Raw genomic sequence first — 57,498 nt, forward strand, 5'->3', positions numbered from 1 at the left:
TACCTGCAGCAGAAACTGTCGTTCGCCAACGGCTACAGCAGCTCCTGCTCCGACGACTACGTCTCCTTCAACGTCAAAGACGCCGCCCAGCGCGGCGCCACCGCCGGCGCCACCAACATCACCCTGGGCATGCGCGCCAGCTCCGAGGGCGACACCCTCACTTGGCGCAAGTTCCAGGCCAACACCGCCGTGCTCTCCGCGACCTACAACCGTGAGCCGGGCAAGCCCACCGACGTGACCACCACGCCCGGTGGCGCCTGCGTCGTCGCCACCGCCACCCGGACGCTGGGCAAGACCAACATCGTGCTCAAGGCCCGGTCGATCGACCCCGACGGCAACCTGTCCAAGCTGCGGTTCCGCTGGTGGGCGACGACCGCGACGGCTCCCGCTGTCACCGGCGGCACGGCGGTCACCCCGGACGCGAACGGCTGGGCCAGCCTGACCATCGCCACCACCACCCTGACGGACAAGGCCAGCTACAACTGGGACGTCCGGGCCGAGGACACGAGTAGCGCTGTGTCCGACCGCTATCCCAGCGAGACGACGACCTGCCGGGTCACCATCGACGCCTCGGCGCCGCCGACGCCTGACGTGTCGAGTGAGGTGTTCAAGGAGGCGACCCCGGACGGTGCCACCTGGGCCACCGTCAAGTTCGGACAGACCGGCCCGGTGACGTTCGAGTCGGCCGGCGCGACCCGGTTCACCTACACGTTCAACGGCATCGGTACACCGGCGCCGGTGACCGCGAGCGGTGGCATCGGATCGGTGCCCGCCCTGGCACCCCGGCACGCCGGGCCCAACGGCCTGCACGTGATCGCGTACGACGCGGTCGGCAACCCCAGCCCGACGAAGATCTACACGTTCTACGTGCCGCCGCGTGACATCGCCGACGGCCCCGGTGACATCGGCGGCGACGGCAAGCCCGACCTGCTGATCATCGACGCCAACGGCAACCTGCGCTCGCTGCCCGGCGACGACGGCGGTGACCTGTGGGGCTCCATCACGGCGTCCTACACCACCGACGGCACCCTCGACCCGAAGGGCCACTGGACCGACCCGGCCAACGGGACCGCGGCGCTGATCGCCAAGCACTCCGACGTCTACCCGGGTGACGGGACGACTGACCTGTTCGCCCGTACCCATGACGGTTTCTGGGTCTATCCCGGCGACGGCTACGGCAGCTTCAACGTCGATGACCGGATCAAGGTCATGCTGCCGGCCGGCGTGCCGGCGCCGTCCACCTGGATCCAGATGAAGGCGGTCGGTGACATCACCGGCGACAAGCGGGCCGACCTGCTGGTCCGCTCGGCGGACGCGCTCTACGTGCTCAGCGGCTACACCGGCGGCAGCTTCCAGTCGTCGCTGCTGATGAGCCAGGGCTGGAACCGCTCGGAGATCGTCAACCTCGCCGACGTCGACCTCGACGGCACCCCGGACCTGACCTGGCGCCACCTCGACACCGGGTTCATGTGGCTGCGCCACGGCAAGCCCGGCACCGTGGCCGGCAGCGTCAACCTGGACTCGCTGAAGACGGCGGCGGCCTCCGGCAAGGGCAAGGACAACGAGTACGGCTCCGGCTGGACGACGATCAAGGCGGTCATCGGTGTCCCCGACGTGACCGGCGACCGCATCCCGGACATGTGGGCCGTCGTGGCGGCCACCGGGGAGACCCGGGTCTACACGGCCACGGCCACCTACGGCGGTTCGCAGAAGGTCGTCATCTCGACCGACTGGCGAACCGTCAAGGGATTCGCCTGACGAACCACCATCGGCGGGCCTGAACAGTCATCTGTTCAGGTCCGCCGCCGTTTCCGGACCAGGAGTGCCCAGCCTCGGCGGCAATTGCCGGAGCGTAGGAGGTGTCGGGTGCGGGGTGGCGGGGTAGCCGGTCGTCATGCGAGACGACAACTATCCGACCCCGGTGTCCGACCCGGAGACCGAAGGACTGCCCGGTACCGCTGACGACGACTCCACGGCGTACGACGACGTCGAGACCGGGCGATCGGCTGACGGGCCGGACCCGGCCGCGCTGCCGGCCGACCGCCCGCAGGCCGTCGACCGGTTCGGCACGACGGCCGAGGAGCAGCGGGCCGGCGAGTCGCTCGACTACCGCCTGTCGCAGGAGGAGCCGGACGTGCAGCCGGAGGAGCCGCTGGCCTCCCCCGGTGCACTGGCGGACGAGGCGATCGACGAGCAGGGTGCGGCTCAGGCTCGCCTGGACGCCGATGTCTACGGCGACAGCCCGGTCTCGGACCCTGACTCCAAGGTGTCGATGTACGACTTCGGCCAGCTGGACGGAACCACTCCGGAGCCGGTCGGCCGGCTGGTGGAGCCGGACGAGGGCTCCGGCTACGACGTCGAGCCGGACAACGTGGCCTACGACGCCGGAGCCGCCGGCGGCGGTGCCTCCGCGGAGGAACTGGCCATCCACGAGACCGAGGCCCCCGACTACCGCTGACCTGGGTCTTGCACCTGGTCCTCCACCTCCTCCACCTGGTCGTCCGTCTCCTCTGCCTGGCTGTCTGCCTCAGCGTCCCGCCTGGCTTTCTCCGCCTCGGTACGGTGCCGCTCAGCGTCTTCGAGATGCTGGGCGGCATTCGCGGGATCGCCCGCGGCGGCTCGTTCGTGGGCCTGCCGGGCGAGCTCGTGGCCCCTTGCCGCACTGCGGTGGGCGTTGGCCGCCCGCTCACGGCTCTGCCGGGCCTTGTCAGCGGCGCGAACCGCTGCCTGCCGGTCCGACACGGCCGCCGGCTCGCCGGGCGTGTCGGTCGCTCGCCGGCGCTCGGTGATCTCCTGCCGGCGATCACGCGCTTCGTCGGCACGCTTGCCGGCACGCTCACCCCGCTGGTGTGCCTCCGCCGCCAGCTCGTTCCACGTGCGCTCATCCGGTTCCACGCCCGCGATCACACTCCCTCAAGCAGCAATCCGCTCACCTCTACGGTAAGCGCATCATGGTCTCAGCCGGCCTTGGCGAGGCGTTCGAACTCGGCGCGCACGATGGCGTAACACTCGCAGCAGACCTCCTCCAGCTGCTCCCGATCCCTGATCGTGATGATGCCGCGCCGGTAGCTGATCAGCCCGGCGCTCTGCAGCAGCCCGGCGGCCAGCGACACGGTGGCGCGGCGCACCCCCAGCATCTGGGCGAGGAACTCCTGTCTCAGCGGGAAGCGCAGGTCGCCCACCCGGTCGGCCGTCATCAGCAGCCAGCGGGCGGCGCGTTCCTCAGTGGTGTGCAGCCGGTTGCAGACGACGTTCTGCGACAACTGCACGATCATGGCCTGAACGTATCGGTGCAGCTGCCGGTGCAGCACGCCGTCGTTGATGAGGAACTCCCGCAGCCCGGCGGCCGACATCCGGATCACCTGGCCCGGGACCTGGGCCACGACGGTGTTCGGGCTCTCCGACACGCCCAGGAAGACCGGCAGCCCCGCCATACCCTCCCGGCCGATGGTGGCCACCTCGACCGCCACCTCACCGTCGACCTCATTGATCATCGACAGGACGCCGGTGACCGGGAAGGCGACCTGTTCGACCGTCCGGCCGGCCAGGTAGATCGGATCCTTGGGCTGCACCTCGAGGATCTCGACGGTGCGCCGCATGCGCTTCCACTCGTCCGCGGGCAGCGCCGCCAGCAGGAAATTCCGGGTACGAGCCTCGTCGAGGTCGTCGGACATGGCAGGCCTCCTCAGGACGCCGCCCGCCTACCCCCGAAACCACGACGATATGCCAGGTGTCGTACATACGCCGTACGATCGTGATGTGTTGGATGGCGTACGAACTCCCGCGGCACCGCAGTTCGACCTCGTCGTTCTCGCCGCCTCGCTCGGCGGACCGGCCGCGCTGGCGTGTGTCGTCGCCGGGCTGCCGGAGGGGTTCTCCACGCCGGTGCTGATCGTGCAGCACCGCACGCCCGCCGTCAGCCGCACCCTGGCCGACACGTTGCAACGCCGGACCGTGCTGCCGGTGCGCCTCGCCGAGGACGACTGGCCCGCTGACCTGCCCGGCATCACCGTCCTGCCGGCCCGGCAGACCGGCAGCATCGTCGACGGCCGCCTGCGACTGAGGGCCGCCGGCGACCCCCGGACCGCCGACCCATTGATCATCAGCGCCGCCGAAGCCTATGGGCCCCGTGCGATAGGTGTCGTGTTGACGGGGCGGCTCGGTGACGGCGCTGCCGGGCTTCGCGCGATCAAGCGGCACGGCGGGCGCACCATCGTCGAGGACCCGTCCACGGCGTATGCGGGTGACATGCCCGCGGCGGCGCTGGCCACCGGGTGCGTCGACCTGGTTCTCCCGCTGCCGCACATCGCGCGGGCGCTTGTCGCCTTCACCATGGCACCTGGCGCCGCCGACCTGCTGCGGGTGCCGCTCGCCCCGTGGGCCGGGTTCGCCGCCTGACGCATGTGGCGGGACGCGCCCCGGCAGTGGATCACGGTGCTCCGGGCGTACCCCAAAGGTGTTGAAAGCATGCCCGGCCAGCGCCGGTCCCCCTGCCGGAAGTGACGCTTCAGCCGCCGTCAGCCGATCCTATGGGTCTGCCGCCGGCCTTTCCGTGATGGTGATTTGCCTGCCGGAAAAGCGACGGAATTGGGGCTGTTTACGGCGGGACGGCAGGGGAATGCGGGCCCTCCCACCCGAGAGGACACTTTCATGACCGTCAATCCTGGTTCGAGAAACGCGACAGCGGCACGCAGCCCTGTTCGCACCGCGGCGCTAGCCGTCTCCGTCGTCTTCCTCCTGGTCGGAGTGCTGGGCTTCATCCCCGGCATCACCACGGACTACAGCGAGATGGCCTTCGCCGGGCACCACTCGGACGCGCACCTGCTCGGCATCTTCCAGGTGTCGATCCTGCACAACATCGTTCACCTGCTCTTCGGGGTGGCCGGGCTGGCCCTGGCTCGCACCTTCGACGGCGCCCGCACCTTCCTGATCGGTGGCGGCGCCGTTTACCTGGTGCTGTGGCTGTACGGTCTGGTCATCAGTGAGGACACGGCTGCCAACTTCGTGCCGGTGAACAACGCGGACGACTGGCTGCACTTCTTCCTGGGCGTGGGGATGATCGCGCTCGGTCTGCTGCTGGGGCGTCGGACCACCACCCGGTGAGTTGATGCCGGCCGGCGTGTCCGTGATGGATCACGCCGGCCGGCACTTTCGTGTTTCGTTTCGAAGGGGCGGGGGCGTGGCGATGGGTGTGTTGCGGCGGGGCCGGGCGGGCGGGGCGCTTCGCAGCGCCGCGGTCGTGCGTACCGGATGGGGTTTGGCTCTGTTGATCGCGCCGGAGGTCCTGCTGAGGATGGGCGGCCGGGCGACCGCGCCGCCGGTGGCCGTGACGGTGGCCCGGGTGCTCGGTACACGGCAGCTCGTGCAGGCGGTGGTGACCACGGCACTGCCGGCGGGTCGCGTCGCGGGGGTGAGCGCGGCAGTGGATGCGATGCATGCCGCCACCGGGGCGGTGCTCGCCGTGATGTCGGCGCGGTGGCGGCCCGTCGCCCTGGTCGACATGACTGTCGCTGCTGGTCTGGCCGCCGCCGGGTGGGCCGGGCGACGGCCTTAGCCGCCCGGCTGCGGATCGAGCAGGTGATCGGCGGAGACCGTGATCTCTTCGGTGTCGGAGTGCTCCGGCGCGGTGCTGAGCCAGTCGGCGAGCAGGATCGTCGCGTCGTCCTGCAGCCGGTCGTCCTGGTAGTCGAGGATCGCGTGGACCAGCCGCCGGGCGGTCTCCGGGGCGGGAAGCTGATCGGCCGCCGCTTTGACGGCGAAATCGATGAGGCGATCGATGCCGAACTGCTCACCCTCCGCCGAGCGCGCCTCGATGATGCCGTCGGTGTAGAGCAGGATCCGGTCGCCCGGCTCGAGGGCCTCCTCGACCACCACCGGCGGCCGTTTGTGACCGAGGGTGACCGGTAGGGCTGTTGGTGTGGGCAGGACCTTGGCGACCCGCCCCTGGCGGAGGACCATGCCGCTGGGGTGTCCGGCGGAGATCACCTGGAGGACGCCGGTGTGCTGATCGATCTCGGCCAGCACGGCGGTGATCATCCCGTACCGGTCGTGGTCGCGGACCGCGGCGTCGATGTGGTGGTAGGTGTCGATCAGGCCCATCCCGGCGCGGCGGGCGTTGCGGTAGGACGCCAGGGCGAGCGAGGCCAGCACGACGGCGCGCATCCCACCGGCCGAGCCGTGCCCGGCGGCGTCGAACAGCGCCAGGTGGGCGGTCTCGCCGTTGACCGCGTAGTCGAAGGCGTCACCGCCCACGTCGTAACACGGCTCGAGGATGCCGCTGATCATGAGATGGCCGGTGGAGAACGACAGCGGCGGCAGCTGGGCGCGCAGCATCTCGGCGGCCAGCCGCATGGGTTCGCGGCGGCGGGCCCGCTCGATGGTGTCGCTGTACAGGCTGCGGGTGATCAGCAGCTCCGCCAGCAGCGACGATATCGCGACACAGTCGTCGACCGCCTGGTCGTCCAGCGGCCGCGGTGAGACGACTTCGAGTACGCCCATCCGCTCGCTGCCGTTGAGCAGCGGTAACCATGACCGTGCTCCGGCGTCGTCACCGTCACCCGCGCAGGGGCTCGCCATCGAATACGCCCGGCCGGGCAGAGTGCCGTCGACCGCGACCGGTTCGCGCTGCGGTGCCGACCCGGCGATCAGGGGCAGCAGCTCACGCTGCCGGTGGTCGACCACGTAGATGATCATCGCGGTGGCACCGACCAGGCCGGCGGCGCGCATGGCCATGTGCGGCAGGTCCTCCGGCCGGGCATGATGCGACTGGCGCAGCAGCTGCCGCAACGCTCCCAGAGTGGTCACGCACGTCCTTTCGGGTCCGGCCCGTCACGTCGGCCTCGCGTGGTTCACACCGAGGATCGGGTGACCTCGCGTGGTTCACACCGAGGATCGCGGGGGCGGAGCCACAGCGTCGCTCTGGAGGGCCGTCACCCGCAGCGTCACCATAGCGGTGACACCCTGCTGCTTCTGCACGATGGCCATGGCATCGCTGAACATGCGGGCCAGCGCCAGCCCTCGCCCGCCGGCGATCATGGCAGGCGGCAGCGCCGGGCTCTCCGGAACACCGCCAGGAAAACCGGGGCCACGGTCGGTGATCTCGGCGACCAGGATGCCGCGCCCCAGCCGCAGGGTGAGTGCGCCGTGCCCGCCGCCGTGGATGGCGGCATTGATCACCAGCTCGTGGACCGCGACCAGGAAGTCGTCGATCGCGTCGCCGGCGAGCCCGGTGCCGCGGATCCAGCCCTGCGCCGCATGTCGTACCTCGGACACCTCGTCGGCGGAGAAGCCTTGAGCGAAACCCACAGGCAGGGTACGGGCGGAGTCCAGCAAACCGCTGTCACCAGACTGCATCGACGCCCACGCCTGCCCTTCTACGCCCACGCCTGTCCTTCTACGCCCACGCCTGTCCCTCTACGCCCGCGCCTGCCCTTCTACGCCCAGGTCCGAGCCTCGTGACCGCCGGTCATGAGGCGACGGGCACGGGAGAAAGCTAACAGCAAAGGCCCAGCCGCACCGCGGAGGACAACGGCCGGTATCGCACCGTCGTCGACCGCGGCGCCGCCGCGCTCCGGATTCCGCCGGTCATCGACCCGAACGGGTGACCCGGGCCAGGAAACCCTTCTTCACCTCGCTCGCCCGCTGCTGCTCGCCGGCGAGCGAACTCACGATGATCAGCGCACCGGTCAGCGCCGGTACGACCCACTGCAGCGCGGACAGTTGCTTCTGCGCCTTCGAGACGTCGTCCGGCGTGCTGGAGGCGGGCTCCGTACCGGCCAGGGCCGGGACCGAGGTGTCCTCGGCCACCTTGCGGCCGAGCAGCCGGCTGTAGCCGGTCACTGCCAGCGCCGCAGCGGTCAGGCCGGTCTTCGCCAGTGCCGTCGTACCGACACCGCGCTGCCCGGCCAGCCGCGACTTGTTGCCGACCAGCTCGCCGACGCTGCCGGCCAGGTGCGCACCGATCGCCGCGGCGTTCACCGGGGTCCAGTTGTTCCAGCCGGTGTTGGCCACCCGGCCGGTGCCGTTGGCGGTGTCGGCCTGCGCCGAGGCCGGGTTCAGGGCGACGGCGTTCGCCAGGGTGCCACCGAACCAGGCGGCGAGCCCGACGTCGTGCAAGGAACGGGAGAGTGTGTCTTTCGCCAAGGTGTCCTCCGTAATCGCGTTTGCTGTCGCGGCTCGGCTACCCCATCACCAGCCGGCTACACCGATCCGGCGGTGTGGCCACTCTCGTCCGACTGCTCTCCCTTCCGGCGTTTACGTGCGGAATCGGCGGGCACCCGTCGCTCACAAGGCTCCCGATCACACCCCCTTTCCTGCCAGCGAGCAACGGTCGGAGTTGTCATGAGTTCATCCCCCCAAAAAGATTCACCCGCTGCGGTCCCGGCTCCCCGGGACGCCGATTCCGCGGCAGCCACCGATCGTCCGGCGGCCACCGCACCTCCCGCTACAGCCGAGCGTTCAACGTCTGAAGCGCGGACGGCCGGCGCGGCGACTCCCCGGAGTGGCGCGACCGTTGCCGCCACCGATCGGCGGGAGGTCGTGGCGCGGCAGAAGGACCGCTACGGCGGCATCAAGTGGGGCTCGGCGTTCTTCGGCTGGCTGACCGCCACCGGCACGGCGGTGCTGCTCACCGCCTTGCTCCTGGCCGCCGGCGCCACCGTCGGCATCGCCACCGGCACTGACGCCGGTGAGGCGCGGGACAGCGCCGCGACGATCGGGCTCGTCGGCGGCCTCACCCTGCTGGCCGTCATCCTGGTCGCCTACTTCTGCGGCGGCTACGTCGCCGGCCGCATGGCCCGCTTCAACGGCGTCAAGCAGGGCATCGCCGTCTGGATCTGGGCCGTCGTGATCGCCGCGGCCGTCGCCATCGCGGGTGCCGCACTCGGCAACGAGTACGACCTGCTGGACCGCATCGGCGGCTTCCCCCGCCTGCCGATCGGCGGCGACGACGTCACGACCGGCAGCATCGTCGCTGTTGCCATCGCCCTGGTCGCCGCACTGCTCGGCGCCGTTGCGGGCGGGCTCGCGGGGATGCGCTTCCACCGCAGGGTCGACGAGGCCGGACTCGGTCGCTGAGCATCTCGACGAGACCGGCGGGCCCGCATGGGTGTCTGTGCGCACCGGCCTGTTCCACCGCTGCTACGAGCCGGACCCCGCCCCGGACGGCGGACGCAACAGCGACCAGAACGACGCGATGACCTGCTCCGAGGCGCGCATCGCGCTGGAGGAGGACGGCCGTGCCGGTTGAGGCATCGGCACGGCCTGGTTGGCGCTGATTCGTACGGATTAATGAAGGTTTATCGAATTTAGCTGGTTTGCCGCCTTTGAGGACGGGTAGCCGCGATGTTGCCGCACCGAATGCCGCGGCACATCGATCGCATCGTCCCGCGCCGCCGACGAAGTCGTGCGGCCCATGCGTCACGCCCATAGGAGACTGACATGTCGAGTACCACCGCAGGTACCACCCGCCGCGACACCCTGCTCGTCGATGGGCCGGCCCGGCGCCGTCCCGCCGAGACCAAAGCGGCGTTCAAGACCACGGAGCTCATCGCCTACGTCGCCGCTGTCGCCGGCGTCCTCATCGCCTCCTTCGTGGTCGACGGCAACGGCAACGGTGACAACGGCGCCGCCGGCGACTACTTCCGCGCCGACCGCGCCTGGTTCTACGTCGTTCTGCTGACCATCGGCTACATGGTCAGCCGAGGCCTGGCGAAGGCCGGCAGTCGCGACTCCGCCGACGCCTGACAACGGAAGGCGAGGCGGGCCCGCTTGGTCCGGGCCCGCTCGCCCACGACTGCCGAGTCCATGTTCTGGCCACCAGCAAGTAGTCAACTGATAGCTGGCTGACAGCGATCACCCGGGAGGCCACCTAACGTGCCGTGGGGGGACGCACTGACCGAGCGAGCACGCGCTTCCCCGTTCTGCATTCGCGGCTCTGTGCACCGTCCTCTGCCAGGAGGCGACATGGGTGACTTCCTCGTACCTCGCCGTTCCCTGCTTCTCGGCGCGGCCGGCGCTGCGGGTCTTGCCGCCGCCGGAGTGCCGTCGGGCTCCGCGACGGCGGGCAGTATTCCGGCACCACTCTGGAAGGTGGCTCGCGAGCGGGGCATCGCTTTCGGCTCATCGATCGCCACCTGGCAGCTCGACGCCGACTACGCAGCGCTGTACGCGCGCGAAGCCAGGGTGTTGTTCACCGAGGACGACCTGCTCTGGTACCGGCTCAAGCCCGCGCCGGACGCCCCGCTCGACTTTTCCTACGCCGACCGCATCATTGAGCTGGCCGAAACCAGCCACATGCGAGTTTTCGGCGCCCACCTCGTCTGGGATCAGGGCTTCGGCGACGGCTGGCCGGACGACTGTCTCTGGTCCATCGACCGGGCACAGGCGCGCGAGCTGCTCTTCGGCACGCTCACGGCGACCGTCCAGCGCTACCGCGGCCGGGTGGACGCGTGGAGCGTCGCGAACGAGGTCACCAGCCCCGAAGGCGTACGTGGCTTTCGCACCGACGTGCCGTGGTGGGTGACCATCGGGCCGTCATATGTGGCCGATGCGTTCCACCTGGCGCATGCGGCCGACCCGCGGGCTCTGCTGGTCCTGAACGAGTTCGGCTTCGAGACGGTCAACCAGTGGGGAGACGAGCCGGAACCGCGACGGCGAGCCACGTTGCAGGTCATCGACCAACTGCTCCGCGAGGGTGCGCCGGTTCATGCCCTCGGCGTGCAGGCCCACCTGCTCGCTGAGCAGTTCGCCGACCGGTTCGACGCGCGAGCCTACAGCCGCTGGCTCGACCGGGTCGCTGACCGGGGACTCGACATCCTGATCACCGAACTCGACGTGCTCGACGACGGGCTGCCGGCCGAGGTGCGTCCGCGCGACGTCGGGGTCGCCGACGTCTACCGGCGCTATCTCGATGTTGCGCTGTCCCATCCGGCTGTCAAGGTCGTCATGAGCTTCGGTCTCACCGACCGCTACACCTGGCTCGAGGAGGATCTGCCGCGGGAGGACGGGGCGGCTCGCAGGCCGCTGCCTTTCGACGATGAACTCCGGCCCAAGCAGGCGTACCGGGCGATGGTCCGGTGCATGGCGGGCGCGCGCCGCCGGGCGGCCCTGTGGCCTTTGCCCGCATGACCGCCACGCTCATCGCCTGCGTCCGTCAACCTGATCGCGGAACTCCAGGCCTGCAGGATACGGCGACATCCTTGCCGGGCGCCGCGCGGATGCCCTGGCCGGCGCATTGGATCAGGCGGCCGTCGAAGGCGATCGGCCCGGCCAGGAACAGCGTGTTCGACGTGAGCGACCCGGTTCGCTCGCCACGACACGGGCACGAGCGCCACGCTGAGAGATTCTCACGCGGCCCTTCCGGCTTACTTCGTGGGCACGAGTGTCGCCGTGGCTGCTTGGGCAGTCTGCTGCTGCTCAAGCGGCCTCGCCGCGCGGCTCGAAACCCACTCTGAGGTGTACGTCCAACGCCGTCGCCAGCCGCTCCAGCACCGACAAGGTAGGAACAGTTCCGCCGGCCTCGAACCGGGCGACCGCGGACTGCGTCATTCCCGATGCCTTCGCCAGCTGTGTTTGGCTCCAACCTCGGCGCTCGCGAAGCTCTCGAACAGAACGACCAAGTTCAAAGGCCAAGCGCGCAGCGTCGTACGCCTCCGCGGCACCCGGCTCAGCCATCCGCCGCTCCCGCATAGCGGCCCAACCGCCACTTTCGCTCATGACCCCGTCTCCTCGTCCACAGCCTCATGCGCCTCGTCGATACACCGCGCCAGCGCTCGGCGCGCCCGGTCGATCTCCCGCTCTTCCCGCATGCGCGTCTTGCAGAAACCGTCAAAAGGATGATCCTCCTGCCGGTCGCGATCCAGTAGGTGATCCGGACCGCCCGCCGCTCCAGATGGAACCGCAGCTCCCGCAGCTTCCGATCGAGCTGCTTCGTGTAAGGCTCGCCCAGCAGTGGTCCTTGTTCAGCGAGCAGGTCGACGTAGAACGCCGCGTGGGCGAACTGGGCAGTCGGCAGGCTCTCCAACCACTTCTCCACCTCCGGCTCAAGCTCAACAGCGCCCCACGTCATAGCAGCGATGCTATACCCTAGCTCGTCGTAGCACAGGTTCGCGCAATGCCAACGGTCGGTCGAAACTAACCGCAGGTCAGAGCCTTGGTGGTCGATCGTTGCACCATACAGGTCACCCGCCGTCCACAGCGATCGAGCGCCTGGGCAGGCATTGCGCATCACGTGCGTGATCAGATCAGGGAATCGTCGCCATGCGTGGCGCGTCTCCGCCGGTCCGCCTGCCGCATGCTGCCGATCTGCTCGCCTTCCGCGAGCGCGCTGATATCCGGAGCTCCGTCACCCGGCACGAGACGGTGGGTGGCGAGGTCAGCAAGGGGCGGACACGGGGCATCGGCGACCGCTGACCACCACTGACGACAGGTGGCCCGCACCCGTTAGGGGTACGGACCACCTGTGCCGCTGTCAGAAGATGCACTGGGCGAGCGTGTTGGTCTTGGTGTTGGCCGCCGTGTTGGCCTGGCCTGAGGCGAACCAGCTGCTGATGCCGCCGGCCCTGGTGGCGGGGACTGACCAGATGGTGCGGCCGGGGGCTTCCGACCCGTCGCGGTTGGTCAGGTAGACGCCGCCGCTGATGGCGGTCCAGCCTGCCGGGCAGTTGGCGTAGTCGCCGACGAAGTTGCCGGCGACTGACGGGACGCCGGCCTGGATGATCTGGTCACGCCGTGGGTTTGCCATCTGGGCGCACTGGGTGGTGATCACCATCGAGTCGCTGAGGACGTTGTCGGTGCCGGCGAAGGTCCATTTGGTGCCGTCCGCGGAGGGCGCGTTGGAGACCATGTTGCGGCCGTTGGGGCTGGTGCCGTGCAGGGAGTTGACGTAGTGGCCGCCGCCGCCGAAGGCGTAGAAGCCGGCCGGGCACTGGAGGAAGTCGTGCCGGAACGCGGCGCCCTTGCTGGGGAACTCCTTGGAGATGGTCGTCACGTTGCCGAGGCGGCCGACCGGAACACAGGTGGCGGTCACGGTGAGGGCGCCGCCGGCGGCGAGGATCCGGCCGGTGGCGTTCACCATGGTGGAGGCCACCGGGCGCAGCGTGTCGAGGATGACGCCGCCCGCGGCGGCGGCGACGACCTGCGTTCCCGCCGAGCAGAACACGGTGCCCTCGACTGTTGTCTGGCCCGGCAGGGGGAAGAAGTTGTGGCTTTCGAAGGTGATGCCTGCGGGGCTGATCGCGGCGGCGGCGGGTGACGCCGAGGTGACGGCTGCTCCCGCCACCGCCAGCATGGTCAGTACGGCGACGCGGATGAGGCCGCGCGGCAGGATGTTCTTGGGCATGGGCGTTCCTATCCCGGAGTTGATGGTGTCGCCTTCGACCATCGCGCCCGGTGCCCCGGGGATCGAGGTACCGGGGCGGCATCTGACCGGCACTTCGCCCGGCGGGTGAGGCCGGTACACCGGCACTTGGATGCGGCACCGGAACAGTCGGACCCTCGATACTCGCTGGCCCGGGCGGGAGCCGGGGTGGCACATTGCAGGCAGCGGCACCGCTGCTGCTGCCACGCGAGGGGATGGTCGGATGGTGGGCGATCTCGTCCGTGCCAACCGGCGGCGGCTGGGGCTGTCGCAGGAGGATCTCGCCCATCGGGCCGGGGTCAGCGTGCGCGGCATCCGCAAGATCGAGGCTCGGCAGACGGGCACGCCCCGTCCGGCCACGGTACGGCTGCTGGCGGACGCGTTCGGGCTGGTGGGCGCCGAGCGCGAGCGGTTCTTCCAGGCAGCGCTGACCATGGGCGAAACGACCCAGGCGGTTGCTGAACGGCTGGTGGGCCGCGACGGGGAGCTCGCCACGCTCGGCGGCCACGCGTCGGCCGCCCGGGAGGGGGGTTTCCGCCTGGTGTGGGTGGGCGGTGAGGCCGGTGCGGGCAAGTCGGCGCTCACCCGGGCGCTGACGTCCACGCTGGCCGGGCAGGGGTGGCGCACGGCTCTGGGCCGCAGCCCCGAGGTCGACGGCGCGCCGTCCGCGTGGGCCTGGGCGGACGTCGTCCGTGCCCTGCTCAGCGGTGGTGAACCGGTGCCGGATCGCGTCCTGACGGAACGGCTCCGGCCGTTGATCAGCGACGAGGGCCCGGTGGTCGCGCCGTTCTGGGCCGCCCGGGCCGTGGTGGACCTGCTGCGCCTGCACGCCGGCTTGCGGCCGCTGCTGGTGGTGCTCGACGACGTGCATCGGGCCGGCGAGGAGACCCTGCAGATCCTGCGGTACGCGGCCACTGAACTCGCCGACCGGCCGGTCCTGGTGGTGGCGACCCTGCGGCCGACCGAGATTGGCCCGGCACTCAACGCGACCCGGGCCGCCCTGACCGGTCCCCGCTCCGACCGGGTGGACCTCGCCGGTCTCGCCGAGCCGGACGTGGCACTGCTGCTGGGCGAGCACCTGAGCACGGTTGTCGCTCCGGAGGTCGTCCGGCTGATCGTCACGCGTACACAAGGAAATCCTTTGTTCGTCGGAGAGACCGCCCGGTTGATCGCCGGCAAAGGGTTCGCGGCCGCCACGGAACTGGTGCCTCCCGGTGTGGGTGACGTGCTGCGGCGCAGGCTGGCGGGCCTGTCCCCGGCCGCGCGCGCCGCACTGCGAACGGTCGCCGTGTTCGGCATCGAGGTCGAGGTGGAGGTGCTGCTGTCGGTCGATCCGGCCGGGGCGGACGTCACCCTGGAAGGTCTGGAAGCGGCTGTCCGCGCCGGTCTGCTCACCGAGCCGGCGCCCGGCAGCGTCCGGTTCTCCCACGTGCTGGTCCGCGACACGATCTACCACGATCTTCCGCGCCTGCGCCGCGCCGACCTGCACACCAGGGTGCTGAACACGCTGGTCAGGGTCCGTCCCCACGGCGTCTCGGCGCTGGCGCACCATGCGCTGGCGGCGGCCGGTCCGGCCACCGCGCGGTCGGCGGCGGCCCGGGGTGCGCAAGCCGGCCGGCTCGCCCTCGACGCGTGCGCCTACGGGGAGGCGATCGTGTTGCTCTCCGGCGCGCTCGACGTGCTCGGCGAGGAAGCCGGCGATGACGCGGTACGCCTCGACCTGCTCTGCATGCTGGTCTCGGCGCAGGCGCACGCCGGCGACGTACGCTGCGCCCTGCGGTCACGCGCGCTGGCCATCCGGCTCGCCCACCGGCTCGGCGACCGGCACAGCCTGACCCGCGCCTACACCGCCTACGACGCGCCCACACTGTGGACCACCAGGGAGTATCGGGAGCGGAACCAGGAACTGGTCGCCGGGCTGACCGCCACCCTCGCGATGGTCCCGCCCGGCGACCCGGTCGCCCGCTGTCTGCTGCTGGCGACCCTCGCACCCGAGATCGAGGCCACCGATCCGCGGCGCACGGACGAGGCGAGCGCCGCGGCGGTCGAGATCGCGGACCGGCTGGACGATCCGGTGCTGCTCTGCCGGGCGCTGAACGCGCGGTACCGCTACGTCGCGACGCTCGGCCCCGACCGGTGGTGCGAGCTGGACGACATCGGCAAGCGGCAGCTGGATGTGGCCGTCGCTCACGGGCTCACCGCGTACCGGACGCAGGCTCATCACATCCTGTGCATGGCGAAGCTGGGCCAGAACGACCTCGACGGAGCGCAATGGCACCTCGACCGGGCCGCCGAGCACGCCACGAGCGGTCAGCTCGGGCTGGCGCTCGCCATCATCGGGATGTTCCGGGGCCTGCGTGAGCTGATCGCGGGCCGGGTCGACGAGGCGGAGGCGGCGTACGCGCCGGTGATCGCGGATCTCAGGCACCTCGGCAGTCCGGGTGTCGACGAGATGGACCTGTTGATCCGGTTCTGCGTGGAGCGGGTACGGCCCGAACCCGGTGTCCGGGAGCGGATGGCCGCGCTGGCGGAGCTGGCCCGGCCGGCTCATGAGCTGTTCGGCGACGCCGTCGCCGAACCGTACGCACGGCTGCTGATCGCTGCCGGCCGTACCGAGCAGGCCCGCGCCGTCTGGAATCCCGGCGTGGCGATTCCGCGGGACCACTACTGGTTCCGCTGGACGGCGTTGCGTGCCGAGAACGCCGTTCAGCTGGGCGACCTGTTGACCGCGGCGGTCTGCTACTGGCAGCTCCTGCCGTGGCGCGGTCATCTGCCGGGGCTGTTGCACGCCCACCTGACCCTCGGACCGGTCGATCACACGCTCGGTGATCTGGCCGCCGCGCTGGGATCACCGTCCGTGGCGGCCGGCCATTACGCAGACGCCATGGTCGTCGCGGAACGGCTCGGCGCCGCTCATTGGGCGTCGCGGGCACGCATTGCCCGTGACGGAGCGCATGACGCAGCCCGTTACGACGCCCGGCGCGGCTGACGCCACGCTTCGGCGATCCGGTCGAGGGCGTCGTGGTCGAGGCTCATGCCGCCGAAATTCGCCAGGGTGCTCATCGGCATCGTGCCGATCACGCTCAGCAGCTCGTCCTGGAGCACCGCGGCCGGTTGACCGTTCTCCACCTCCTCCTCGACGAGTTGCCGTCCGGCCGGGTCGCTCATCCATTCCTGCAGGGTGGAGTCGCGGGTCAGCGGAGCGGCGAGGCTCGGCGCCTCGATGCGGACGGTCGCGGTCAGGGGAAGGTCACGGGAGTGATGTCCGACAGCGATCACGAATTCACCGGCCTCGACCACCCAGTCGCTGTGCCGCGCCGACCAGAACGCGAAGGCTCGCCGGTCGAGTTCGATCGACACCTCCCGGGAGGCGCCCGCGGCCAGGTGGACCTTGGCGAAGCCCTTGAGCTCGCGGACCGGCCGGGTCACGCTCGACTCCACGTCATCGACGTAGACCTGCACCACCTCGGCACCGGCGACGCCGCCGGTGTTGCTCACCGTCACCGTGACGGTGGCCTCCAGATTGCCCTCGGTAACCGAGCCACGGACCAAGACCTTCAGATCAGAGAGCCCAAAGCTGGTGTACGAGAGACCGAAGCCGAACGGAAAGGCCACGTCCTGGCGGCCCCTGTCGTAACCCCGGTAGCCGATGAACAGCCCTTCGCCGTACCGCACCACCTGTGAGTCGCCCGGGAAGTTCAGGTGGGCGGAGTTGTCCTCCATCCGGTGCGGGACGCTCTCGGCCAGGCGACCCGACGGATTCACCGCGCCGGTCAGCACATCGGCGATGCCGCCGCCCGCCGCCTGCCCGCCGAGCCAGGCCTCGACCAGCGCCTTCGCGTGCGCGGTCACCTCGCCGAGGATCACCGTCGAGCCGTTGACCAGCACCACGACGACATCCGGGTTGGCCGCCGCCACCGCACGCAACGCGGCGAGCTGGTTGGCCGGAAGGTTCATGTGCGTACGGTCGAAGCCCTCCGACTCGTCAGCACCGGGCAACCCGATCACCATGATCACGGTCCCGGCCGCTCGGGCCACCTGTTCGGCCTCCTCGCGCAGGGCCGCGTCGCCGCCCGTCTCGCCGATGCCGTACCCGGCCGCGAACGGCACCTCGCCGTAGACCTCGCGCAACTCGTCGAGCAGCACGTCCACACGTGTCGGTGTCACCTGCGACGACCCTGCGCCCTGGAACCGCGGTGTCCGGGCGAACTCGCCGATGACCGCGATGCCGGCGTCGGGGGCCAGCGGAAGCAGGCCGTCGTTCTTCAGCAGCACGACGGATTCCGCGGCCGCCTCCCGGGCCAGGGCGTGATGCGTGTCCTCGTCGAAGGACTCCTCCAGATCGAGGACGGGCATGCCCTTGGCCACCAGTTCCAGGACCTTGCGGACCCGGGCGTCGAGCACCTCGGTCGGCACCTCGCCGGATTCGACAGCGGCGACGACCGCCTCGGGGCTGCGGCCCAGGGCCGGTGGCATCTCCAGGTCGAGCCCGGCCAGCAGCGCCGGTACGCGGCGGTACACCGCTCCCCAGTCCGAGACGATCAGCCCCTCGAAGCCGAACTCCTCGCGCAGCACGGTGCTGAGCAGCCAGGTGTTCTCCGAGGCGGACCGGCCGTTGACCTTGTTGTAGGCGCACATGATCGTCCACGGCTGGGCGGCCCGGACGACCCGTTCGAAGGCGGGCAGGTAGATCTCGCGCAGGGTGCGCTCGTCGACCTGGGCGTCGACGCGGAGCCGGTCGGTCTCCTGGTTGTTGGCGGCGTAGTGCTTGACGGAGGTGCCGACGCCGCGGGACTGGATGCCGTCGACGATGCCGACGGCGAGCTCACCGGCCAGGAACGGGTCCTCGGAGAAGTACTCGAAGTTGCGCCCGCACAGCGGCGACCGTTTCATGTTGATCCCCGGGCCGAGGATCACCGACAGGTTGCACGCCCGTGCCTCCTGGGCCAGCGCCTGGCCGATCCGGTGCAGCAGCCCGGGGTTCCACGAGGAGGCGATCGCCGACGCGGTCGGGAAGCAGGTGGCCGGGAGCGACCCGGCCAGGCCGACGTGGTCGCTCTCACGCGGCTGGGCACGCAGGCCGTGCGGCCCGTCCGAGACCATGATCGCCGGGATGCCCAGCCGTTCCACGGGTGCGGTGTACCAGAACGAGGAGCCGCTGGTCAGCGAGGCCTTCTCGGCCACGGTCAGCTCGTCCAGGAGCCGGTCGACGTCCAGCACTGGTGTCACCTCACCTTCTTGATCGGCAGGACGACCAGGGCGCCCAGCAGCGCGACGATACCGGCGGCGTACAGAAGAAGGGTGTAGTTCTGATTATCGGCGCTGGAAACAGCGAGCAGGACCGCGCCGATCAGCGGGGCCACGGTCTGCGGCAGGGCGTTCGCCATGTTGAACACGCCCAGGTCCTTGCCGGAGTCGTCGGGGTTGGGCAGCACGTCCACGACGAGCGCCAGGTCGACACCCACGTAGATGCCGTAGGCGACGCCCATCAAGGCCTCGACCATGTAGAACTGGCCCACCGTCGTGACGTGCGCGAGCGCTATGGTGCCGATCCCGAAGAGCAGGGTGGAACCGGCGACGAGGAACTTGCGCCGGCCGGTGCGGTCGGAGATCCGGCCGGCGATGTATCCGGAGGCGATCAGCGCGATCGTGTAGACCAGCACGCCGATGGTCACCGCGGCGGGTGCGTCGTCCTCGGAGAGGTGCAGCTCGTCCTGGATGAAGTAGAGCCGGAACGTGGTGAACATGAAGGTCGCGAGCGTGATGAGGAACCGGGACCACCAGGCGAAGGCGAAGTCGGGGTACTTGCGAGGGCTGAGCCAGAACGTGGTGACCCACTCCCGCAGGTCCATTCGGGGCGGCCGGGCGGTCAGCCGCTGATCGGGCAGGACGAAGACGAACAGCAGCATCGCGCCGATCGACAGGATCGACGGTCCGACGAACAGGATCACCATGTGGTCCTGGAAGAGCTGGGCGACGTAGGTGCCGCCGAGGATGCCGACGTTCTGGGCGATGCCGAGCAGCGCCGAGACCCTGCCCCGCTGGAACTTGGGCACCTGGTCGGCGATCGTGGCGATGAACGGCGCGAGGGTCGCGTTGGCGCCCAGTTGCGCCAGGCACCAGCCGGCCGCGACCACCGGGACGGTCTGTCCGAGAGCCATCACCAGGAAGGCCAGGGTCATGACCACGGTGCCACCGACGATCCACGGCCGGCGCCGGCCGAAACGTGACGTGGTGCGGTCGGAGAACCTGCCGAACAGCACGTTGCCGATGACGGCGAACAGCGCACCGAACCCGGCGACGGTGCCCAGCGCGGACGTCTTCTGATCATCGGGCACGATCTGCTGGACCTTGACGCCGATGCCGATGATCGCCGGGCCGAGCAGGGCGATGAAGAAGATCAGCTGGGCGAGGACCAGGCCTGATACGTACTTCCAGCCGACCGGTTTCGTCGGCTCGGCGAACCAGTGGTGCTCGTGCGGATCCACCACACCGACGGAAGCGGCGGTCTTCTCCGTCGGCGGCAGGTCCCCGTGCGGGCCATCCAAGGAACTCATCCGGTACTCCCTCGAGGAGCGGTGATCGATCTACCGTGAGAGCCGGTGTTCGACGATCCTTTTATCCCGGTCGGCGTGGGTCGCCCGGGATCGAGGTGGTCTCTCTGAGTTCTACGCTGCGCATCGATGGTCCGCACTTCGGGCAGCCGTTTGCGGCTGCCGCCTCAATGCGCATTTGGCGAGAGGCGCCGCGCCTGAGCGCGGCGCCTCTCCACATCGATCAGCCGCCGTTCACCGGGTGGAACGGCTTGGGCAGGGTGCGGGGCACGGCCGTACGGGCGGTGACCGCCGCGCCCGCCGGAGCCGCCGGCAGGTTGTCCAGCATGGTGCGCCCGATCTTGGCGTGCGCCTGCACCGCCGGGTGGGTGGCACCGTAGTTCTCCGGGTCGCCCAGGCCCTCGGCGAACATCGCGTAGGTCAGCAGCGGCGCACCGTCCGCGCTGAACATGATGCCCGCCTCGTGCCGGGACTCGCCGAGATCGTTGAAGTCGGCGCCGTACTTGGTGGCCACGCGCTCGCGCTCCTTGGACGACATCACGCGGCGGACGCCGTCGTGGTAGCCGTTGATCCACCGGGTGACGCTCAGCAGGAAGTCACAGGACTCCGGCTTCAGCAGTGTCTTGTTCGCCAGCCGCCACAGCAGGTCGTGCGTCTCCCGCGGCGTCGTGGTCCCCAGGTAGAAACGGTTCGGGTTCGCCACCGGCTCCACCCGGGTGTGCACGAAACCCTTCGCCGCCAGAATCTCGTTGATCTCCAGAGCCGGAACGACCAGGCCGCACAGGCGTACCGCCGTGTTGTCCGAGACCAGCAGCATCGCGGTCAGGAAGTTCCCGATGGTGATCTTGTCGCCGTACTCGCGGTGCAGGTGATAGATGCCCGAGCCGCCCAGGATGATGGCGTCCGTCAGGTCGAACTTCGAGCCCAGCGTGTACTCGCCCTGGTCGATCTTCTCCATCACCGCGGTCGCCACGGCCAGCTTCTGCACGCTGTATCCGTAGGTGACGTGATCCGCGTCGTCCTCGACGATCGGCTTGATCGCACCGGTGGAGTCCACCGCCGCGATGTGGGTGTGCCAGAGGCCGCCGACCTTGGCCTTCTCCTTCTCGTACACCTTCTTGATGCTCGCCGGACCGGCCGCAGCGGCCTGCGCGGGGCCGCTCACGCCGGCACCCGCGACGGCTGCCGCAGCACCAAGACCGAGCGCCGAACGGCGCGACATGCTGGTGGACATCGTTTCCCCCAAAATGGACGGACGGTGGACCACGCGGCAAGGTACACCACGCCCGCACATAACGGGCAGTGATCACCGTACGACCGTTCCAGCGGCCGCCGAAGGTGTGAGCCGAGCTGCCACCAGACCGAGTTGCTGGGCGCGGAGCACCGTGCTCAGCCGGTCGACCGTACGCAGCTTGCGCTGCAGGTTCTCCTGGTGCTTGGTGACCGTGCGCGGGGAGATGCCGAGCCGGTGCCCGACCGCGACCACCGGCATCCCCTCGGCCAGCAGGGTCAGCACCGCCAACTCCCGGGGCGTGATGTGGTGGTCGGACAGGCAGGCCTTCGGTGTCCGGTCGGCCTTCTCGACGGACCGGCGCCACCGTTCGAGGGTCTCGGTGTGACCGTCGAGTTCGACGAGGGCCGGCCGGAGCCGGGTCAGGAAGGCGCGCTCACGGTCGGCGTACGGCATGTCGGGGCGGGCCGCGCCGAGCAGCCGGAAGGTGCCGCCGGAACGGCCGAGCGGCACCATGATGTGCTCGGCGGCGTCGCCGAAACCGTCGCGCATCGCCGCGTACCGGGGGGAGGTGCCCCACCGGTACTGGTCGGTGACGTCCCGCAGGGTGCGCGGCACCGGGTCGGCGTGATTGCCGTAGTGCCGGATCAGGGGGTAGGCGCGGTTCTCCGCCGGGCCGGGCAGGGTACCGCCCGCCCAGCCGGGCCACATCGCCAGGACCGCCACGGAGCCGGTCGGCCACTGGACCTCGAGCGCGCCGCCGAGGGTGATGCCCAGCGACTCGGCCAGGGCGCCCATGACAACCGGCCAGATGGCGCGGCCGGCGCCGGCCTCGTGCATCGCCTCGACGACGAGGTCCAGCAGCCGGTGGTGGTCGCGCGCCGACAGGCCAGCCATCCGCCCATCGTCGCGCCGGGCCGGGCCGGTGGCCGTCGGATACCTGTCCGAGTCAGGCATCCGACCGGCGCGGCGTCAGATGATCGAGGCGGATTCGTCGAGTTTCGGGAAGAAGACCAGAGCTGCCTTGTACTTCTTGGCGATGTCGCGGACGGCCGGGCCGCGCTGGTCGGCGTTGACGATCTGCCGGGCGCGGGTCGCGTCGAACCCGAGGGCCACCTCGTAGTCGGCCAGCTTCTTCGTCGGTACGAACAGCCCGTCCCGCATGCCACGGACGATGACCGACGAGGCGATGGACGGCTGCGTCATCCGGGCCGGCTCGGCCACGAAGTCGATGTTGCCGAACGCGTGTTTCTTGCTGAACGCGGCGTAGACGGCCCGGCCGGTGACGTGCACGTAGCCCCGGCCGATGTAGGTGAAGAAGTCGCAGCGGCGCGCCGCGACCTTTGTCGCCACCGGCTGGGCGGCCGGGTACACCTGGCTGTTCCACGCCTGCACGTCGGCCTGCGACTGGATCACGTTGTCCGCCTTGAGCCGGTCGCCGGCCTTGACGTTGCCGTTCACGCCGTTGTAGCTGGCCTTGCCGGGGCCGGATTCGAAGAAGTACTCGTCGGCGGTGAAGACGGTCGCCGTCGACAGGCCGTTGTGCCTCTCGGTGAGGCCGGCGCCCATCTCGGACTCGTGGTGGGCGGTGGCCATGATGTAGCTGACGTGGTTGAGGTCGGCCACGTCGGCTGCGGCGCAGGCGCCGGTGATCGCGGTGAGCGCGTCGCTCGCGGTGGCAGCGCGGTTGATCGTACGGGCTACCGGCAGTGCCCTTGCCGCGGTGAGCCGCAGCGCGACCGCCCGGACCCCGGCGACGTCGACGGCGGGGAAGTTCAGCTCGGACGGCAGCACTCCGGTCTTGATGTAGCTGGCGGCGTACAGGAACCGGGCCGGATTCTGCAGTGCCGCGCTGTTGTCGGAGATCTCGTGGATCAGCTCGCGGTACTTCACCAGCGGATCGATGCTCTTGTCGAGGGTGGCGAACCGCTTGATGATCGCGGTGATCAGGTCGCCGTCGGAGAGCAGTTGCAGCAGCGTGACGAAGCCGCGCACGTTGGCGAAGGTCGGCTCGGTCACCAGCGTGGAGTTCAGCACCGCGGCATCGGCGGTACCGCCGTCGACCGCGCCGCCGCCGGTGCCGCCGTCGGGCGTACCGGCGTCGGTGGCCAGGCCCAGGTCGGCCAGGGCCTTCTGAACCAGCCCGCCGCGGACCGCGTCGGCCGGCGATCCACCGTTCGCCGCGGCCGCCTTGGTCGCGACGGCTTTCTGGTTGGCCGCCGCCCCGGCCTCGGACAGCGTCTTGTCCTCGGGTTTCTTGGCGCTCATCGCCTGCGCGAACGCGTCGAGGGTGGTGGCCAGCGCGGTGCCGGCCGCCTGCAGTGCGCCGATCGAGGCCTTGCCGGAGGCGTCCAGGGCCTCGTTGGCGGCGTCGCCGGACGCGGCGAGGCCGCTCATGTTGCGGAACGCGTCGCTCGTGGTGATCGCGGCGAGGACGCTGGACAGCCCGACCGGATCGGGCAGGGCGACGGGCGTCTGCATGGCCACCAGCGGCGTGTCGAACGTGCCGAGCGCGGGTGCCTCGGCCGCGGTGTGGGTGCCGGCCTGTAGTGCCTGGATGGCCGGCGGCGCCGGCGGCGGTGAGTCGGCCCAGTCGAAGAACCGGGTCAGGTCGAGTTTCTCGGCCGAGTTGGCCCGGCCCAGCACGGCCTCGGCCACCACCCCGCCGGTGGGTACGGCAACCACGTCCACGTCGCTGGCGACACTGCGGTCGGCGTACTTCTTCCTCCAGGTCTCCCACTCCTGGTCCTGCTCGTAGGTGAAGCGGTAGACGAGGTAGTTGCCGACCACCTCCAGCGGCTGCGGTGACAGATGGTCGACCAGGTTGATCGTGGTGCCGCCGCCGACGTCGAGCTGGAACGGCGCGAGCTGCATGATCCGGGCCTGCGGGTCCTCGTGCAGCCAGATCTGCCGGCTGTAGTAGAGCCGGTCCTCGTTGAGTATCGCTCCGAGTCCGGCCAGGGCCGCGGGGGCCGTCACGCCGAGCAGCGGGCCGGCCAGGTCGCCGACCGAGTCGCCGATCAGGAAGCCGCAGTTCAGCCAGCGGGTGTCGGAGCCGAGGCGGACGGCCAGCTCGAGTCCGATGAAGTGCTCCGGCGCGAGCGGACCGGGGGTGTAGTTCGGGTCGATCTTCAAGCTGAGCTGCGCGATCCGCCCGAACGACAGGGGTGAGCCGTTGTTCAGTACGGGGTCGACGTCACCGGGGTCGGCGCCGGGAGCGGCCGACTGGCCGACCTCGATGACCGTCTGGTCCTCCAGCGTGATGGACACTCCGATGATCGGTGTGTCCGGCTGCCCGGCGCGTACCGGCGACCAGCGGATCGCGTCGAGCTGGAGCCGGTAGTCGACGGTGAAATTGTTGAGGTCACCGCCGAAGACGATGAAGCCGTCGCGGGCCAGTGCCCGCGTCTGTGTCTGCAGGCCCGGTCCGTAGATCAGGGCGAGCGGGAACGGGATGGGTACGCCCACCACGGTCACCGGCAGGCGGTCCCGGGTGAAGGTGAGTGCGTATCCGCTGGCGCTCTGTTCCTCCAGCTCGGCCAGCTGGCTGCGGGTGGCGCCGTCGAGTGCCGCGTCCTTGAGGATCGGCAGGTACCGCAGGATGTTGCGCTCGTCGGAGAAGTCGATCGGGCGCATCGGCAGGAAGATGCACCGCTCTGCGGTCTGCAGCCGGGTCTGGGTCTCGTAGATCTGGACGACCTCGTAGTACTGCACGGTGAGCGCGTGCATGTGGTTGTAGTTGGTGACCGACCGGGTGGACAGGTGCTCCGACTGTGCCTGGTTCACCTCGCTGACCGAGGCGGCCCGCTGGTTGCGCAGCGACGACGACGCCTGCTGGGTGGCGTCGCGGATGTTCTCCTGCAGGTTCGTGGCGATGTTGCGTTCACCGGTGGACACCGTGTGGGTGACCGCGGTCTGCTGGTTGGCCGCCCCCGACACCGAGCCGCCGAGGAACCCGAGGATGCCGCCGACCCCACCGGCCACCGAGGTCGACTCGGTGGCGGTGACCGAGCCGCCCCGGGTGACCTCACGCGCCACGCTCTCGGCGATCTGCGACACGGTCCGGGCGCGGTCGTTGCTGCTGTTGAGCCGCTCGGACTCGGACAGCGACTGGTTGGTGGCGGCGGACGACTTGCTGGTCCAGTCGATGACCGCGACGCTGGTGCTCTCACCGGGCGCCAGCGGCAGGCTGTGCAGCAGGTGCCCCTTGGCCACCGCGATCGGGTTCCAGGTGTGCGCGTAGGACAGGCGGGCGCCGTAGCGGACGGTGTCGAACCCGGGCGCCTGGTTGGTGGTCATGTCGAAGAGCACACCGTCGAGGCTCTTCGCCGGCATCGCGAACTCGCCGGGGAACATCACCAGGGTGGAGTAGAGGTGGCGTTCGGTGCCGAACTCCCCGCTGCGCGGGATCAGCTCGACCGGCGCCTCGGGATCGATCTCCAGCCCCAGATCGGGGTTGTACGCCTCCAGCGTGATCGACTTGGCGGCCAGGAACGGCGGCCAGAGCGCGAGGTCGCGGATCGTGGTCACCGCGAGCGCCTGTTCGAGCGCGGTGGCGGCGGCCGCGTCCACACCGGCGAGTTGCACGATCCCGGCGTACGGCAGCTCCGAGGTGTCGATCAGCAGCGCGCCGTCGTCGATCAGCGAGGCCGGCCCGCGACCGAAGCGGCGCAGCACCGACCGCGGGTTGCCGGCCGAGGCGACCAGCCGGGCGGCGTCGTCGAACACCGCCGAGACGGACAGGTCGAACACGGTCTTGATGCCGATCCCGGACAGCGCGGCAACGGCCGGGTCACCCACACCGAGCAGTACGGTCGGCGCGCCACGCAGGACATCCCCGATGTTCAGCGCTTGGTACTGCGACTTGACGTAGATCTGGTATCCCATCGCACTGTCTCCCGGAGTCAGACGAGCAGGGCAGCCGCGGCCGGGCCGAGGGCTTCGAGGATGGGACCGATCTCGCCGCCGATCGCGGCCAGCGCGTCGGCGCCGCCGCCGGCGACCAGCCCGTCGAGCGCGGTGCCGCCGTTGACGGCGGTGCCGATGTCGATCGCCGATCCGGCGTAGTTGGCGATCTGCGTCCCGTTGCCGTTGGACTTGGGGGCGATGATGCCGGGATCGATACCGCCCGGCTGCTCCTTGTCGCCCTTGTCGTTGAGGTTGAACAGGGAGCCCAGGCCCTTGGCCGTCTTGGTGAGGTTCTCGCCGCCGTCGGTGCCCGACTGCAGCAGCTTGCCGAACGCCCCGGTGATCGCCTTGAGCGTGTCGTTGGCCTGTTGCTGCACGGCGGCGTTGCCGTCGCGGGACGCCTCGAGGCTCGCCTTGAGCAGGCCACGGGTGATCTCGATGCCGCTCATGTCGTTGAACAGCTTGGACACCATGAGCGTCTTGAGCAGCGTCTCGCTGTTGCCGAGGGTGGCCGGCAGTGCGAGTGGTTCCTGGATGCTCAGCGGCGAGGCGGGCAGGCCGGTGACGGCCGGCGCACCGATTCTCGTCTGCCGTCCCTGCTGGGCGGGCGCGATGTCGGGCGCCAGGTTGGGGATCGGCGACTCCTGCCACTTCCAGAAACGGGTCAGGTCGAGCCGCTCGGCGGAGTTGAACTCGCCCAGCACGGCTTCGGCGAAGACACCGCCGGTGGGCAGCGGGATCAGGGACACATTGGGTACGGCTTCGGCCCGCTCCCGCCGCTTCCACGCCATCCACGCCTTGTCGCGTTCGTAGGTGAACGGGAAGGCGACGTAGTTGCCGGCCACGGTGATCGGCACCGGGTCGATCCACTCGACCACCCGGACGTCGACACCGTCAACCGCGCAGGTGTACGGCGTGAGCTGCATGATCAGCGACTGCCGGTCGGCGTTCATCCAAATCGCCTGGCTGTAGTGCAGTTGCGCGCTCATCAGCCGCGCGGCGACGTCGCGGACGTCCACCGGTGGGTGCGCCTGCAGCACGGTCAGTGTGGTCTCGGGGCCGCGGGGCGCGACGAAACCGGCGTCCACCCAGCGCCGGGCGCCACGCAGGTTGATCAGCAGCCACAGCCTGACCATCCCGTAGTCGGAGGCCGTCGCCCCGGCGAGCGGGGCCAGCTTGGCCTGCACCGAGGCCAGCCGGTCGATCCGGATCCTCTTCTCGACCGGGACGGGGGCCGTGTCGTTGCGGTCCGCCGGTGCGGTCAGGACCGACGTGAACCCGTCGGTCATCTGGACCGTGACGCTGCCGATCTCGCCGGTCTCCCAGCTGATCTTCTCGATGAACGCCTCGCGGTCCAGCTCGTACCAGCGCTGGCCGCTGCGGTCGGCGCCGGCCAGCAGCCGGGACCGGACGGCTTCGTCGATCGCGCCGGACAGGCCGCGCCGCCACGCGGCGATCCGCTCGCGCAGCTGCCGGATCCGGACCCGCTTGTCGGCGGCGGCGGCCAGCGCGGCGAGCAGTCCGGTCGGGTCGGAGGTGGGCAGCGGGGCGTTCGCGTCCGCCTGGATCTGCGCCAGGCCGGCGCCGGCGAACCGGTCGAACGCGAACTCGAGGACCACGGTGTGCCGCAGCCGGGAGAGCAGTTCCTGGGTCGGCCGGTCCAGCGCGGCGTCGATCAGGATGTTCAGGTAGCGGCGGACGACCTGTTCGTTGCGGAAGTTGACCAGCCGCATCGGTATGAAGACGCAGCGCTCGACCCGTTCCAGGCGGGTCGTGGCCTCCCACATCTGTACAACCTCGTAGTACTGCACGGAGAGGGCGTGCATGTGGTTGTTGTTGACGACGACCCGCGTGTTGATCGTCTCGGTGTCGTTCTCGCTGACCTCGCTGACGATGGCCGCCCGGCGGGTCCGCGAGAGCGCGGCGTTCTGCTGGGTACGGGCGGTGATGCTCTGCAGCGCCGACGCGCTGACCGACCGCTGCCCGGTGGACGTCGAGTAGGTGGCGGCCGTGCCCGCGCTGAAACCCGCCGATGCCTGGCCGCCGAGCAGGTTCAGGATCCCCGGCGTGGACGCGCTGGTGGTCACCGACGCGGAGGTGGCCACCGAGTCACCCGCCTGGAACTCGCGCGCGACGGCACGGGTCACCTCGGCGATGGCCGTCGAGTTGCTCAGTGCGTTCGCCATCTGCTCGGCCTGCGCGACCTCCTCCTCGGTCGACGCGGCGACCCGGCGCAGCCAGTCCACGACGGTGAGCCGGGTGCTCTCCCCCGGGCCGAGCGGCAGGCTGTGCAGTAGCTGGCCGAGTGCCACCGCCCGCGGAACCCAGCCCTGGGTGTAGTGCAGCACCGCGCCGTACGCGACACCGTCGAAGCCGGCCTGGTCGAGCGACGTGACGTCGATGAGGCCGCCGTTCCACTGCTGCTGCGACGACGGGTTGCTCTCGATGAGCACCGTGCTGGTGTAGCGGACCTGATGGGCGGCGAACTCACCGGAGCGCGCGATCAGGTCGCTGGGTGCGTCGTCGTCGTAGCGTTTGCCGCGGTCGGGTGCCAGCGCCTCGGTGAGGATGCCGACCGCGGCCAGGTAGGGCGGCCACTGCGCCAGGTCCCGGATCGACGTGACCGCCATGGTGGTGAGCAGCGTGGCGGTCATGGCGTCGGGCACCGCGACGAGGCTCGGCGCGGGCAGGGAGGGCAGGTCGGCCAGCGGTGGCGCCGGGTTGGGCAGGACGATCAGGTCGGTCGGCGGTGTGCCGTGCTTGGCCAGGATCGTCTCCGGGTCGGTGGCTGCCTCCACCACGCGGACGGCGTCCCGGAAGGAGGCGGCCAGGGCCAGGTCGTAGACCGTCTTCAGGGCCAGCTGGCCGAGCGTGGTGCCGGCGTCGTCCGACACCCCGAGCAGCACTGTCGGTGGCGACTGCAGGACCTCCCGGATCTCGAGGTCGAGGTACGCCGTCTTGAGATGGACGCGGAACATCTGCACACTGGCCACGCCTGCCATGCTCCGACGGTGACCAGCCCGCCGGAATACGAGAAACGACGTAGCACGAACGGCCCCGGCGGGACAGCCGATCAGGCGGTCACTTGCGGGTGATCGGTACGCAGTTGCCGGTCTTGTAGGTGGCGTTGTTGTCGGCCACCAGCCCGTGACCGGCGAGGGCGATCCGGGCGCACACCTTCGGGGCGTCCCCGATCGCCCTGACGAAGCGGTCGTCGTCGGTGTCCAGGATCGACGGCCGCCGGTCCTCGACGTACCACTCGCCCCGCTGGCTCTTGGGTGCGTGGGAGCCCATCGCGTGGTCCGGCGGGTAGGTGCCGTCGCCGCCCCAGATGTGCAGGTGGTAGCCGCCGCTGATGTCGGGCGCCGATCCCGCGAAGTCCACCTCGTAGTTGATTTTGATCTTGCCGTTGGCGATGACCGCTGAGGTGAGACAGACCCAGCGGCGGTTGCTCTTGATCTCGTCGGTACAGAGTTCGTCCTCGGGCGGGCCGGTGCTCACGGTGGGTGAGGCGGCGGCGTTGGTGCCGGCGCCGGTGCTGGTCAGCTCCTGGCCGTCGTCGTCGCGGCCGTACTGCGCGTAGGCGACGCCGGCGGCGGCGAGGATCACGGCGGCGGCCAGCCCGGCGCCGGTCAGCAGGCGGCGCTTGCGTCGGGGTGCGGCGGACGGCGGGCGCGGTGCCTGAGCCGGCCGGGCCGGCGGCGGCAACGAGGGCGGCGGCGAGGAAGGCGGTACGGATGCCACACCTGTCATGGCCGGTGTGGGCGGTGCCGGCCGGGGCGTGGAGCGGACCGGCGGGGGAGGAACTGTAGTGGGAGCGGCAGGGAGCGGCAGGGTGGCGCGACCGGTCGCCGGCGTGGTGCTCGCCTTCGCGCCGACGGCCAGCCAGGCGGCGCCGAGGGCGACCGCGTGCTTGGGGTGTGCGTCGACAGCGACCGGCCGGCCGAACTCGGAGCTGACCATCTGGGCCACGATGGGCATCCGGGACGAGCCGCCGACCAGCAGGATGGAGTGCAGCTGGTCGGGGGTGCAGTCGGCGGAGCGGATCGCGCGGGTCAGTGCCTCGACGGAGCCGTAGAGGGCCGGGCGGACCATGGCCTCGAGTTCGGAGCGGGTCAGGCGTACCTCGGTGACCAGGTTGGGCAGCAGCACCGGGATGGACGTGTCGGTGTCCGAGGAGAGCGCCTCCTTGGCGGTGACGCACTCCTCGCGCAGCCGGGCGACAGCGGCGATCGCGGCGGAGTCGTCCTCGTCGAGCTCGGCGAGTTTGCCGCCGGCGGCGGCCCGGACGTGGTTGAAGACGGCCGCGTCGAAGTCGATGCCGCCGAGGCGTTCGATGCCCTCGGGGCGGCCGAGGATGTCGAAGCCGGTGGCGGTCTTGCGGAGCACCGCGGCGTCGAAGGTGCCGCCGCCGAGGTCGTAGACCGCGACGATGGCGCCGGTTTCGATGCGCTGCTGCTGGGCGTAGCTGACCGCGGCGGCCTCGGGCTCGGTCGTGTAGGTCACCGGACCGGGAAGATCGGCCATCTGTACGGCTTGCCGCATCAGATCCGTCTTGTACGGTCCCCAGTTCGCGGGGTACGAGACACAGGTCGCCGTCGGTGGTCCGCCCTCGCGGCTGGTCACCTGTTCGGCGACGGCGCGCAGCATCCGGGAGGCGAGCGCCTCCGCCGACTGCGGTACGCCGCCGAGCAGGATCGGTGTGGTGTCGCCCATCCGGCGCTTGAACTCGCGGGCCACGCGGTGCGGTTCGGTCAGCCCGCGCCGGTTGGCGGCCTCGCCGGTCAGGAAGGTCTCGTCGTCGCGCAGCAGCACCACCGTCGGTATGGCGGCGCTGCGGCTGCCGAGCGGGACGATTTCGGCGTGGCCGTCACGCCAGGTGGCCACGGCGGTGAAGGTGGTGCCCAGGTCTATGCCGAGTGCGTACATCGGGGTCGCTCCGTAGGTTGTCGTCGTAACAGGGGGCACTGCGGGGGGTTTCCCCGAGACGGGCCGGGGCCCGGCGCTCCTAAGGTGGTGGCATGGATTCCGCCCGACCTCTCCGCGACGTGTTCGCCGACCTCGCCGGCACCGCCGGTGACCCGGCCGAGGTGCTGCGCGACGCGGGTCATCCCGCCCTGCCGGACGAGCTGGTCGCCGAGGCGGTGGTCAGCTACGCGGACACCGCTCCGGTCGAGGTGGCCGAGCATCTGGCGCCGTACGTGTCGGCACACAGCGTGGTCGGTGCGCAGGAGCCGGACGGTGAGCCCGGTGAGCACGGTGCGCTCGATCTGCTCACGACGGCTCCGGTCGGTGAGGTGGCGGACGGCTTCGACGACCTCGCACCGGCCGGCGAGTTCAACGACGGGGCGGACGACGCCGGATTCGACCCGGGTCCCGGCCTCGACTTCGGCACGGGCGCCGAGGCCGCGCCCCTCCCCGTGGTGGAGGACGACGGGCTCGAGGAAGACCCGGCCGACCCGGCCGATCTGGACTGGCCGGCCGAGCCTTCGGAAGCCCCGGACGCCGTCATGGACAGCCCGGTGGAGGCCACCGTGGACGACGGGGACGCGGACGATGACGACGACGAGCCTGATCTGGAGCCGCTGGGCTGAGCGGGCCGGGCGTGTCATCGCCGCTGCCCCAGTCCGGCGAGCAGGCCCTCGCAGGAGCGAACGGCCACCCGGGCGGCCACCGCCATCTCGTACGAGGTCATCGGGTGCTCCGCGCGGCGCTGCCAGCGGGCCAGCGCCTGTGTCGCGGCCTCGGCCAGCTCGGCGGCGCTCGCGTCCGGCGCGAGCTGGAGCCGGTCGCCGGCCGAACTGCCCGAGCCGCCGATCAGATGTTCCAGATCGGTCACCACGTCGGCCTTGCCGGTGATCCAGCCGGCCCGCAGGCTGGACAGCACACGCAGCTCGTTGAACGGGTGCGCCGAGGCCATGATCTCCTCGACGGCGGCGGCGACCGCCTCACTGCCCGGCCGGACGCAGGCACGGGTGGTCTCGGCCAGGGCGAGCAGCGCCGACCGGCTCTTGAGCACGTCACGCCGTTCGAGGAACAGCGAGCCGATGATCTCGCGCAGGCCGGTCAGCCCGCTGCGCTCGGCGAGTTCGCGGGACAGGTCGGTGGCGGTGGTGGCGACTTCCCGGCGCAGAAGTGTGCTGGTCAGGCGAACCCCGAAAAGGCCGAAGCGGGCCAGCAAGGCCTCACGCTCCAGGTTGGTCAGGCCGAGCTCGGGCATGGCGCTCACGAAGCGATCCGCGGAAAGCAGCAGTTCCCCGGCCTGCCGGACCGGCAGGCCGGCGATCCGGCGCAGCTGGGCGACCTCGGTCTCGGTGAGCGTGACGGCGGTCTCCGCGAGCAGACCGGCCACCGGTACGACCGACTGCACCAGCCGCCGCACGTTGGTGTCGGTGCCCAGCCGGGCGGCGATCCGGCGCGCCGAGGCCATCGAGTCGAGCCGGCCCACACCGATCTCGTCGGCGCGCGACAGCACGCCGATCGCGTTGACCGGGCTGGGCCGGGACACCTCGTTGTCGTGGAACGCCCGCAGGAACTCGACGTCGCCGGTGTGCAGGTGCCGCAGCAGGTAGACGACCGCGTCGGCGGGCGTCTCCTCGTCGTCCGGCACGAGCAGGCCCCAGGTGTGCCGGCCGGGCTGCTCGGACAGCGAGCCGATGCCGGGGGTGTCGATCAGGGTGACCGTACGCAGCGCCTGCGCGGGCCAGGTCACGGTGAGCTGGGCGATCTCGGCCGGAGAGAGCCCGCCGAGGTCGATGTCGATGACGCCGTCGTCGCGGGTGAACCGCAGTGAGCGGGCCGCGCCCTGTTTCGGCGTGGCCCGGACCTGATAGGTGTGCCCGTCCTCGTACCAGGTGACGATGCGGGTGCACTCCCCCGCGTCGGTGGGTGCCAGCCGCTCGCCGATCAGGGCGTTGAGCAGGGTGGACTTGCCGGCCTTGACCCGGCCGGCGACGGCGACCCGCAGCGGCGCGTCGAGGCGCTCGCGGACCGTGACCAGCCGGCGGGCGTGGTCGCTGCCGTCGTAGACCTCGATGGCCTGGTCGAGTACGGCGCGGGTGCGGTCGAGCAGGGTCATTCGATCACCGCCTGTGCGCGTTGCCGGAGCTGGCGTACCCGGGCCAGTTCGGAGTCGACGTCCTTGAGCCGGGTCTCGCGCTCCTGCTGGGTGCGTTTGGCGGCCTCGGTGGCGCCGGCCAGGGCCTGCGCGTTCGAGCGGTTGAGCTCCTCGGCGAGGCGGCTGTAGTGGTCGCGCAGCTGGCGCTGGACCCGGCGCAGGGTGTCCCGGGAGTCCTTGCCGGCCACGAAGCTGACCTCGTCGCAGTATCGGCGGATGGCGTTGCGTGCCTCGGCGCGGCGCCGCTGCACGTGGCGTTTCTTCTCCTCGCGCAGGCCGCGATGGCCCATCACCAGGCCGATGCCGATGCCGATCGGGCCGAGCGAGACGCCGACCAGGCTGCCCAGGATGATGAACATGAGCGCACCGCCGTACGCGTTCTTCAGCGCGACCATCGCCTGCTTGCCGACCCGCATCCGCTCCAGGTCGATCTTGTGCTGGAAGTCGGCCACGGTGGCGAGCGGGGCGGGGTCACGGACGGCCGTGCGGCTCATCAGTGCTGTCGAAGCCTCGTGGAAGTGGTTGCCGACGCGTTCGCTGAGCTCGTTGGCCCGGCGGCGCAGCAGTTCGTAGTTGGCCAGCAGTTCGTCGGCCATCCGGGACTGCAGCCACGGCTCCATCTCGGGCCAGGTGTCGGCCGGGTCGGCCTCGTCGATCGCGGCGTCCGCCTCGGCGATCACCGTGCGCACCCGGGTACGCAGGTCGTGGTCGATGTCGGAGGTGAGGTCGGTGACGCCGTCGTTGAGCGTCTGGTTCCACTTGGCCGCGGTGCTCTTGAGTGCCTCCGCGCGGGCCTTCACCAGCGTCAGCTCCTGCACCACCCGCCGGGCGGCCTCCGGGTCGGCCAGGGCCGTCCGTTCGGCCTGGAAGTGGGCGTCGAGCTGGTCGCAGAGGGCGAGCACCTCAGCGGCGGCGTCGGCGGCGAGCCGGTCGGCCGCCGAGCCGCCGATCTGGTCGGTGAGGAACTTGACCAGGTGGGTGAAGCCGGACTCGGCGTTCAGGCCGGTGTCGTTGGCCTTGACGGCATGGGTACGCAGGGACGACGACACCGACATCAGCGGTACCGGGCAGTGCTCGGCGAGGTGCTGCTCGTTGAGTTCGCGGATCCGTCGCCAGGCGGGGTAGAAATCGGTCTTGGTGATGACGCAGGCCACCACCGGGCACAGGGTGCGTGCCCGCTGGAGGAAGTCGACCTCGCTGCGGGTGAGCTCCTGCGCGGCACCGGTCACGAAGATGACCGCGTCGGCCATCGAGACCGCGGCGAGGCTGGCGGCGGCGTGCGGTGAGGCCAGGCCGCCCACGCCGGGGGTGTCCACCAGCACCAGGCCGCCGGCGAGGATCTTGCGGGGGATGCGGACCTCGACGCCGGCCACCCGGTCGCCCGGGCCGCCGGTGTCGCCGCCCTCGACGACGTAGCGGCGGACGTCGGTCAGCGGGATCGTCTCGCGGCGGGGCGGTTCGGTCCCGGCCGTCAGAGCCTCGACGAGCAGGCTGGCCTCGGGTTTGTCGCCGTGCCGCACATAGGTCGGCACGGCCGTGGCGACGTCGTCGTCGACCGTGCAGACGGCCGCTCCGACCAGGGCGTTGACCAGGGAACTCTTGCCCTGTTTGAACTCTCCCGCCACGACGACGTGCAGAACGGGGTCGGCCAGGGCGTTGCGGGCGGCGGTCAGCCGGGCGGCGGCGTCGGGCCGGTCGTACGCCGTGCAGGCGCGCAGGCCGAGGTCGACCACGGCGACGGCTTTCGTTACCTCGGTCACGGTTCGTCCCCCCTTCCGTGCTTGGCAGCGGGCCGGGCCGGCCCGCTGCCGTACGCCGTGACGGCATGTCGGGTCAGCCGACGACTGTGGTGTCGTCTCCGCTGACGATGCTGTCGTCGTCCGAGGACACCGTGGTGCTGGTGGTGTCGATGTCGGTGACGCTGGTGTCGTCGTCGCTGATGTTGGTGTCGTCGTCGGAGACCGTGGTCACCGTGGTGTCGTCGTCGCTGATGCTGGTGTCGTTGTCGTTGATGGTCGTGTCGTTGTCCTGGAAGCTGCCGGTGGCGTTGCCGCCGGCCGAGATCGCCGAGCCGTCGTCGGCGGTGTTGTTGGAGGCGTTGGCGGCGTTCCCGCCGCCGAAGGACACGGCGCTGTCGGTGATCTCGGCGTCCGGCAGGTTGGCGACGTCGCCGTCACCGAAGTTGAACACCGACTCGTCGGCGCTGCCGTCGACCTGAGCGGTCTGGTTGCCGTCGCCGACAACGGCGTCGTCGAGCTCGTCGGCCACGATGCCGGTGTTGACACCGGTGTTGACCGCGCCCGAGATGTCGTCGCCGGCCTGCACCGCGCCGTCGCCGGTGTTCGCCTGGCCGAAGTTGGAGCCGTCGATGAGCTGCGCCCCGTCGCCGCTGAGCGAGGTCAGGTCGCCGTCGATGAGCGTCGAGCCGTCCCCGGTGGCGGCGTTCACGTCACCGTCGCCGCTGTTGGCCACCGCGCCGTCGCCGGTCGCGGCGGTGACGTCCTCCCCACCGGCTACCGAGCCGGCGCCGGTGGCGGCGTTGACGTCGTCGCCGCCGGCCACCGCTCCGTCGCCGGAGGCGTTGACGTTCGTGGCGTCCAGGTCGCCGAAGACGTTCCCGTCGACGTCCACGTCCAGGCTGTTGTCGGTGATGCTGGTGACGCTGAGATCGAGGTTCTGGGTGATGAAGTCGTCGCCCTCGTAGGTGGCGTAGGTGACGTAGTTCAGGTGCTGCACGACGTGCTCGACCGCCTGTGTACCGGCCGGTGCGGGTGGCGGCGGCGCCGCGCCCGCGGCTGAGCCACTGCTGCCGCCGCCGAAGTTCTGCAGCGCGGAACGCGCCGACTCCGGCACCTCCGGCTCGTCGGCGGCCTCGGCGACGACCGCGGGAACGTCCACGGCGGACAGGTCGACGTCGGTCACGCCCTGTGCCGTCAGGGTCCCGTTCGGGTCCTCGGCGTACTTGGCGGCGAAATCACGGTCGGTCAGCAGGTTGGTGACGAATTCCCTCAGGAGTTCGGTGGCACTGGTGGTCATGGCTTCTCCTCGCTAGGTGTGCGTCCCGTTTCTTCACCCGGACACGGCACCAGCGTGCGACCCGCGACCCGGTCTGGGCATCGGGGTGTCCCCCCTGGTGTAGGGGGTCCACTAGGGGATGCGCAGCATCGAGTCACATATCTAACTCAGCATTTCGCGGAGCATCGCCAGGAGCTCGGCCCGGGTGCCGGCGCCGAGCTTGCCGCGGATGCGGGCCACGTGGTGTTCCACCGTCTTCGGTGCGATGTAGAGCTGGGCGCCGATCTCGCGGTGGGTGCTGCCGGCCAGCACCAGCCGGGCCACCGTCACCTCACGCTCGGACAGGCCCGCTGTGCCGCTCGGTGCCGCGGCACCGGATTCGACGGCGTCCGGCTCGGCCAGCTCCCGGGCCCGTTCCAGCAGCCGGCGCGCGGCGGTGGGATCACCGGTACGGATGGCCGCCTGCCCCGCCAGCCGGGACGCCTCCCACGGGAGTTCAGCGGCGTGCAGGTCCTCGGTCGCCGCCAGCACCTCGTCCGGCTCCACCCGCCCGGCCAGCACCGCCGCCCACCGCATGGCCGCCCACCGCATCGCCGCCGTGCGCTGCGCGAGTGCGCCGCTGTCCGGCACCTCGGCGAGCCGGCCGGCCACCTCGGCGGCGGCGTCCGCGTCCTCGGTGACGATTGCCATCTGCAGCCGGAGCCAGTCCAGCGACACCGACCAGGTGACCGGCCGGTCCAGCCGGGTGACGATCCCGTCGAGCAGGTTGATCACCGGCTCGACCCGGCCCCGCCGCCGCAGCCGGGCCGCGGCCACCGCCAGCTCCTCGATCGCCTCCACCTGCCACAGGTCCGCTGTCCGGCGAGCCAGCAGCGGCTCGATGCCGGACCAGGCGTCACGCAGCCCGGCGATGTCACCCCGCCGGCGGGCGATCCCCGCCGCCAGCGCGGCACGCAGCAGCCGGTCCCGGCCCGGCAGTTCCACGACTGCCGGACGCTCCAGCTCCCGCAGGGCCGTGTCGTATCGGCCGGTGCGCATCCGCGCCCAGGCCAGCAGCAGCCGATGCCTCTCATCGGCCGCCGGACCGCCGACCCCGGCGGCGCGTGCGCGGGTGAGCAGGTGCTCCGCCGACCCGACGTCACCCGCGACGACCGCGACCACGGCGGCGACCGCGTGCGGGGTGTCCGGAAGCACGACCGCCGGTGTGCTCCGCTCCATCCCCTCGGCCGCCTCGATCAGCAGGGGCAGCGCCTCCGCGGGGTCACCCGTCGCCAGGGTCCCCTCCGCGAACCGCACCAGCGCCACCGGCGCCGGGCCGTCGGCCGCCGCTTGGGCCTGCTCGGTGCGGCCGATACTGATCAGTGCGGGAACGGCGAGCACCGGACCGGGTGCGGCGGCGGCCAGCAGCAGCTCGGCCGCCCGTGCGGTCCGGCCGTGCTGGGCGGCGACCGCACCGGCGACCAGGGCGATCCGTCCGGCGGAGCCGTCAAGGAGGTAGGCGTCCACGTCGACCGGTAGCCCTAGCAGCGCACTCGCCTCGGCCCGGCCCGCGGCCAGGGCTGCCGGGTCGCTTCCGGCGTCCGCGGCGTCGTCGAACCAGCCGAGGGCGGCGGCCGGGTCCGAGAACCTGAGCCGTTCACCGGCTTCGTGGTAGACGGTGGCGGCGATCGGCGTGACCACCCGCGCGGCGCGCAGCTGCCCGGCGGCGGTGACCGGATCGGTGCCCGCCGCGACGAGCGCACCGGCGACCGCGTCGTGGATGCGGCGGCGTTCGGCGGCGGGCAGCTCACCCAGTACGGCGGCGGCGACGGCGGGAATCATGCGTTCGCCGCCGGGCACCAGCAGGCCCTCGTCGCGGAGCGTCCGCAGGGCCGCTGCCAGGCCGGGCAGGTCGAGGCCGGCCGCGGCGGCGAGCACGTGGTCGGCCAGGTCCAGTCTCAGCGCGAGCACTCGCGCGGTGTCGACCATGGGGTGGTCCAGCACGGCGAAACGGCGCTGGACCCGTGCGAGCAGCGCGGGCGCGGGCGAGTTCAGCGGCCGTGTGTTCGGCGGCGGGAGCGTGTGCGTGTCCGGCGTGGCGGTGGCGATCGCGGCGGCCACGGCGGGCAGCCCGGCCGAGGCTTCGAAGACGGCGGCGACGGTTTCCGGCGACACCGGGCGGCCGGTCACCGTCGCGACGAGACCGGCTACACCGTCGCGGTCCAGCGGCTCGAGCACCTCCACCCCGCCGCCGGCGACGGCTTCGTCAAGCTCGGCCAGCTCGGCGCTGTCGATCGTGGGCCGCCGGGAGATCAGCATGGGTACGCCGTCGCGGGCCGCCGCCGCCAGCTCCCGCAGGACCGCCGGCTCAAGACGGTGGGCATCGTCGACGACGACCAGGAGCTTCTCGGCGCGGGCCGACGCGAGACGCTCGGTAATCTTGGCCCCGGAGCCGGTGGGCCACCATTCCGGGACGGTGGCCGCGGCGGCGAGCAGGCGCAGCCGATGCGTACGCCCGGAACCGTCCACTCCCACCACAACGGTCACGCGGCACCACCGGCCTCGGCGAGGCCGGTGGACAGGGTGGAGGCGGAGTGCCTCATATGGACGGCACTCTACGCCCCGGTCCCGCTCCCGGGCCGGACTCGTTTGTGGTCACGACGGGCCGGGAGCCTGGCCCGTGGCCAGTCGGACCACTGACACGCCGGGTCACCGCTATGCGGAACCCGGGTGCCGCTCCAGCCACCACGATGTTCCTCAATCCCACACCGCCCGCCCCGCATGCCACTCACCCGACCACCGAGTGTCACCCCGCGCTGCGGCGTGAACGGTGAGGCGAACGACAGGGACCGCCCACGACCATTGTCCCGAACCGAACCGCCATCCGGCCCTGCCCACGCCCATCGACGCGGATCACGCTGAGGGGAGACCGCCGTGAAAGGAGCAGTAGGTGAGGCTCGCCGACGTTCAGGCCATCCCCTCAATCGGCTTCTCCGATCTGCTGGTGGTCGGCGCACCCACCCACGCCTTCAGCCTGAGCCGCCCCCGTACCCGCGCGGATGCCGCACAACACGGCGCCGTCCGGCCGGGCGCCACCACAGTCGGTCTCCGCGAATATCTCGCCTGCCTCCCCCTGCTGACCGGCCTGCCCGCCGCCGCCTTCGACACCAAAGTCACCAAACCAGCACTGCCCGGATCCGCCGCCCGCAAGGCCTACCGGCGGCTGCACAGCCTCGACTGCCATCTGCTGCTCGAAGCGGAGTCTTTCCACGTCGACGGTATGACCGGTCCGGTCACCGACGGCGAGCTGCAGCGCGCCAGGCGGTGGGGCGCGAGCTTGGCGACCGCCGCGCTGCCCAAGGCCGTTGTCCAGCAAGGTCAAACCCTTCTTCGGGTACGGGAGACGAAGGCTGGTCAACTTTCGGACATAGGTAACCATCGCTGGACTCAGTCAGAATCGTCACCATGAGCGATCAGCCCGCGACAGTGCGCGAATACGATCTTTTCGCCCCTGAGGTGACGGCGGACCTCAACGGCTTCCTGCACCGCGTCCGCGCCGAGAGCCCGCTCGCGCGCCTGCCACAACTCGACGCCTACATGCTGACCCGGTACGCGGACGTCAAGGCGGCGCTGCGGGACAGGCGGATGGACAGCTCCAACATGGCGCGTGTCCTCCAGCGCCTGACACCCGCCGAGCAGGAGGAGCTCGCCCCGGTCCGCCGCTCCATAGAGATGTGGATGGGGCACACCGTCCCGGCCGATCACGTCCGGTTCCAGCAGCTGCTCAAGCGCTACTTCACCCCGGCCATGGTGGACCGCCTGCGGCCGAGGGTGCGCGAGTTCACCCACGAGCTGCTCGACGCCGTCGCCACCAAGGGCGAGATGGACGTGGTGAGCGACCTGGCGTACCCGCTGCCCGCCAACGTCATCGCCGAGCTGCTGGGAATGCCGGTCAGCGACCGGGAACAGCTGCAGGCATGGTCGCGCGACATCCTGCCGGTGTTCGGCAACGGCGACGTGGCGCAGTTGCGCCACGCACAGCGCAGCATGCTCGAGATGCACGACTATCTGCGGCTGATCGCGGCCGAGCGCCGCAAGGCTCCCCGCGAGGACGTGCTCAGCACCTTCATGGCCGCCGAGGCCGAGGGTCTGGTCAGCGAGGACGAGGCGGTCGCCAACTGCGTGCTGCTGCTGTTCGCCGGCCACGAGACCACCGCGAACCTGATCGCCAACGGCCTCGTCCTGCTCTTCGACAACCCCGGCTCGCTGGCCCGCCTCCGCGCGGACCCGGACGTGATGCCGCAGGCCGTGGAGGAGATGCTGCGCTGCGACGGCCCGGCGGGTGTGATCGGCCGTGTCGCCACCGAGCCCGTCGAGGTGGCCGGGCACACGCTGCCCACCGGAACGTACCTCTACCTGGCGCTTCTAGCCGCCAACCGCGACCCGGAGGTCTTCGCGAACCCGGACGCCTTCGACATCACCCGCGAGCAGAACCGGCATTTCAGCTTCGGCATGGGCACCTATTACTGCCTGGGCGCGGCACTCGCCCGGATGGAGACCGACGAGTGCCTGCGCATCCTGCTCGACCGCTGCCCGGACCTACGGCCCGCATACCGGACGCCTGACTGGCAACCGACCCCGCCCTTCGGCCACCGGCTGGGATCCCTCCCGGTCATTTTCTGACACCCGCCAAGCTCAACCCACTCTCTGTGCGGGGATGGCAGCCGGCGCCGGCGGTTGCCAGCCGATGTTGATGCGCTCCGGCCGGGCGGGCCTCTCCTCGAGCTGGCGCAGGAGCGTGTCCATCCGCTTGTTGAGCGTCGTCATGGCCGCCGCGAGGTTGCGGTCGGCGCCGTACCGGCTGCGCTGGTCGTGCAGGGTGTCCGTCAGCTCGCGCAGGAGTTGAGCGGCCGCCGGGTCGGACTTCTCGAAGGCGGTGAGTGCCTCGTCGATCTCCTCGCGGGCCGCGGCGAAGGCCGTGGTCAGCAGCACGTCCAGGCGCCGCTCGGTGAGGCCTCGCAGTTCCGACAGCGGGCCGGACGGTGAGGGCTTCCACGTCTGGAGCAGTTCGACGGGGTGTGCCGCCTCGTCGCGGTCGATGGCCTTGCGGTGCGGGACGCAGAGCAGCAGGAGGTTGGTGTAGCTGTCGCGTTCCTCGAGGGTCAGCCCGGGTGCGTGGCGCGGTCCGTCCGGGTCGGTGCCACGGATGCGGACCGGCTCGACGTTGACCTCGGGCTCGCCGCCGAGGAGCACCATGACGGGTGTGCGGCAGCCGGGGAAGTCACAGCTGCCCTGGGAGAGCGCCACCAGAGCGGCGCGCGTGGCCGGTGTCAACCGGGTGGTCTCGTCCATAACTCGCTCCACGGAGAATGTGCCAGTTCGTGGCGGTGGGCAGTCGGGTGAATAAAGCGGTAGCGCTCGGGAAATCGTTGGACCCCGGCCAGAAGCGAGGTTGATATGGCATTCCACAAGATGATCTGCGAAGCGGAGAACGCCACCGACGTGCTTTTCGTCTGCGCTGACGAAGCGTGCGGCCGCCGGGTCGTCGTGGGCAAGTCACGTCCCCGGCTCACGGTCATCGACCAGGGTGACTTCGACGCCCAGCACACCGGATCCCTGGGTGCCATCAGCATCGACGCCGTCGATCTGACATAGCCCTCGACGCCGCGGATCCGGCGTTGCCCGGAGGGCCTGAGGGCGGAAAGGCCCGACGGCGGAGAGGTCCGACGGCGGAGAGGTCCGACACGGCCCCGAAGGCCGGCCGACTCGCCTGGACGCCGTTGTCCGGGCGAACCGACCGGCCTGGCTGTCACTCGGGGTCTTCCACCTTGATGATCGGACCCTCGGCGTAGCCCATCATGTCGTAGCCGACCGGCCCGAGGTCGGAGTCGAGGAACGTCGTGACGACGATCTTGTAGACGCCGGCCTGCGCGGTGTTGCCGGGGTCGCCCTCGGGCAGTTTGAACGCCGGGACCTGCAGCTTGGCCCGGTAGAACTCGTCCTGCGAGAAGAACGGCCCGCGGACCGGGACACGCACCTCGCCGAGGGACACCTCGTCGCCGGGGCCCTGCGACTCCGCGAACGCGGTGACGACCCAGTCCTGGGTGCGCACCGACAGTGCCGTCAGCCAGAGCGGGACCAGGTTGCCGAAAACGTGCCAGCTGACGTCGATGTCGAACGGCTTGGCCCGGTTGACAACCAGGTTGGACTTTCCGAGCGTGGGCCGGTCGGTGATGCCGACGATGCCCAGGAACTCGCCCTCGATGGCGGGGTCGGTCGGTCCGGTGGGTGGGATGTTGGGATCGAAGCGATCGGTCATGGCGATGCTCCCTTGCATCTCCGAGATCCGGTGCCGCACCGATGTGCCTGGCGCCCAGCGTTGTCGGGCGTACCGGGGATTCGCCCCGACCGTATTCCCGGGAAGGGACCGCGGGCTGCCGGATCAGCGACACAATCCGTCAAGAGCCAGTGGCTCCATGTGATGGAACGGACCTGCCCCGGCGGACGCTGCGCGGTGTGTCAGTCGACACGAATTCGACAATGAGCCGTCATCTTCCGTTTTCCGCCCGTAACTTTGAGTGCTGCCCCGGGCGGCTCGGCGCCGTGTGCCTGGCTGACGTTGACCCGTGAGGGTGGAGATGGAGCACGCCCCGTGACCGTCACGACTGACCTGCGACTGATCGATCTTCCCGAGCTCGCCTTCGAACCGGAGGCGCCGGCGCTGTTCAGCTCCTGGTCGTCGCCGATGCGGCGCACGCTCATCGACATCCTCGACGCGACAGCGCGGGCCCATGCCGGGGCCCGTGCGCTCGACGCGGGCGACACCGTGCTGACCTACGAGGAGCTGGCCGGTGAGGTCGCGGCGATGCGGGAGACGCTCACCGGGCACGGGATCGGCGTCGGTGACCGGGTGGGTGTCCGGGTCACGTCCGGCACCGCGGAGCTCTACCTCGCGATCCTCGGTGTGCTGGCGGCCGGTGCGGCGTACGTGCCGGTGGACGCGGACGATCCCGAGGAGCGCGCCGAGCTGGTCTTCGCCGAGGCGGGTGTCTGCGCGGTCGTCGGTGACGGGCCGGCCGTGTCGATGCGCCGCACCCCCGAGGGCCGCCCCGGCCGCCCCGGCCCGGGCGACGACGCCTGGATCATCTTCACCTCCGGATCCACCGGCACCCCGAAGGGTGTGGCCGTCACGCACGCCGCCGCCGCCGCTTTCGTGGACGCCGAGGCGCAGCTGTTCCTCGCCGGTGAGGACGCCGAGCCGATCGGCCCGCACGACCGCGTCCTGGCCGGGCTCTCGGTGGCCTTCGACGCCTCCTGCGAGGAGATGTGGCTGGCCTGGCGGCACGGCGCCTGCCTGGTACCGGCCGCGCGCTCGCTGGTCCGCAGCGGCGCCGACCTGGGACCGTGGCTGTCCGAGCAGCACATCACTGTCGTGTCCACGGTGCCGACGCTCGCCGCGCTGTGGCCGGCCGAGGCGCTCGACGAGGTCCGGCTGCTGATCTTCGGCGGGGAGGCGTGCCCGCCGGAGCTCGCCGAGCGGCTGGCGGTCGAGGGCCGCGAGGTCTGGAACACCTACGGCCCGACCGAGGCGACAGTTGTCGCCTGCGCGGCGCCGCTGACCGGCGCGGGACCGGTGCGCATCGGGTTGCCGCTGGCCGGCTGGGAGCTGGCCGTGGTCGACGCGACCGGTGTTCCGGTCGCGATGGGCGAGACCGGCGAGCTGGTCATCGGCGGTGTCGGTCTGGCGCGCTACCTCGACGCCGCCAAGGACGCCGAGAAGTTCGCGCCGCTGCCCGCTCTCGGCTGGCAGCGGGCGTACCGCAGCGGTGACATCGTGCGTGCCGAGCCCGAGGGGCTGCTGTTCCTCGGCCGCGGCGACGAGCAGGTGAAGCTCGGCGGGCGGCGCATCGAGCTGGGCGAGGTGGACGCGGCGCTGCAGGCGCTGCCCGGTGTCGCCGGTGCGGCGGCCGCGGTGAAGCGGACCGCCGGTGGCAACCAGCTCCTGGTGGGCTATCTGGTGCCCCACGACGGCGCGGACTTCGACGCCGCGGCGGCGGCGCTGCGGATCCGCGAGCGGCTGCCGGCCGCGCTCGTGCCGCTGCTGGCGGTGGTGGACGGGCTGCCGACCAGGACGTCGGGGAAGGTGGACCGGGCGGCACTGCCCTGGCCCCTGGCCACGGCCGGCCCCGCGGGGGCCGGGTCCGAGCTGACCGCGACCGAGGAGTGGCTCGCCGGCGGCTGGGAGGAGATTCTCGGGGTACGCCCCGCCGAACCCGGCGCCGACTTCTTCACCAGCGGCGGCAGCAGCCTGAACGCGGCACAACTCGTGGCGTGGATCCGGTTGCGGCACCCGCGGATGTCGGTGGCCGACGTCTACCAGCAGTCCCAGCTGTCGCAGATGGCAGCCGCGATCGACAGCCTCGGCGCCGTGGAGACGATCGGCGCCGCGGAGACGATCCGCCGCGAGGTCCGGCCCACTCCCCGCCGCGCCGGGCTGATCCAGGCCCTGCTGATGCTGCCGATGCTCGCGCTCGCCGGACTGCGCTGGCTCATCGTGCTGGCCGTGCTGGGCAATGTGCTCGCCCTGTTCGCCCAGGTGTCCTGGGTGCCGCAGGTCTCCTGGGCGTGGATCGTGGCCGGCTGGCTGCTGCTGTCGAGTCCGCCCGGGCGCATCGCCGTGGCCGCCACCGGCGCCCGGTTGCTGCTGCGCGGCGTCGGGCCGGGCGACTACCCTCGCGGCGGTGCCGTCCACCTGCGGCTGTGGGCGGCCGAGCGGCTGGCCGAGCTGACCGGGGCGACGGGCGTCGCCGGGGCGGGCTGGATGCTCACCTACGCCAGGGCGCTCGGCGCGAGGATCGGCCGGGATGTCGACCTGCACTCCGCGCCGCCGGTCACCGGCCTGCTCAAGCTCGGCCGGGGCGCCGCGATCGAGCCGGAGGTCGACCTCTCCGGCTACTGGGTCGACGGCGACGTCGTACGGATCGGCGCGATGCGTGTCGGCGCGGGCGCGCGGGTCGGCGCCCGCAGCACGCTGATGCCGGGCGCCCGGATCGGCAAGGGCGCGCACATCGGCGCCGGCTCGACCGTGACCGGTGCGGTGCCGGCGAACCAGCGGTGGGCCGGCTCCCCCGCCGTTCCCGCCGCCGGCAAGGACCGGGCGGACTGGCCGGCCGGGCGCCCGTCACGCTCGCCCCTGCGGTCCCGGTTCTGGGTGGCCGCGTACAGCCTGACCGCTCAGCTGCTGGGCCTGGTGCCGGTCGTGGCGGTGCTGCCCGCTCTCGTACTGCTCGGCTGGACGCTGACCGCCCGGCCGGCCCTCGGCGCGGCCCTGCTCGCGGTCCCCGCGGCGGCCGTCGCCTACTTCACCGGCTACGCCCTGCTCGTCCTCGTCGCCGTCCGCCTGCTCGGCATCGGTGTACGCGCCGGTTACCACCCGGTGCACGGACGGATCGCCTGGCAGGTGTGGACCACCGAACGGCTGATGGGGATGGCACGGGTCGCGCTGTTCCCGATGTACGCCAGCCTCTTCACCCCGGTGTGGCTGCGGCTGCTCGGCGCCCGGGTCGGCCGCGGCACCGAGGTGTCCACGGTCCTGGCGCTCCCCGTGATGACCACGGTCGACGACGGTGCGTTCCTGGCCGACGACACGATGGTCGCCACCTACGAGCTCAGCCACGGCTGGCTGCGGGTCGCCCCGGCCCGGATCGGCAAGCAGGCGTTCCTCGGCAACTCCGGGATGGCGGCGCCCGGCCGCTCGGTTCCCAAGCGGGGCCTGGTCGGTGTCCTCTCGTCGGCGCCGCGCAAGGCGAAGAAGGGCTCGTCGTGGCTCGGTGCCCCGCCGATGCCGCTGCGCCGCACCGTCGAGGGGGGCGACGCGAGCCGCACCTACGCCCCGCCGGTCCGGCTGAAGGTGGCCCGGGCGGCGATCGAGCTGTGCCGCATCATTCCGGTGATGTGCGCCGGCGCCCTGGCCGTGCTGGTGCTGGCCGCGCTCGCGGCGGTCTGGCGTGGTGCCGGTGGCTGGGCCGCGGCGATCGCCGCCGGTCCGGTGCTGCTGGCCGCGGCGATCGCCGGCGCGCTGCTCGCGACGGCCGCGAAGTGGCTGCTCGTCGGCCGGTTCCGGGCCACCGAGCACGCGTTGTGGACGTCGTTCGTGTGGCGCAACGAGCTCGCTGACACGTTCGTCGAGGTGCTGGCCGCGCCGTGGGTGTTCCGCTTCGCCAGCGGCACGCCGCTGCTGAACGTGTGGTTGCGGACCCTCGGTGCGAAGATCGGCCGGGGCGTGTGGCTGGAGACCTTCTGGCTGCCCGAGTACGACCTGGTGCGGCTCGGCCCGGGCGCCACCGTGAACCGGGGGTGCGTGGTGCAGACCCACCTGTTCCATGATCGGATCATGAGCATGGATGAGGTGACGCTGGGCGCGGGCGCGACGCTCGGGCCGCACGGGATCGTGCTGCCCGGCGCGAGCCTCGGCGCGCGCACCACCGTGGGACCCGGTTCGCTCGTCACCCGCGGCGACGCCGTGCCCGAGGACAGCAGATGGATGGGCAACCCGATCGCGACCTGGTCATGACTCCGGCGGTGGGGCCCGGTGTCGCCTCGCCGGGCGCCGACCGTTCGACCGATTCGTACCTTCCCGAGCACGGCAACGGCGGGTACCGGGTGCTCCACTACGATCTTGAGCTCGACTACCGGGTGGCGTCGAACCGGCTCGAGGGCAAGGCGGTCATCACGGCGCGGGCCTCCCAGGCGCTGTCGCGGTTCAGCCTTGATCTCGGCCGGTTCCGGATCCAGGACGTGCGGGTGGACGGCCGGCCGGCGAAATTCGGCCATCGGCCGAACAAGCTCCGGATCAAACCGGAGCGGCCCATCGGGTACGGCGCCATCTTCAAGATCGAGATTCGGTACGCGGGAAGCCCCACCCCCATCTCCGGACGGTGGGGTGATCTCGGCTGGGACGAGCTGACCGACGGCGCCCTCGTCGCCAGCCAGCCGAACGGTTCGCCGTCGTGGTTCCCGTGCAACGACCGGCCCGACGACAAGGCCACCTTCCTGGTGGCGCTTACCACCGCCTCGCCGTACACGGCGGTGGTCACCGGCGACCTGGTCGCGCGGCGCCGCCGGGCCGGCGCCACCACCTGGGTGTACGAGCGCAACGAGCCCACCGCCCCGTACCTGATGAGTGTCCAGATCGGACGCTACGAGCAGGTGGAGATGCCCGGAAACGGGGTGGTGCAGCGGGCCGCGGTCCCGCCCCGGCTGCGCGGCGCGTTCCGGCACGACTTCGCCCGGCAGGGTGAGATCATGGCGAGCCTGGAGCGGCTGTTCGGGCCCTACCCGTTCCGCGAGTACGTCGTGGTGGTCACCGACGACGACCTGGACGACCCGGTCGAGGCGCAGGGGATGGCCGTTTTCGGTCGTAACCACCTGGACGGGCGGCGCACCCACGAACGGCTCGTCGCCCACGAACTCGCACATCAATGGTTCGGCAACAGCCTCACCATCGCCGACTGGCGGCACATCTGGCTCAACGAGGGCTTCGCGTCGTACGCCGAATGGTTGTGGTCGGAGGTCTCCGGCGGACCGCCGGCGGCCGCACACGCGGCGCAATGGCACGCCTGGCTCAAGGCCCGCCCGGCCGGTGTCACCGTCGCCGATCCCGGTGTGAACCGGATGTTCGACCCGCTCGTCTACAAACGCGGCGCGCTGACGGTGCACGCCCTGCGTCTGCGCATCGGCGACCGGCCGTTCTTCTCGCTGCTGCGGTCGTGGACCGCCGAGTATCGGCATCGGACCGTGACGACCGAACAGTTCCGGGCGCACGCCGGGCGCTACGCGGCCGAGCCCCTGGACGCCCTGTTCACCGCGTGGCTGGACCGGCCGGCGCTGCCGCCGCTACCTCGTGCTTCGTGACGGTTCCTGCTTCATCCCATGCGGATGAAGCACCCTGCCCGGGGCCCGGGAAACACTGCCGGGGTGAGCGCCGCGCCGCGGTATCGCCTGGATCAGGACCCGGAGACAACGCCATGTCGAAAAAGGAAAAGCGCCGCTCGAAGGGCGGCAGCCCGTCTCTCGCCGCCGCTACCACCCGGATGAAGACCCGGGAGTACGAGAAGGAGATGCGGCATCTGCACGGCGAGCTGGTCGCGATGCAGGAATGGGTCAAAGCCACCGGCGCCAGGATCTGCGTGGTCTTCGAAGGGCGGGACACGGCCGGCAAGGGCGGCACGATCAAACGGATAACCGAGCGGGTGAGCCCGCGCGTGTTCCGGGTGGTGGCCCTTCCCACTCCCACCGAGCGGGAGAGGAGCCAGATGTACGCGCAGCGGTACATGGCGCATTTCCCGGCCGGCGGCGAGGTCGTCATCTTCGACAGGTCCTGGTACAACCGGGCCGGCGTCGAACGGGTGATGGGATTCTGCAGTCCGGAGGAGACCGAGCGGTTCCTCGACATCGTCCCGAATTGGGAGAAGGCGATGACGGATTCGGGGATCCTGCTCGTCAAGTATTGGCTGGAGGTCAGCGAGCAGGAGCAGACCCGGCGGCTGGAGAGCCGCATCCACGACCCGCGCAAGGTGTGGAAGCTGTCCGACATGGATCTCAAGTCGTACCGCCACTGGTACGACTACTCCCGGGCCAGGGACGAGATGCTCGCCCGGACCGACACCGCCTGGGCTCCGTGGTTCGTCGCCGGCACCGACGACAAGAAGCGCGCCCGTCTCAACATCATCAGTCACCTGCTGAGCCAGGTGCCCTACGAGCCGCTCAAGCCGGGCGAGGTCAAGCTGCCCAAGCGGCAGGAGGCGAACGGATACCAGGAGCCGGACCTGCCGCTGCGCCGCATTCCCACCCCGTTCGGCGAGCTGGCCTGACAGCGGCCGCGGCCGGCCGGGATCACCGGCGGGCCCGCCTGCGGCGGTGGAACCACACGGCGCCCAGGACGAGGATCAGGGCGAGGCCCGCGGCGGAGAGGGCAGCGATCGTACGGCCGGGGCCGTTGCAGTCCCCGGCCGGATCGTCGTGGGTGAGGGCGCAGGTCATGATCGACGCTTTTCGCGTGCCGTACTCGCTGCGCAGGGCCTCGCCGAGGTCCTGCCACTGATGCCGCGTCTCGACGATCGCGCCGGTCACGGCCTTCTGGAAGTTCTGCCCCACCCGGCCGCGCGGGGTTCCCGGACTGGTGGCCGCGCCGGTGACCGGGTCGATCAGGCCGTTGTCCTTGTTGAGCGCGGCGTGGGTGACGCGCCGCCCGCATCTGCCGACGCCCGGCGCGCTGTCGGGGACCACGAAGCACCCGGTCGAGAGGTCACCCGGCACCGACGGCACATCCGTGCCGGACAGGTCGAGGACCGCGCTCGGCGCCGGCAGGTTCAGGCCCCCGGGGTTGTCCGGCCCGATCGGCCGTGCCGGGTCCGCCTCGTCGGCCCAGGAGCTGTGCGAGTAGAAGTCCTGCACGCCGTGCAGCGCACGCCCGAAGCTCTCCAGCGTGGTGCACTTCGCCCGCTGCTCGCGTGCCGCGTCGAGTTCGCAGTCGACGCCGAGATCCACCTCGGCGGCCACCACCCGGCCCTGCTCGTCGAGCAGTTCCCCCGCGCGTTCGACCGCCTCCCGGAACCGGCCACGCAGATGCTCGACGCAGTCGACCAGCCGCCCGGTCGCGTCGTCGCGGGTCTGCGGGTAGTCGCCGGCGAGAAAGTCGGCGTCGTCGCAGTGCGCGGCCGGAACGGACACCTCGGTCCGGTCGGGTGCGCCCACCGCGCCGAAGCCCTTGCCGTGTCCGGCGAGCTGGTCGGCCGACCGTGCCTCGAAGCAGTCTCGTTCCGGGCTCCCGTCGGCGGCGCACGCCACCGCGGCCCGGGTTATCCGCTCGTGCTCGCGATGCTGTCCACCGCCCTCGACGGTCCCGAACCCGGCCGCCGGTACGGGCACCAGCACGACACCGGCCCCGAGCAGCAGCGTGACGAGCAGCCCCGGCCGGACCCCCGTCCCCATTCCCCGTATACCTAGTGGCTCATGTCGTCGATGGCCACGGTGACCGCGAGCAGCAGCGCCGGGTCCTGATCGGGAGCCATCTCGACGCCGTACGTGTCACGCACCCGGAACCACCGCTTCGAGACCTGGGCGATCTTGCGATCGTCGGCCTCGATCTCGTACTCGTGGTCGACGATGTTGCCCTGCGCCCGCAGATCCGGGCCGTCCTCGACGTCGATCTTCCAGCGCTCCCGCAGCGGCGAGATCATCGCCTTGTGCACGATTGCGATCCGGGCGCCGTCCGGTCCCTCGATCTCCATCGTGTCGCGGATGTGCATGACCCGCTTCTGGATGGTGCACAGCCGCTCACCGTGCAGGTCCTCGAGGTGGAAGGTCTTGCGCAGCCGCAGCGCCTTGCCGTCGACCTTGAAGACCCGCCGGCCCTCCTCGTCCTCGATCCAGAAGTCGTCCCCGATCGAGAGCAGTTTCTCCCGCATCAGGTAGACGCGAGCGGTTCCCCCGTACCCGAAGGTCTCCCGCTCCTCGCGCCGCCGCGCTCGCCGCTCTCCCAGGCCCATGCCACACCTCCGTCCGATGGATGCGCGAAGCGCTCCCGCGTGTCAGCTGACGCGCGGCCCGCTTTCGCGTGTCAGCTGACGCGCGGACCGTAGAGTGACGACGTCTCGTGCGGGAGCTGTCCGTGCAGGGGATCGCCGGACATCCCGGCCGAGCCGGATCGCTCGTTCTGGTAGCGCAGTTCCTCGGCCGCCGACGACCAGCGCACGGTCAGCGCGAACAGCAGCACCGTGTCCAGCGCGATCATCAGCAGCGACCAGATCGGATAGGCGCCGAGCGACGCCACCTGAGCGACGGCGTGCAGGCCGACCACGATGATCGCGACGATCCGGGCCCAGGTCTTGCCGGCCAGCAGAAAGCCGCCCACCGCGAGCATCACGACGCCGAACACCACCAGGGTCCAGCCCCACGACGTCATGTCGACCAGCACGAAAGCATCCTCGGTGGCGACCACCCGCTCGTCGTCGAGCAGCGCGATGATCCCCTGGAGGATGTTGAACATGCTCGTCACGATCAAGATCGTGGCGGCGAAGGTCACCCATCCCGCCCACGCCCTACTACGCTCCTCGGCCATCCCAGGCATCCCATCTCGTCCGGACTCCCCCGCCTCGCGTCCATGCTCGCTCCGCCACCGCGGCCGGGTACCACCCCTGACGGATGAGTCGGCGCGACGACGGCTCGAATGTGAGCGAAAATCATTTTCGAGAGAGGTGATGGTTACCGATCGGACGGCAGGGGCAATGAGCTGCCACATGAGCTCCTTGTTGCTGCTTGCGCCCCCCGCGCACACCCGGCAACTGCTCATCTGGGACGTTAAGGGAAGCGACGACCTGCGACAGATACGCACCGGTCTGCACCGGCTCTTCGACATCGACGAGTGGCCCGCCGCATCGCCTTCGGCGGCCCCGCCAAAACCGACGCAGGACCGGACCGCGCAGGAGGAGGTCGCCCAGCGCATCGCGCTGGTGGCCACGGAGCTGGTCGGCAACGCGTTGCGGCACGGCCGGCCACCGGTCACCGTCCGGCTGCTCCGCGACCCCGACTCCTACATCATCGATGTCAGCGACCACGCCCCCGACGACGTCCCGGAGCACGCCGCCCCACGGGAGCACATCAGCGCCGGCGGGCGGGGCCTGTTGATCGCGCGCACCCTGGCACAACAACTGTGCTGGTATCGCGACGGGAACACCAAACACGTCTGGGCGTCCTTCCCGGCGCCGCACGATGTCGTACCCCTGTGCTAGACATGCCGGTTGTGGCTACCCCTTCGTTCACCATCTCCCTGCTCGCCGAACCCGGCGGCGTTCTGCGGGTGTGCCTGGCGGGCGAGTTCGACATGAGTGTCGGCGACGCCCTCACCGGCACCCTGGTGGAGGCGGCCCACCGGCCCGGGATCTCGCGAGTGATCGTGGATCTCGCGCACACCCGGCTGATCGACTCCCACGCCATCGCCGGCCTGGTCAGCGGCTACGAGGCGGCGACCCGGGCCGGCCGGGGCTTCACCGTGGTCAACGGCCGCGGCCTGGTGCAGAAAGTTCTCGACATCACCGGCCTGTCCGAGGTGCTCTGCGCCCCGCCGCCGGGCCACTGAGCCGGGCCGGCCATCCGCACAATGAATTCCTGGCCGCCTCCATATCACCTCACTTATCTGCATTCCGATATGGTCGATAAACATTGACGTATGTCTAATTGATGCTTAGCGTTCAGGCACGCACCCGGCGCGTGCCACACCCTGCGCGCGCCGACTCCTCCGCGTGAAAGGGCGTTGACCATGCTCCGAGGAGTACGTCGCACGACACTGGCTGTCACCACACTTCTCCTGCTCGCCCTCGCGGGCCCGCCGGCCACGGCGCACGACCCGGACACCCCGGAGGGCAAGGCCGAGCAGGCGGAGATGCTGCGCATCTACGAGCCCACCTGGCGCAGCGGTGAACGCCTCGCCGGCGCGCCGCTGACCTGCGTCAACGGCATGGTCGACAAGTATCCCTGCAAGAACGTCGACCTGCTCAGCTTCCTGCCGCAGTCCGCGCTGGGCGGCGGCGGCTCGTCGAGCATGTGGTACTGGACCGACACCCGCGACAGCAACGAGTACATCCTGTACTGCCGCTCCAACGGCGTGTCGTTCATCAACGTCACCGACCCCGGCAACCCGCGATACCTCGGCAATCTGCCGGCCGCGAATGGCGTCAGCTCATCGTGGTGCGACATCCGCACGTACCGCAATTACGCCTACATCGGCAAGGACTCCGTTTCGCACGGAATTCAGATCTTCGATCTCAACAAATTGCGCGGTGTGACGAACACGCAGACGTTCACCGCCGACGCCCGTTTCACCGGACTGACGAACAGCCACACCCTGTGGATCAATCAGAGCACAGGCTTCCTGTACGTCTCCGGCGCGAACACCTGCAGCAAAGGCCTGACCATCTACGACATCAAGACCCCGCTCAGCCTCAAGCAGGCGGCCTGTTACAACCGCGAGGTCTATTCGCACGAGTCGGTGGTGGTCAACTACGCCGGGCCGGACACCCGCTTCACCGGACGCGAGATCGCGTTCAACTACACCGGCCAGGGCAAGCGGTTCCAGATCCTCGACGTCACCGACAAGGCGAACATCAAGGTCCTGTCCAGCGTCACCCACCCCGGTGCCAGCTTCATCCACCAGGGCTTCGCCACCAGCGACTACAAGCACATGATCGTCAACGACGAGACGATCAGCACCCGTGGCGGCAGCCCGGAGTTCGTCTACAACATCGAACGGCTCGACGCCGCGCGGTACGTGGGCAAGGACGTCGCGGCGCGCGGCGAGTTCGTCAACCACAACGGCTACACGGTCGGCAACCGGCACTACCAGGCGGCGTACCGCGGCGGCCTGCGGATCCTCGACACCACCACCGCGGCCTCGGCCAAGCTGCCCGAGGTGGGCTATTTCGACGTCGACCCGGCCTCCAACGCCAGCGGCTACAGCGGCAGCTGGATGGCCCTGCCCTACCTGAAGAACGGCGTCGTCGCCGTGCAGAGCATCGGTGTGGGCCTGTTCCTGGTGCGGCCCACCGGCACGGCGGCCGTACGCTGACCAGTCAGAACGCCGGCGCGGACCACACGGTGCGCGCCGGCGCCGGCCTCAGCCGCCGCCTGACGGCGGCGGTGACACTCGCGGGGTTCCTCGGCGCCGCCTACCTGTTCGCCGACAGTCGCGGCCCGGCCGCGGTCCCGGCGCCGGTGGCGGCGGCACCCTCGCCGGTCGCCTATCACAGTGACGGCCTCTCCGACGCCTACGACGGCTTCCGCGCGGAGCCGCTGACCCTGCCCACCGGGCGCGGCACCGGCACGGTGTCCGTGCGCGTCACCGGCCCCGCCGGGACAGCCACCGACTTCCAGCAGGTCCACACCAAACAGATGCACATGTACGTGCTGCGCGACGACCTGTCCGGATATCAGCACCTGCACCCCGAGGTCGTCGACGGCGCCTGGACGGCGCCGGTGACCATCACCGACGGCGGCGCCTACCGGGTCTATCTCGAGTTCGTCCCGCACGGCCGCCCCGCCGCCGGCCCCACCGGCGCCGAGCCCACGGTTCTCGGCATACCGTTCGTCATCGCCGGCGACACCACGATGGTCCCGGTCCCCGCGCCGCGGGAGCGGGCCCGCTCCGGTCCCTACACCGTGCGCCGCCTCGACGGCACCGCCGACCTGGCCTCCGGCACCCCGGCGGCGCTCCAGTTCCAGGTGCTGCGCGACGGCCGCCCCGCGGTGCTCGAACCGTACCTCGGCGCGTACGCCCACCTGTCCAACTTCGAGGTGCGCACCCAGGGCCTCAAACACCTGCACCCGCTGCCCGCCGACGCCAACGGCGGTGCACCGGCCGACGGCGTCCTCGCCTTCCACGCCGCCTTCGCCGAACGCGGCGACAAGCGCCTGTTCCTCCAGTTCCGCGCCGGCGGCGGCGTACATCAGGTCGCCTTCACGCTGTTCACGACCTGACCGATTTCCGGAACCGGAAGCTATTGACCGGCCTCTATCGTGACCATGAAGATCACGTGGAGCCGCCAGCCCGATGGCGTGACGACACGAAGGGTCGACGACTATGCGTCGTAACCGTTCCCTTGCCCGGATCGGGGCCGCGTCCGGCCTCACCGTGCTTCTCCTCGTAATCTCCGCCGCACCGGCCTTCGCCGACCCACCCCGCAACCTCCCGCAGAACGCCGGCGGGTACGAGCAGTCGTTCTCCCCCGCCTACGACTACGACACCGACGGCTGTTACGCCACCTCGGCCATCGGCCCCGACGGCACGATCGCCACCGGGCTCAAGACGACCGGCGCGGTCAACGGCAGCTGCCGCGATCAGGTGGACCTCGACAACTCACAGACCTACGCCCGGTCGAAGTGCAACAGCGGCTGGTGCGCCATCGTGTACGCCAGCTACTTCGAGAAGGACCAGGCCGTCGCCGGCAGCGGCCTCGGCGGCCACCGGCACGACTGGGAACACGTCATCTCCTGGGTGAACCAGGCAACCAACCAGGCCGAGTACGTCAGCACGACCCAGCACAGCTCACAGAAGACCTACACCCGGTCGCAGGTGCGCTTCGACGGCAGCCACCCGAAGGTCGTCTATCACAAGGACGGCCTGTCCACTCACTTCTTCCGGCTCGCCAACAGCAACGACGAGCCGCCGGAGAACCACTACCACAACTGGCGTTACCCGCCGCTCGTCGACTGGACCGGCTATCCCAGCCTCGACCTGCGGAACAGGCTGATGGCAGCCGACTTCGGCTCGGCCACCATCAAGATCAAGGACGGCTCGTTCGAATACCTGCTCAACGCCGCCAAGCCGGCCGGCATCCCCTTCAACCCGTACGCGTAAGGGCCCGACCGGGCGGGGCTTCGCCCCTGAAGCCCCGCCCGCATCCGAACGCGGTCATCCCCCGCGGGTGATGCGGGCAGCGGCGACGCCGACATTGCATGAGGTGCCCCGGCCGGGTCAGGTCCCACGCCGGCGCTGCGGCGGATCCGCCGAGAGTTCAGCGGGTGCTCTCGCGGGCGACCAGGTGCGCGGTCGGCGCCTGGTAGACAGCGGGAGCCGCGCCGGCCATCGCGTCGAGCATGGCCCGGGCCGCCAGCTCGCCGATCCGGCCGACGTCGTGGCTCATCGCGGACAGCGGCGGCACGGCCAGCTGGCAGAGGTTGGAGTCGTCCCAGGCGACCACCGACATGTCGCGCGGCACCGCCACACCGCGTTCGCGCAGCTCGTCGAGCGCGGCGAGAGCCATCACGTCGTTGTCGCAGACGATCGCGGTGGGTCCGCCGGCGAGCAGTCCGGCCGTCTCGGCGCGGCCCGACTCGTACGAGTAATCGCCCTCACCGTGCAGCAGCCGCAGGCCGCGCGCGGTGGCCTCGGCCTCGGTCCCCTCGCGCCGCAGCTGGGTGTGCACGAACGACATCGGGCCGCTGATGTGCCCGATCACCGCGTGGCCGCGCTCGGCCAGGAAGCGGATCACCTCCCGGGCGAACCCGGCGTCGTCGGTCCACACCGTCGGCAGGCCGGACGCCGTCGACGGGGCGCCGATCACCACCGCGGGCAGCCCCAGCCGGTGCACCAGGGCCACCCGGTCGTCGTCGGGCGTCATGTCGACGATCACGACACCGTCGACCCGCTTGTCGGCGGCCCACCGCTCGTACGTCTCGTTCTCCGCCTCCCGGTCGGTGACGACCTTGACCAGGACGGACACTCCGGCGGGGGTGAGCACGCGCTCCAGCCCTTCGAGGAACTCGTGGTAATACGGCTCCTCGCCGAGCACCCGCGAGGCACGCGCCAGCACGAGCCCGACCCGCCGTTGTGCCTGTGTCACCGCTGCCTCCGGTCTGCCGCACCCAGGCGATACCGTACCGGCAAGGCCCCGCTCACCCGGGTGGGTACGCATTCGACATCAGTGGCGCCCGATGACCGACGCGAGGTCGGTGACCACCCACGGCGCCTTGACCGTCGCCGGGTCGAGCTCGACCGGTCCGCGCACGCGGACGACCGCCGACTCGCCGGGCAGCAGGGTGAGGAAGCCGCGGTCGGCGACTGCCCGCGGATGGATCCGGTCAGCCTGCACCAGCACGTCCCGGGCCAGGCTTTCCGCCTGAACACGCAGATCAAGACCGCCGGGCACCGGGTCGGCGGTCACCGTCAGGCCCGCGTCGGGATAGGGAAAGTCCCTGTCCGGTACGCCGAACCACAGCGCCCGCACCCCGTCGAGCTCGGCAACGAGGAGCTCTCCGGCACCGGCCGCTGTCACGTCTTGAGGGATCGGCACGGTGCGGACCTGCCGGGCGGGCACGTCGACGTGCACGGCCCACGCCGCCCGCAGTTCACCGGCCGCGGTACGCCGCTGCACGGCCAGGCGCCCGGACCAGGGCTGCGGGCTGTCGTTGAGCACCGCGACCACGAGGCCGTCGCCGCGCGGCTGCACGGTCAGACCGTGCGGCGCGTTCAGGGACTTGAGCTCGAAGTACAGCGGCTTGTACCGGCCCGCCCCGTCGATCGCCGCCCACGAGGTGACCGGCCACAGGTCGTTGAGCTGCCAGAGGATGGTGCCGCCGGTGTGCGGCCAGTGCGACCGCCAGTGCTCGACGCCGGTCCGGATGGCCCGTACCTGGTTGAGCTGGGTCAGGTAGTGCCAGGCTTCGGTGCCGGCCGGCTCACCGAAGTGCGGTGCCAGCCCGCGGGCCAGTTTGCCGTTGCCGTCCTCGGCCTTCTGGTGGTGCAGCACGCCCGGCGAGTCCGGCAGCATCGGGTCGTCGGAGA

At 70.8% G+C, this 57,498-nt stretch carries 49 protein-coding genes (1 of these 49 only partly in view); 23 read left to right on the top strand and 26 right to left on the bottom strand.

Annotation, left to right across the window (positions count from 1 at the left end):
- Both ACFQV6_RS10775 and ACFQV6_RS10780 read left to right on the top strand, forming a co-directional pair.
- Positions 1-1,758 (top strand): FG-GAP repeat domain-containing protein (locus ACFQV6_RS10775; protein ID WP_378027251.1); only part of this gene is annotated, 1,758 nt, incomplete at its 5' end.
- 136 nt (positions 1,759-1,894) lie between these two features.
- Positions 1,895-2,458, top strand: coding sequence for a DUF5709 domain-containing protein (locus tag ACFQV6_RS10780; RefSeq protein ID WP_378027252.1), 564 nt, complete (start codon positions 1,895-1,897; stop codon positions 2,456-2,458).
- Here ACFQV6_RS10780 and ACFQV6_RS10785 read toward each other — a convergent pair.
- Positions 2,449-2,895: a hypothetical protein gene (locus ACFQV6_RS10785; protein WP_378027253.1), complete on the bottom strand. Its 447-nt coding sequence runs from the start codon at positions 2,893-2,895 to the stop codon at positions 2,449-2,451. The genes ACFQV6_RS10780 and ACFQV6_RS10785 overlap by 10 nt on opposite strands.
- A 62-nt stretch (positions 2,896-2,957) precedes the next feature.
- On the bottom strand, positions 2,958-3,674 hold the full coding sequence (locus ACFQV6_RS10790) for a Crp/Fnr family transcriptional regulator (RefSeq protein ID WP_378027254.1): 717 nt from the start codon (positions 3,672-3,674) through the stop codon (positions 2,958-2,960).
- A gap of 85 nt (positions 3,675-3,759) precedes the next feature.
- On the opposite strand from ACFQV6_RS10790, the gene ACFQV6_RS10795 reads away from it, so the two are divergent.
- The 3 genes from ACFQV6_RS10795 to ACFQV6_RS10805 all read left to right on the top strand — a co-directional run bounded on the left by ACFQV6_RS10795 (position 3,760) and on the right by ACFQV6_RS10805 (position 5,554).
- Positions 3,760-4,398: a chemotaxis protein CheB gene (locus ACFQV6_RS10795; protein ID WP_378027255.1), complete on the top strand. Its 639-nt coding sequence runs from the start codon at positions 3,760-3,762 to the stop codon at positions 4,396-4,398.
- A 252-nt stretch (positions 4,399-4,650) separates the two neighbouring features.
- Positions 4,651-5,103 (top strand): DUF4383 domain-containing protein, encoded by a 453-nt coding sequence (locus ACFQV6_RS10800; RefSeq protein ID WP_378027256.1) that lies wholly within the window; start codon positions 4,651-4,653, stop codon positions 5,101-5,103.
- A 76-nt stretch (positions 5,104-5,179) separates the two neighbouring features.
- A complete protein-coding gene (locus tag ACFQV6_RS10805) occupies positions 5,180-5,554 on the top strand; it encodes a hypothetical protein (protein WP_378027257.1) in 375 nt (124 codons plus the stop codon).
- On the opposite strand, the gene ACFQV6_RS10810 is transcribed toward ACFQV6_RS10805, so the two are convergent.
- The 3 genes from ACFQV6_RS10810 to ACFQV6_RS10820 form a co-directional block, all read right to left on the bottom strand.
- A complete protein-coding gene (locus ACFQV6_RS10810; RefSeq protein ID WP_378027258.1) occupies positions 5,551-6,804 on the bottom strand; it encodes a PP2C family protein-serine/threonine phosphatase in 1,254 nt (417 codons plus the stop codon). The genes ACFQV6_RS10805 and ACFQV6_RS10810 overlap by 4 nt on opposite strands.
- Before the next feature lie 75 nt (positions 6,805-6,879).
- Positions 6,880-7,305 carry an ATP-binding protein gene (locus ACFQV6_RS10815; protein ID WP_378027259.1) on the bottom strand — a complete coding sequence of 142 codons (426 nt, stop codon included), beginning with the start codon at positions 7,303-7,305 and terminating at the stop codon, positions 6,880-6,882.
- A gap of 279 nt (positions 7,306-7,584) precedes the next feature.
- Positions 7,585-8,142, bottom strand: a complete 558-nt coding sequence (locus tag ACFQV6_RS10820) for a hypothetical protein (protein WP_378027260.1) — start codon at positions 8,140-8,142, stop codon at positions 7,585-7,587.
- A gap of 396 nt (positions 8,143-8,538) precedes the next feature.
- On the opposite strand from ACFQV6_RS10820, the gene ACFQV6_RS10825 reads away from it, so the two are divergent.
- The 4 genes from ACFQV6_RS10825 (at position 8,539) to ACFQV6_RS10840 (ending at position 11,127) form a co-directional block, all read left to right on the top strand.
- Entirely contained in the window at positions 8,539-9,075 is a 537-nt protein-coding gene (locus tag ACFQV6_RS10825) for a hypothetical protein (protein WP_378027261.1), read from the top strand.
- Positions 9,076-9,112: 37 nt separating this feature from the next.
- Positions 9,113-9,247 (top strand): hypothetical protein, encoded by a 135-nt coding sequence (locus ACFQV6_RS10830; RefSeq protein WP_378027262.1) that lies wholly within the window; start codon positions 9,113-9,115, stop codon positions 9,245-9,247.
- 191 nt (positions 9,248-9,438) lie between these two features.
- Positions 9,439-9,744, top strand: coding sequence for a hypothetical protein (locus ACFQV6_RS10835; protein WP_378027263.1), 306 nt, complete (start codon positions 9,439-9,441; stop codon positions 9,742-9,744).
- A 219-nt stretch (positions 9,745-9,963) separates the two neighbouring features.
- A complete protein-coding gene (locus ACFQV6_RS10840; RefSeq protein ID WP_378027264.1) occupies positions 9,964-11,127 on the top strand; it encodes an endo-1,4-beta-xylanase in 1,164 nt (387 codons plus the stop codon).
- Positions 11,128-11,415: 288 nt separating this feature from the next.
- Here ACFQV6_RS10840 and ACFQV6_RS10845 read toward each other — a convergent pair whose 3' ends face one another.
- A complete protein-coding gene (locus ACFQV6_RS10845) occupies positions 11,416-11,715 on the bottom strand; it encodes a multiprotein-bridging factor 1 family protein (RefSeq protein WP_378027265.1) in 300 nt (99 codons plus the stop codon).
- Positions 11,666-12,067, bottom strand: coding sequence for a type II toxin-antitoxin system RelE/ParE family toxin (locus ACFQV6_RS10850; RefSeq protein ID WP_378027266.1), 402 nt, complete (start codon positions 12,065-12,067; stop codon positions 11,666-11,668). The genes ACFQV6_RS10845 and ACFQV6_RS10850 overlap by 50 nt, the downstream gene beginning before the upstream one ends.
- Positions 12,068-12,258: 191 nt before the next feature.
- On the opposite strand from ACFQV6_RS10850, the gene ACFQV6_RS10855 reads away from it, so the two are divergent.
- Positions 12,259-12,411, top strand: a complete 153-nt coding sequence (locus ACFQV6_RS10855; protein WP_378027267.1) for a hypothetical protein — start codon at positions 12,259-12,261, stop codon at positions 12,409-12,411.
- Between the two features lie 58 nt (positions 12,412-12,469).
- Here the strand turns inward: ACFQV6_RS10855 and ACFQV6_RS10860 are convergent, their stop codons facing one another.
- Entirely contained in the window at positions 12,470-13,339 is an 870-nt protein-coding gene (locus tag ACFQV6_RS10860) for a hypothetical protein (protein WP_378027268.1), read from the bottom strand.
- A 241-nt stretch (positions 13,340-13,580) separates the two neighbouring features.
- Between ACFQV6_RS10860 and ACFQV6_RS10865 the strand changes: the two genes are divergently transcribed.
- Positions 13,581-16,346 (top strand): ATP-binding protein, encoded by a 2,766-nt coding sequence (locus tag ACFQV6_RS10865; RefSeq protein WP_378027269.1) that lies wholly within the window; start codon positions 13,581-13,583, stop codon positions 16,344-16,346.
- Here the strand turns inward: ACFQV6_RS10865 and ACFQV6_RS10870 are convergent.
- From ACFQV6_RS10870 to ACFQV6_RS10900, 7 genes are all read right to left on the bottom strand, one after another.
- Positions 16,325-18,586, bottom strand: coding sequence for a glycoside hydrolase family 3 C-terminal domain-containing protein (locus ACFQV6_RS10870; protein ID WP_378027270.1), 2,262 nt, complete (start codon positions 18,584-18,586; stop codon positions 16,325-16,327). The genes ACFQV6_RS10865 and ACFQV6_RS10870 overlap by 22 nt on opposite strands.
- Positions 18,583-19,914 (bottom strand): MFS transporter, encoded by a 1,332-nt coding sequence (locus ACFQV6_RS10875; protein ID WP_378027271.1) that lies wholly within the window; start codon positions 19,912-19,914, stop codon positions 18,583-18,585. The genes ACFQV6_RS10870 and ACFQV6_RS10875 overlap by 4 nt, the downstream gene beginning before the upstream one ends.
- A gap of 220 nt (positions 19,915-20,134) precedes the next feature.
- Positions 20,135-21,145 carry a serine hydrolase gene (locus ACFQV6_RS10880; protein ID WP_378027272.1) on the bottom strand — a complete coding sequence of 337 codons (1,011 nt, stop codon included), beginning with the start codon at positions 21,143-21,145 and terminating at the stop codon, positions 20,135-20,137.
- A 72-nt stretch (positions 21,146-21,217) separates the two neighbouring features.
- Positions 21,218-22,039 (bottom strand): response regulator transcription factor, encoded by an 822-nt coding sequence (locus ACFQV6_RS10885; RefSeq protein WP_378027273.1) that lies wholly within the window; start codon positions 22,037-22,039, stop codon positions 21,218-21,220.
- Between the two features lie 75 nt (positions 22,040-22,114).
- Positions 22,115-26,029 (bottom strand): hypothetical protein, encoded by a 3,915-nt coding sequence (locus ACFQV6_RS10890; RefSeq protein ID WP_378027274.1) that lies wholly within the window; start codon positions 26,027-26,029, stop codon positions 22,115-22,117.
- Positions 26,030-26,046: 17 nt separating this feature from the next.
- Positions 26,047-29,052, bottom strand: a complete 3,006-nt coding sequence (locus ACFQV6_RS10895) for a hypothetical protein (RefSeq protein WP_378027275.1) — start codon at positions 29,050-29,052, stop codon at positions 26,047-26,049.
- A gap of 79 nt (positions 29,053-29,131) precedes the next feature.
- The gene (locus ACFQV6_RS10900) at positions 29,132-30,979 is read right to left on the bottom strand and encodes an Hsp70 family protein (protein WP_378027276.1); all 1,848 of its coding nucleotides are present in this window, start codon (positions 30,977-30,979) and stop codon (positions 29,132-29,134) included.
- A gap of 92 nt (positions 30,980-31,071) precedes the next feature.
- On the opposite strand from ACFQV6_RS10900, the gene ACFQV6_RS10905 reads away from it, so the two are divergent.
- Positions 31,072-31,644, top strand: a complete 573-nt coding sequence (locus ACFQV6_RS10905; RefSeq protein ID WP_378027277.1) for a hypothetical protein — start codon at positions 31,072-31,074, stop codon at positions 31,642-31,644.
- 14 nt (positions 31,645-31,658) lie between these two features.
- Here the strand turns inward: ACFQV6_RS10905 and ACFQV6_RS10910 are convergent, their stop codons facing one another.
- From ACFQV6_RS10910 to ACFQV6_RS10925, 4 genes are all read right to left on the bottom strand, one after another.
- On the bottom strand, positions 31,659-33,128 hold the full coding sequence (locus ACFQV6_RS10910; RefSeq protein WP_378027278.1) for a dynamin family protein: 1,470 nt from the start codon (positions 33,126-33,128) through the stop codon (positions 31,659-31,661).
- On the bottom strand, positions 33,125-34,927 hold the full coding sequence (locus ACFQV6_RS10915) for a dynamin family protein (protein ID WP_378027279.1): 1,803 nt from the start codon (positions 34,925-34,927) through the stop codon (positions 33,125-33,127). Before ACFQV6_RS10915 ends, ACFQV6_RS10910 begins: the two co-directional genes overlap by 4 nt.
- 73 nt (positions 34,928-35,000) lie before the next feature.
- A complete protein-coding gene (locus ACFQV6_RS10920) occupies positions 35,001-36,203 on the bottom strand; it encodes a hypothetical protein (RefSeq protein ID WP_378027280.1) in 1,203 nt (400 codons plus the stop codon).
- A gap of 141 nt (positions 36,204-36,344) precedes the next feature.
- Entirely contained in the window at positions 36,345-38,708 is a 2,364-nt protein-coding gene (locus ACFQV6_RS10925; RefSeq protein ID WP_378027281.1) for a LuxR C-terminal-related transcriptional regulator, read from the bottom strand.
- A 403-nt stretch (positions 38,709-39,111) separates the two neighbouring features.
- Here ACFQV6_RS10925 and ACFQV6_RS10930 point away from each other — a divergent pair, with 403 nt between their 5' ends.
- Together ACFQV6_RS10930 and ACFQV6_RS10935 are read left to right on the top strand one after the other, a co-directional pair.
- Entirely contained in the window at positions 39,112-39,630 is a 519-nt protein-coding gene (locus ACFQV6_RS10930) for a flavodoxin (protein ID WP_378027282.1), read from the top strand.
- The gene (locus ACFQV6_RS10935) at positions 39,627-40,844 is read left to right on the top strand and encodes a cytochrome P450 (protein ID WP_378027283.1); all 1,218 of its coding nucleotides are present in this window, start codon (positions 39,627-39,629) and stop codon (positions 40,842-40,844) included. Before ACFQV6_RS10930 ends, ACFQV6_RS10935 begins: the two co-directional genes overlap by 4 nt.
- Positions 40,845-40,856: 12 nt before the next feature.
- Here ACFQV6_RS10935 and ACFQV6_RS10940 read toward each other — a convergent pair whose 3' ends face one another.
- Complete coding sequence (locus ACFQV6_RS10940; protein WP_378027284.1) at positions 40,857-41,513, bottom strand: hypothetical protein; 657 nt, start codon at positions 41,511-41,513, stop codon at positions 40,857-40,859.
- Between the two features lie 105 nt (positions 41,514-41,618).
- Between ACFQV6_RS10940 and ACFQV6_RS10945 the strand changes: the two genes are divergently transcribed.
- Positions 41,619-41,816, top strand: coding sequence for a hypothetical protein (locus ACFQV6_RS10945; protein ID WP_378027285.1), 198 nt, complete (start codon positions 41,619-41,621; stop codon positions 41,814-41,816).
- Between the two features lie 154 nt (positions 41,817-41,970).
- Here ACFQV6_RS10945 and ACFQV6_RS10950 read toward each other — a convergent pair whose 3' ends face one another.
- Positions 41,971-42,480, bottom strand: a complete 510-nt coding sequence (locus tag ACFQV6_RS10950; RefSeq protein WP_378027286.1) for a hypothetical protein — start codon at positions 42,478-42,480, stop codon at positions 41,971-41,973.
- Between the two features lie 333 nt (positions 42,481-42,813).
- On the opposite strand from ACFQV6_RS10950, the gene ACFQV6_RS10955 reads away from it, so the two are divergent.
- The 3 genes from ACFQV6_RS10955 to ppk2 all read left to right on the top strand — a co-directional run bounded on the left by ACFQV6_RS10955 (position 42,814) and on the right by ppk2 (position 49,033).
- Positions 42,814-46,734, top strand: coding sequence for a Pls/PosA family non-ribosomal peptide synthetase (locus ACFQV6_RS10955; RefSeq protein WP_378027287.1), 3,921 nt, complete (start codon positions 42,814-42,816; stop codon positions 46,732-46,734).
- Positions 46,731-48,074 carry a M1 family metallopeptidase gene (locus ACFQV6_RS10960; RefSeq protein WP_378027457.1) on the top strand — a complete coding sequence of 448 codons (1,344 nt, stop codon included), beginning with the start codon at positions 46,731-46,733 and terminating at the stop codon, positions 48,072-48,074. The genes ACFQV6_RS10955 and ACFQV6_RS10960 overlap by 4 nt, the downstream gene beginning before the upstream one ends.
- A gap of 113 nt (positions 48,075-48,187) precedes the next feature.
- Entirely contained in the window at positions 48,188-49,033 is an 846-nt protein-coding gene (ppk2, locus tag ACFQV6_RS10965) for a polyphosphate kinase 2 (protein WP_378027288.1), read from the top strand.
- A gap of 22 nt (positions 49,034-49,055) precedes the next feature.
- On the opposite strand, the gene ACFQV6_RS10970 is transcribed toward ppk2, so the two are convergent.
- The 3 genes from ACFQV6_RS10970 to ACFQV6_RS10980 form a co-directional block, all read right to left on the bottom strand.
- The gene (locus ACFQV6_RS10970) at positions 49,056-50,153 is read right to left on the bottom strand and encodes a CinY protein (protein WP_378027289.1); all 1,098 of its coding nucleotides are present in this window, start codon (positions 50,151-50,153) and stop codon (positions 49,056-49,058) included.
- 11 nt (positions 50,154-50,164) lie between these two features.
- Positions 50,165-50,710 carry an LURP-one-related/scramblase family protein gene (locus ACFQV6_RS10975; protein ID WP_378027290.1) on the bottom strand — a complete coding sequence of 182 codons (546 nt, stop codon included), beginning with the start codon at positions 50,708-50,710 and terminating at the stop codon, positions 50,165-50,167.
- A 71-nt stretch (positions 50,711-50,781) separates the two neighbouring features.
- Positions 50,782-51,282 (bottom strand): hypothetical protein, encoded by a 501-nt coding sequence (locus ACFQV6_RS10980; RefSeq protein WP_378027291.1) that lies wholly within the window; start codon positions 51,280-51,282, stop codon positions 50,782-50,784.
- 178 nt (positions 51,283-51,460) lie between these two features.
- Here ACFQV6_RS10980 and ACFQV6_RS10985 point away from each other — a divergent pair, with 178 nt between their 5' ends.
- The 5 genes from ACFQV6_RS10985 (at position 51,461) to ACFQV6_RS11005 (ending at position 55,572) form a co-directional block, all read left to right on the top strand.
- A complete protein-coding gene (locus ACFQV6_RS10985; protein ID WP_378027292.1) occupies positions 51,461-51,952 on the top strand; it encodes an ATP-binding protein in 492 nt (163 codons plus the stop codon).
- An 11-nt stretch (positions 51,953-51,963) separates the two neighbouring features.
- Entirely contained in the window at positions 51,964-52,299 is a 336-nt protein-coding gene (locus tag ACFQV6_RS10990; protein WP_378027293.1) for an STAS domain-containing protein, read from the top strand.
- A gap of 180 nt (positions 52,300-52,479) precedes the next feature.
- A complete protein-coding gene (locus tag ACFQV6_RS10995; RefSeq protein ID WP_378027294.1) occupies positions 52,480-53,784 on the top strand; it encodes a choice-of-anchor B family protein in 1,305 nt (434 codons plus the stop codon).
- A 29-nt stretch (positions 53,785-53,813) separates the two neighbouring features.
- Positions 53,814-54,692, top strand: a complete 879-nt coding sequence (locus ACFQV6_RS11000) for a hypothetical protein (protein WP_378027295.1) — start codon at positions 53,814-53,816, stop codon at positions 54,690-54,692.
- A 103-nt stretch (positions 54,693-54,795) separates the two neighbouring features.
- A complete protein-coding gene (locus tag ACFQV6_RS11005) occupies positions 54,796-55,572 on the top strand; it encodes an NPP1 family protein (RefSeq protein WP_378027296.1) in 777 nt (258 codons plus the stop codon).
- Positions 55,573-55,729: 157 nt separating this feature from the next.
- Here the strand turns inward: ACFQV6_RS11005 and ACFQV6_RS11010 are convergent, their stop codons facing one another.
- Both ACFQV6_RS11010 and ACFQV6_RS11015 read right to left on the bottom strand, forming a co-directional pair.
- Positions 55,730-56,557, bottom strand: coding sequence for a LacI family DNA-binding transcriptional regulator (locus tag ACFQV6_RS11010; protein ID WP_378027297.1), 828 nt, complete (start codon positions 56,555-56,557; stop codon positions 55,730-55,732).
- 78 nt (positions 56,558-56,635) lie between these two features.
- Positions 56,636-57,498, bottom strand: partial view of a glycoside hydrolase family 2 TIM barrel-domain containing protein gene (locus ACFQV6_RS11015; RefSeq protein WP_378027298.1) — the final stretch only. Its footprint extends 1,579 nt past the window's final position; the window shows 863 of its 2,442 coding nt (coding positions 1,580-2,442); its start codon lies beyond the right edge, outside the window; it ends in the stop codon at positions 56,636-56,638.

It is taken from the genome of Actinoplanes sp. GCM10030250 (assembly GCF_042666575.1).
Lineage (GTDB): Bacteria > Actinomycetota > Actinomycetes > Mycobacteriales > Micromonosporaceae > Actinoplanes.

Bases quoted from the DNA above. Each gene is read 5' to 3' on its own strand.
- ACFQV6_RS10975 (WP_378027290.1), bottom strand. From the start codon at position 50,710: ATGGGCCTGGGAGAGCGGCGAGCGCGGCGGCGCGAGGAGCGGGAGACC.
- ACFQV6_RS10905 (WP_378027277.1), top strand. From the start codon at position 31,072: ATGGATTCCGCCCGACCTCTCCGCGACGTGTTCGCCGACCTCGCCGGC.
- ACFQV6_RS10945 (WP_378027285.1), top strand. From the start codon at position 41,619: ATGGCATTCCACAAGATGATCTGCGAAGCGGAGAACGCCACCGACGTG.
- ACFQV6_RS10780 (WP_378027252.1), top strand. From the start codon at position 1,895: ATGCGAGACGACAACTATCCGACCCCGGTGTCCGACCCGGAGACCGAA.
- ACFQV6_RS10920 (WP_378027280.1), bottom strand. From the start codon at position 36,203: ATGACCACCAGTGCCACCGAACTCCTGAGGGAATTCGTCACCAACCTG.
- ACFQV6_RS10800 (WP_378027256.1), top strand. From the start codon at position 4,651: ATGACCGTCAATCCTGGTTCGAGAAACGCGACAGCGGCACGCAGCCCT.
- ACFQV6_RS10880 (WP_378027272.1), bottom strand. From the start codon at position 21,145: ATGTCCACCAGCATGTCGCGCCGTTCGGCGCTCGGTCTTGGTGCTGCG.
- ACFQV6_RS10910 (WP_378027278.1), bottom strand. From the start codon at position 33,128: ATGACCCTGCTCGACCGCACCCGCGCCGTACTCGACCAGGCCATCGAG.
- ACFQV6_RS10985 (WP_378027292.1), top strand. From the start codon at position 51,461: ATGAGCTCCTTGTTGCTGCTTGCGCCCCCCGCGCACACCCGGCAACTG.
- ACFQV6_RS10885 (WP_378027273.1), bottom strand. From the start codon at position 22,039: ATGGCTGGCCTGTCGGCGCGCGACCACCACCGGCTGCTGGACCTCGTC.
- ACFQV6_RS10860 (WP_378027268.1), bottom strand. From the start codon at position 13,339: ATGCCCAAGAACATCCTGCCGCGCGGCCTCATCCGCGTCGCCGTACTG.
- ACFQV6_RS10935 (WP_378027283.1), top strand. From the start codon at position 39,627: ATGAGCGATCAGCCCGCGACAGTGCGCGAATACGATCTTTTCGCCCCT.
- ACFQV6_RS10980 (WP_378027291.1), bottom strand. From the start codon at position 51,282: ATGGCCGAGGAGCGTAGTAGGGCGTGGGCGGGATGGGTGACCTTCGCC.
- ACFQV6_RS10960 (WP_378027457.1), top strand. From the start codon at position 46,731: ATGACTCCGGCGGTGGGGCCCGGTGTCGCCTCGCCGGGCGCCGACCGT.
- ACFQV6_RS10790 (WP_378027254.1), bottom strand. From the start codon at position 3,674: ATGTCCGACGACCTCGACGAGGCTCGTACCCGGAATTTCCTGCTGGCG.
- ACFQV6_RS10995 (WP_378027294.1), top strand. From the start codon at position 52,480: ATGCTCCGAGGAGTACGTCGCACGACACTGGCTGTCACCACACTTCTC.
- ACFQV6_RS11005 (WP_378027296.1), top strand. From the start codon at position 54,796: ATGCGTCGTAACCGTTCCCTTGCCCGGATCGGGGCCGCGTCCGGCCTC.
- ACFQV6_RS10855 (WP_378027267.1), top strand. From the start codon at position 12,259: ATGCGTGGCGCGTCTCCGCCGGTCCGCCTGCCGCATGCTGCCGATCTG.
- ACFQV6_RS10890 (WP_378027274.1), bottom strand. From the start codon at position 26,029: ATGGGATACCAGATCTACGTCAAGTCGCAGTACCAAGCGCTGAACATC.
- ACFQV6_RS10840 (WP_378027264.1), top strand. From the start codon at position 9,964: ATGGGTGACTTCCTCGTACCTCGCCGTTCCCTGCTTCTCGGCGCGGCC.
- ACFQV6_RS10950 (WP_378027286.1), bottom strand. From the start codon at position 42,480: ATGACCGATCGCTTCGATCCCAACATCCCACCCACCGGACCGACCGAC.
- ACFQV6_RS10900 (WP_378027276.1), bottom strand. From the start codon at position 30,979: ATGTACGCACTCGGCATAGACCTGGGCACCACCTTCACCGCCGTGGCC.
- ACFQV6_RS10845 (WP_378027265.1), bottom strand. From the start codon at position 11,715: ATGAGCGAAAGTGGCGGTTGGGCCGCTATGCGGGAGCGGCGGATGGCT.
- ACFQV6_RS10875 (WP_378027271.1), bottom strand. From the start codon at position 19,914: ATGAGTTCCTTGGATGGCCCGCACGGGGACCTGCCGCCGACGGAGAAG.
- ACFQV6_RS10865 (WP_378027269.1), top strand. From the start codon at position 13,581: ATGGTGGGCGATCTCGTCCGTGCCAACCGGCGGCGGCTGGGGCTGTCG.
- ppk2 (WP_378027288.1), top strand. From the start codon at position 48,188: ATGTCGAAAAAGGAAAAGCGCCGCTCGAAGGGCGGCAGCCCGTCTCTC.
- ACFQV6_RS10970 (WP_378027289.1), bottom strand. From the start codon at position 50,153: ATGGGGACGGGGGTCCGGCCGGGGCTGCTCGTCACGCTGCTGCTCGGG.
- ACFQV6_RS10940 (WP_378027284.1), bottom strand. From the start codon at position 41,513: ATGGACGAGACCACCCGGTTGACACCGGCCACGCGCGCCGCTCTGGTG.
- ACFQV6_RS10850 (WP_378027266.1), bottom strand. From the start codon at position 12,067: ATGACGTGGGGCGCTGTTGAGCTTGAGCCGGAGGTGGAGAAGTGGTTG.
- ACFQV6_RS10895 (WP_378027275.1), bottom strand. From the start codon at position 29,052: ATGGCAGGCGTGGCCAGTGTGCAGATGTTCCGCGTCCATCTCAAGACG.
- ACFQV6_RS10835 (WP_378027263.1), top strand. From the start codon at position 9,439: ATGTCGAGTACCACCGCAGGTACCACCCGCCGCGACACCCTGCTCGTC.